Below are 46,324 nucleotides of genomic sequence, written 5' to 3' on the forward strand. Positions count from 1 at the left end.
TTTCATAGATCTGACCTTGTAAACCCCAACTGTATGATTCTGCTTCGGGATAATTGAGTCTTCGAGCATCAGCGATCGCATTTTCCGTAAGAGCCGTAATTTCTGACCAAGAGGGCATATTAGGGGATAAATTACCTTGTTGTGCTGCTTGTTGGCGCAATTTCAGCAAATTATCCGCAAAACCAATTTTTAAATCTACGCGATCTCGACTGAGAGCCAATGGGGGAAAGTGTTGTTTAATCGTGTTGATGAGATTGATTCGGTGAATAGTCGATTGCGTTTTTAGCAAAAGATTTAATTGCGCCAAATTAGTTTGTAGAAATAAGTCTGTATCGGAACAATCGACAATTGATTCACAAAGCTCAATTCCTCTTTGATAATGTTCTGAAGCAATTTTATAGTAAGATTCGTCCTCGTTATCTCCATAAGCTACTAAAGAATTACCTAAAGCCAGTAAAGTTTTAACCTCTTCTCTACCCAATGAAAGCTTAGATGCGATCGCTAAACTAGCTTCTAATACAGAGCGGGATTTTTCCAGATCTCCTCTGAGACGCAAAATATCACCGTAACCCCGCAATTCGACAATTTTTAAGGGAGAATCTGGCTGATTTTCTAAAGCTTCACTAACCTCGGCAAAAGTATTAATGGCTCGTTGATATAAGCCGAGAGTTTTTAATCCCCTGGCTTGATTGAGTTGTGTCCGAATTACACCCCAATCGTCTCCTGCTCTTTGATAAGCGGAAATAGCTAAATCCCAACTGGCGATCGCTATTTCGGAATTTCCTAAAGCTAGTTCAATAATTCCTTGATTGTTTAATACTTGAGCCAAAGTGCGATCGATATCAAGATTTTGGCTTTGGGATTCTAATAATTCGCGAGTTTGTTTAATCTCTGTTTGTGCTACTTCTCTGTATCCTAATTTATAGTTAATTAAAGCAAGATTACTCCTAACTCTCGCTTGAGCGAGAATATCTTGACGATGTTGATAAATACTTAAAGCCTGTTGCCAAAAATGACGCGCCTTCTCATAGTCAGCTAGCTGATAGGCTTGTTTTCCTTGAGCTTCTAAAGCATTAGTTTCTAAATCGCGGTCGCCTGCAAAATCATGTTTTATAAGGTTACTAGCAACTGCTCGATTCAGAGTTAGATTAACTTCTAAAATACTCAAGCTAATACCTAATAAAATACACAAAAAAAAGCATATTGTTTTTTTAAAGAACTTAAAATTAACCATTAATAATAATTTTTTATAACAAATTGATTTTTAACTTCTGCCGATCGCTCCTTAAAATCAACTAAAGCTTTTCTACTTATTAAGCAATAACTTATCAACCTCCGCCACTGGTAGAGGTTTAGCAAACAAATAACCTTGACCGTATTCACAACCTAATTTTTTTAAAGCCATTTTCTCTGTATCTGTTTCAATTCCTTCTGCTACCACATCCATTTCTAACTTATGAGCTAGTAAAATAATAGTACTAACAATTTCAAAATTCTTCTGACTTTGGTTCATATTGCTAACAAAAGAACGATCCACCTTTAAAGTATCCATCGGAAAACGATGTAAATAGCTAAAAGAAGAAAAACCAGTGCCAAAATCATCGATACTAAGTTTAATACCCAAAGCTTTTAAATTGTCTAGCATGGCAATTGCTTGGTGAATATTTTCCATAACCATACTTTCTGTAATTTCTAACTTCAAAGAACTACTATCTAAACCAGTAGTCTGCAAAATATTTTGCACAGTATCTACTAAATTAGGTTGCACAAATTGCCGACCAGATAAATTAACGCTAATAAATAAAGAAGATGCTTCAGTAAACTGTTGCTGCCATTGATACATCTGATGACAAGCCTCTTTCAGTACCCATTCCCCTAAAGGAATAATTGCGCCAATTTCTTCGGCAATTGGAATAAATGCGTCTGGATAGACAAAACCTCTTTGGGGAGAATGCCAACGAATTAAAGACTCAAAACCCGAAATTCTTCCCGTAGTTAAATTAAAAATAGGTTGATAGTATAATTCAAATTCTTGTTGCTTAATCGCTTCATATAAATCCGCTTCTAATTGCAAACGTTTTAAAGCTTCTGCTCGCATTTTGTGGGCAAAAACTTGATGGCTTATTTTCCCTGATGCTTTTGCTTGATACATAGCAGTCAGCGCAGAGCGAAAAATATCTTCGGGATCGAAGTCAGTTGCCAAACTATGAAAAGCAATTCCAGTAGTTACGGTAGTCGAAGTTTGAGAACCCTGCAAATCAAAAGGTAAATTTAATTCGGTTTGCAGTTGATGAAAACTTTTTAAGGCGATCGCTCGATCAGTAATCACTTTAGCGATCGCAAATTCATCTCCCCCCACTCTGGCAAAAATTACTTTTTCTGCTAAATTCTTTCTTAATCGACAAGCTGTGGTAATTAAAAGCCAATCTCCTGCTTGATAGCCCAAAGCATCGTTGATCATCTTAAAGCGATCGAGATCGATACAGATCACCATCATCGATCTTGATTGTTGAGGATAATAATACTGCTGTTTTAATTCTCGCAGCTGTCTCATAAATAAGGTGCGATTGGGTAAGCCTGTTAAAGAGTCATAAAAATAGGCATTAAGTATACGCTGACATAAGAGACTAGCAACCGTTAACCCCAGGCTTAAAGCCGTAGGAATCAAAGGAATCCATCCCCCCACTAAAAAAGCTAGCCAGCACACCCCCCACAGAACGATAATTGCGAAGATACCCACCACAGCAATTTCTAGCGGATTTTCCCGACGAATTGCGATCGCCATTACGGCTAAAGACCAGATCCCAATCCAGAGAAATTCTATACCTTCAGAGAAAAACCAAAATTGACTAGACTCTCCTAACGCCAGAGAAATGATTTGACTGACCATCTGAGCATGAACCACCGCCCCTGACATATCTGTGGTTTCCCCTCCATAGGGAGTGAAAAATAAATCATTAATACTAGAAGCAGTGGTGCCAATAATAATGACTTTATCTTTAATCAAACTAGGGTCAATTTTCCCAGCTAAAACTTCTGTCAGACTTACTTTAGGTGTAATATTCGGCGAGCGGTAATTAATTAAAATTTGCCACCCCAAAGCTTCAGAAGGCTGCATACGATAACCCCCTGAATCAGCCCGTAACCGCTTTAAACGAACATCACCAAGCTTTAAAAACTCATCATTGACACTTAACTCATAATCACCAGCAAACCTGGGGTTATTTCTCAAATAAGCCAAGCTCAAGCGTAAAGCCAAAGAAGATAGCTCTTTGTCTCCTAGGCGAGCATACATTAAGTTACGCCGTAATCTACTATCGCGATCCAAAACAAGATCGTTAAAGCCAATTTGTTCTAAGGGTACTTCTGGGGGAGCAGCGATTTTATTGGTACCATTTCCTAAATACTCAATACTCACTACGTTATCCTTTTGTAACTCTTGTCTGAGAAAAGACGTGCCAGGAGGAGAAGCAATATCTCGATAGATATCTAGTCCAATTACTGTCGGTTGATGCTGTTGTAGTTTACTTAATAACAGTGCCAGAGTTTCATCCGATAAAGGCCATCGATTTTGATTTTTGATATCGGTATCAGTAATTTCTACTAACAGTAATCTCCGATCTGGACAAGCCTGATTGCTTAAACGGACTAGACGATCGTAAGTAAATAACTCTAAATCTTGTAATCCTCCTCCTTGCTTAATTGCCAGAACTATCAAGGTCATGATTATAGTGATAATTAGACCATGAAAATTGTGAGTTCTCTTAGTATTATGCCGATCGTGTAAATCGTGATAATACTGAAGAGTTACGAGATGAAATTTAGAAATTAACTTAAATATCACAATTAGTAACAAAAATAAATTAAAGTTTGAAGAGTATTTTACAACAGCAAATAATAAGCAGTTTTGCGTATCAAGAATGAGTAGTTTTACGGATGCTTTAAAAAAGGATTTATCGGTTAAAATACTGAGTGCAAATTCTAAATATCTAAGTATCTCTGTCACATTTTAACCGTAATTTTCCCAACTTGAAGAAAAAAATGCTTATGATTGATTAAAATAGAAAATAGGTAATGTATAATTTCCTCAATAACTTTTAATTTTTATGATAAATGTTAACTAAAATTCGCCGAACAAAAACGTTGCTCAGAATTTTTTTAATAGCGATCGCTATTAAAGGAGTGGTGGGAATTCCTATTCCCAGTAATGCTCAAGAAACCAATCAAAAAAGCGATCGAGAAACTTCGGGAAGTACTAACGATGGTTTACCTTCTCATCGTCGAGATGGGGGAACTCGTGGTAACAGTTGTGTCGCCAGTAGCCAAGAATTTATGGCTTTAGTACCAGATACCGCAGTTAATCACACTGCATCTTTAAATCCCAAACTGTATTTTCATGTTCCGAAAACCGAAGACTCTCAAACTATTGAATTTGTCTTAAGAGATCGCAGCGATCGATTGGTTTATGAAACCATCATCGAAACCAAAGGCGAGTCGGGAATTATGAGTGTTGAGATTCCCCTTGCTATTAATAATCAAGCCAAATCTTTAGAATCTAGTGCCGATTATCGTTGGTATTTATCCCATATTTGTAACCCAGAAAAACGCTCTCAAGATCTAGTTTTAGAAGGATGGATTAAACATCAAGAATTATCAAAAATTACCCAAGAGAAATTAGCAACTTTGACTCCAGCAGAACAAGCTCAATTTTATCAACAAAAAGGTCTTTGGTATGATGCTTTAGCGATCGCTGCTACAGAAGCACAAGCCAAGCCAGAAAATTTATCAGAAACACAATGGTCAGAACTTCTATCTACCATCGGTTTAGGAAAGTTTGCCAATCAACCTTTAGTAGACTAATTTAGCAGTACAGAAATTACCGAGTCACAATTGTTGAGAGATAAGAAAGCTTGATGTAATAGCAATTCTCGCGCACTGGCTAGATAGATAGCACATTATTTTTTCTTAAGAAAAAACACTAAAATTCTGGTTTATACTGAATCGGCTGAGGGGGTGACATTACGACTCCTAGTTTCCAACCTTTGTCTCTTGTTAATGCGTGAGAAACGGTATAATTAACCACTGTAGAGAAGCCATATATCGCGTCTCTACCCACCAACAAATAACAAAATTTACTGTTTCCGCAAAGAAAGCAAAAAGAACTTAGGTAGAGCTAACATTCTTCGCCATCGGTAAGGCTCTTGATAAAGGCGATAAGACCATTCTAGGTTATTATTTCTCAACCAAGAAGGAGCGCGGTTTTTTTCTCCCGACCAAATATCAAAGCTACCACCAACACCAATCCAAATAGAGCTAGGACAGAGGTAGCGATATTTTTGGATCCAAATTTCCTGTCGAGGTACTCCTAAACCCACAAAAATAATCTGAGGTTGCTCTTGTTGTAAGTTTTCGCGCCACTGCTGTTGTTCTTCTTCAGAGAGATAGCCATGCTGTGTTGAGATCCGTAAATTGGGGAATTTTTCGCGCCACAATGAAGCGGATCCCTCACTAACCCCAGGACTACCACCAAAAAAACATACAGAGTGAATTTCTGGGGCATTTCCCACACGATACAGTAAAGACTCTGCCAACTCAATACCAGGACATCTGCGATGCTTAATACCCCGCATCCGCATATAAATGATGACACCCGCACCATCAGGAATTACCAAATCTGCCTCTTGGATTATTTGAGCTAGAGTAGCGTCTGTTTGAGTTAAAATAGCCATCTCTGCGTTGAGAGTTACTACATGAGTTCCTTGTTTTGTAGTTAATCTCTGATACAGCCAGCCAACGTAATCATCTAATAAATGAACTGGTAGATTTAAAACAGAAAAAATTTGAGAATTAGCAAATATACTATTTGGCTTGGACATTTATCATTTATCATTTATCATTGATTGGTCAACTTGCCAGAGACCTCTTGGGCAGAAATAAGGATCGCAATACTAGCAAATATTAAAACATTTTCACTCCCTCTTTGGGCACGCTTCTCTTGCACCACTACCCTCTATTAGCTCGACTATTGCGATCGTAAGTTAACTGCTGTTCCTATGGCAGTAATCAAGAGTAAAACGCCTTTTTCATCTACATTAATCGTACCAGTATCAATTTCAATCCCCACGATGGCATCTGCTCCTAGCTTACTAGCTCGTTTTTCTAGCTCAACTATTGCGTCTAGCTGTCCCTTTTCAAAGACTCGTTCATAGCTTCCAGTACGTCCACCAATTGCATCTCTAATACCTGCAAAAAAATCTCTCAAGACATTAGTCCCATAAACTACTTCTGCGGTAACAATCCCCAAATAGTTTTGTATTTCGTAACCTTGAATGGTATCCGTTGTTGTTGTCAACATGAGTATACTAATTAAGTTATCTTACGTAAAAAACACTAACATAATTAGACATGATTAAAACCCTCAGAAAATAACCGCCAAAAATCGTTGAAGCTTTTATTTTTTGTAGCACCTAGTTGTATGTAAGACTTTCTTGGAGGCTATCTCAGATTGGTTTGATTATTATTTCTCAACAAGTCTATTTTTCTATTTGAATCATTGTAATCTTGTATGAACTATTCTTTGTTAAGTAGGTTTCGAGGAGCGTGGTTAGGTAGTTTAATCGGACAGCAACTAGCAAATCACAATCGACTAATTACCATTAGGGAACAAAAAACTTCTATTTCCGAGCTGGCAAAACCAAAATCTTTTTGGCGATCTCGGCAGAGCCGAGGCGCTGCGCGATCGACTCCAGAAATCTTATCTGCATTGCAAGAACAATTCAATGTGCTAGAAACTTTGAGGTGGGAATCGATCGATTCTGTTTCTGGGCAAGAGTATTATCTTCTAGCTATTTTTCCAGTAATTATGTACTATCATGATGATTGGTGCAGTTTATCAAGTTTTATCAATCAAAACAGATACAGTTTGCAACAATCTCAAAAAGAGATTGATAATATCTTAGTATGGTGTTACACAGTTAGATTGGCACTACGAGGGGAGCTAGTCTGTTGTGGTTTAACTGAGCGTGTGGTGGTGGGGATAGGACTAAAACAAACAGCCTCGATTCAGTGGCTTAAAGAAGTGGAAATGTCTTGTCTAAATGGTTTGAATTCAATTCAGTTAGCTAAAAAATTATCTGCAATGGAGAATGGAGATTTAGCTTTATCTTTGTTTTGTGTTCTCCAGAATCCTGAAGATTTTTTCTTAACGATTCAGCAAGCACTATTTTGGGAAAAGCAAACAACTATGATTACAGCTTTGAGTGGTGTTTTAAGTGGAGCGTACAATGGTTTGACTGGAATTCCTGTTAACTGGCGCAATTTATCTCAGAATCAAGATTTTTATCAACAAATCACTACTAAAACCGAGAATATGATCGCTGAGTGGTTGGGGATTGAACTTACTGTAAACAGGGGAACTTTATCTTCGGTGATTACTTCTCCTAGAGTTCTACAGCCTCGCTCTAATTTAAAAATTATTTCTCAACAAGAGTATTGATTGGCTTCAAGTGAATTTACAATGAAGCAAAAAACGCAATTTTTGGGAAGTTTTAGGGAATAGTTAGGGGAGAAAAGCTGTGATTGAACTATTCCATTGGACTAAAATCAATTTTCACTTATGATGAAAAGCTGGCATTTATTAAATCAACAAATTGAGATCTGGCGACAGAAGTATAAACGCCAGTATAATCTGCTGAAAATTGGGGAAAAGCAGCCAAAACGCTTTCATAGATTGTGGCAACAGAAATCTCCCAAAAACTATAAGCGTCCTCGAAAAATCAAGCTTTTTGACTCGGTTGTCATGTTATTTTTGGCAATTGTTCTCCTGACTGGGGTAGTAGGTTATCGTTTTTATAATCAGCCTCAGCTAACCGTAGGAAAAATCTCTCCGATAACCATCAAAGCTCCCAAAAGCGATCGCTTTGAAGACATTAGAACTACGATCGCCAAACGAAAAGAAGTACAAACGGGGATTGTTCCCATACTCAAACAAAATGAAGAGACTACTGCGGAAATTAATTTAAAACTGTCTCAGTATTTGACGCAAATTGATAAATTAAGAGCTTTAATGGAGCCATTTCCTTTTGCCGATACTCAACTTTTGTCTCTAGGGACTCAACAGTATTTACGTTCTTGTTCTCAAGAAGGGCTAGATTTGATTTTAGAGCCTCCAATAACTATTGATGATAGTTCGGATTCTCCAGCTTTAAAGAAATATCCTAATTTTAATCTGAAAACGCAAAAAGCGATCGCTGAATGGGACGCTTATCGTCAGCAAACTACGGATGAAGATTTTCAGACATTTCTTGCCGAACTTGAAATCGCTCGTTATCGCTACAGTCAAGGACAAAAACGATTAAAACAAAAACCGATTGGCAATTTTAACCAAGAAGAAATTACCACTCTTTTAAGTTTAAGCGATCGCCTGTGGACAGTGACCAAAAACACCTTAATCTCTGCTAGTGAAAGGATACTCACCCAGGGGATTGCGCCAGGAATGCCGACAGAGCTTTTAGAAAAAGCAGTTAATCTGCAATTAGGAGAGGAGTTGCCTATTTCTGTGTCGCAATGGGGGAATAATTTACTTTTAAGTGTATTAAGCCCCAATCTTCAAGAAGATCGACAGGCTACTTTAAACATTGCCGAAAAAGCAGCCCAAGCGATCGAGCCGATTACGGTAAGTATTGAAAAAGGTGCAATTATTGTTGAAGAAGGGGAAATCATTTCTCAAGCTGATTTTGTGCTGCTAGATGGTTTTGGTTTGAGTCGTCGTGGGATTAATTGGGTGGGCTTACAAGCATCCGTCGTTATTGTGACCTTAGCGATCGCAATTTTCGTACTGTGTCAAAGACAAGCCTACGTGACGTTGCGCCATCGAGATTACTTGTTATTGTGTCTGTTAACCCTTAGTGCGCCTCTTTTAAACATTTTTCAGGTTTCTTACCCTAATTTGCCCGCTCTTGGCTTGCTAGTGAGCAGTTTCTACACTCCTCCATTGGCGGTTTGTCATCTGAGTTTGGTTACGGGTTTAATCTTTTTTAGTAATCCTGCTATTAGTTGGATCTATCTGCTGGCGGGAAGTGCAGGGGGTTTATTGGCGGCAGCGATCGCTGGAAGGTTGCGCTCCAGGGAAGCTATTTCCAAGCTAGGAGTAATAGTTGGTCTAACTCAGGGGGGAATTTACTTTATTGCCAAACTGATTGTGAGTTCCAGTGCCATTACTATTTGGTCAGCAGTGTTACCAGATGCGATTATTTATGGTTTATGGGGTGTGGCTTGGTCAATTGTCGCTCTTGGAATATCACCTTATTTAGAAAGGTTGTTTGATTTGATTACGCCAATTCGTTTGGCAGAACTATCTAACCCCAATTTACCGCTACTAAAAAGGTTAGCCACAGAAGCCCCAGGAACTTTTCAGCATACAATGTTTGTAGCTTCTTTAGCCGAAGCTGCTGCACGCGCTCTTAAGTGTAATGTAGAGTTAGTCAGAGCAGGTACTTTGTATCATGATATCGGGAAAATGCACGATCCTTTAGGATTTATTGAAAATCAGATGGGAAATCCCAATAAACACGATGCCATAGACGATCCTTGGATCAGTGCCGAAATTATTAAAAAGCACGTCAGTGAAGGGTTGGTGATAGCCAAAAAATATGGTTTACCCAAAGCCATTCGCGATTTTATTCCCGAACATCAAGGTACTTTGTTGATCGCCTATTTTTATCACCAAGCTCAAGAAAAAAGTCAAAATAACCGTAATTTAGCAGTTTTAGAAGCTGATTTTCGCTACGTAGGGCCAACTCCCCAGTCAAAAGAAGCGGGTATTATGATGTTAGCAGATGGTTGTGAAGCAGCCATGCGATCGCTAAAAGATGCCACTCCCGAACAAGCTTTAGCTACAGTGAAAAAGATTTTTAAGGCTCGTTGGAAAGATCGACAATTGGTAGATAGTGGTTTGCGATATGAAGAGTTGCCAATTATTGCAGAAGTTTTTATCAGCGTTTGGCAACAGTTTAATCATAAGCGGATTGCCTATCCTAAAGATAGTAAATAATAATTCAGTCAGGAGACAGAGATCGCTATATTGATAAGTAACCGACAACGAATAAAGACTTTTTCTGATTCCTTGAATATCTGTGAAACAAAAACAAGACAACCACTTTAATCGCGCTCGTGCTAGTTTACAGCAAGCAATTTCTTGGTATGGTAACTTTCGCCGTCATGGGCAATATCCCCCCGATGAAACTCTACAAACAACAGTGCGGGATGATTTAAAATCCCTGAAAAATGCTTTAGATAAATTAGATTGCAAAGTATTACGCATCTCGACTTTTGGTTTGGTTAGTTGTGGAAAGTCTTCCGTAATTAATGCTTTAGTAGGACAAGAGGTGTTTAAAACTGGAGCTTTAAATGGGGTAACACAATTTCCGCAGTCGATATCTTGGCAACCTGAAAGTGAAGAAATAGAAGTCGAATTAATTGATACCCCTGGTATTGATGAAATGGGAGGAGAAGCGAGGGCAAATATGGCGCGAGAAATCGCCCAAAAATCGGATTTAATTTTATTTGTTTTAGCAGGAGATATTACCCGCACCGAGTATTTAGTCTTGTCTCAACTCAGACAAAGCCAGAAACCAATAGTAATCGTCTTTAATAAAATCGATCTCTATCCCGATAAAGATCGTCAAAGCATTTATAATCAGTTGCAATTAGTCAATTCAGCAGGTATTGGAGACAGGTTAGAGCAGTTTATCTCTCAAGATGAAATTGTTATGGTATCAGCTAAACCCCAACCAATCCAAGTGCGTCAAGAAACTTCAGAAGGCATAATTTCCCATACTTGGGAAACTGCACCGCCTCAGATTACAGAATTAGAAGAAACCATCTTACGTATTATCTCACGAGAAGGGCGATCGCTATTGGCTTTAAATGCGTTGGTACAAGCTAGGAATGCCGAAACCAATATTGCGCGTAAAACTATTGCCATCAGAGGAAAATCGGCTCAAGACATTATTTGGCAATATGCTAAGTATAAAACTCTAGCAGTGGCAGCTAATCCTGTTCCTTTACTGGATGTTGCAGGGGGATTTCTCTTCGATTTGGGGTTAATTCGTGCTTTGGCTAAATTATATGGTTTACCAATTACTGGTTATGAAGCAGGGGAGCTTTGGCGCAAAATTCTGGCTAGCTCTGGCGGTTTATTATTAGGAGAAATTAGTAGTAATTTGGTTTTGGGTGTGGGTAAAGGGGGTGCTGCAATGATGGCAGCTTTTAATAGCCCAGGAGCTTTTATAACCTATACTGGAACTGCGGGAGTTCAAGGTGCGATCGCGGGTTATGGGGCTTATGTAGTGGGTAAAGTAACTCAGGTTTACTTAGAGCAGGGTTGCACTTGGGGCGATTTAGGTGCTTCTACTGTAATTGCTGAAATATTATCACAGGTAGAGCCAAATACAATTATTTATCGTCTCAAACAAGAATTGTGGTGATAGTTAATAGCTAATAGTATATTCGTGAAAAATTAACTATACTATAATTTAATAGCGATCGCTAAGTGTTCGACTAATTGATGATCTAAGAGCTTTTCAGGTTTGGCTGTGGAGTTGGCTAAGCTGTAGATACGATTGCCATTGGTGTAGATAATAGAACCATCAGTAGCTACATCATAGTATAAAACTCCGTCAGCAAGTGCTTTTTCTGTGCCATCGGCTGTTCTACAGATTAATTGCCAAGAATTGGGGACTAAAGCGGGAACATCTCCTTCTTTAAGGTTTTTATTTTTAGGTAGCTTTTGAAGATCGATTAAATCACCCCAAACTTGCATTTTTTGTTCTTCTGAAGGTTGAGCTTCACCCACTTTCATGAGGGGTTTACCAGTAAAAGTTACAGCAAAGAAATTGAGTATTTGATATACCGTATTGGCTAAACGCAGAGGAAGCAATAGGATGTCTTTGATAACACTCCAGAAACTTGTTTGTTGACGCTGATTACTGTAGGGACGACGGATATAATAAAGTGCGCCATCAGCCGTCATTTGGGGTTCGAGAAAATCATAATTTTCATCTTCGGCTAAACAACTGATATCACCAGCATCAAAATCTAATTTTTCAATCCGAAAAGGACTTCTATTGATAGCAAATCCTTGAGGGTTACGTGCAATACCCGCAGATTGATAGACTAAAGCTTTATTTATTCCAGGTAGCCAATAGGGTGCGAGATCGATAGAGTCTCCTTCGGTAATATCATTTGGTCTAGCACCATCAATAGGCATAATAGCAATGTTGGCAGTACCGTCTTTTTGTTGTGTGGTACAAGCAATTAATTCTTCTCGTTCGTGAACATGGAGATGTTGAATTAAAAACTCAGAGCCATGATATAGGCGTTTTTCTTTAATGCGATCTTTGTCTAGGGTAAAAAGTCCTCCGACATCTCCGACATTTAGTGAGTAGTAAATTTTTCCTCGATCGTCACAACAGACACTAGAGAGCTTAACTGGCGTAGGGGTATTGGCTTGTTCTTCCATTTGCTTCAGCATTTGGGGAGGAACGCGATTCGCCATCGTACTCTGGTTGCGAAAGATATTCCGTCGTTGAATTTGTAGCATTCTTGCTTGGGTAGCTTCCCCAAATTCACTACCGATAATGCGATATGGCGCACCAGCAAGCTTTAAGTGGAGTTTATCCCCTGCGATATAAAGAAAGTCAATATCCATTTATTAATTTAAAAGCAACTATTCATTGTCTAGAGTTTCCGAAATAGTCTTGAGCAAAATCAGTAATCGGACTTAATTATTGGTTATTGGGGTGTTCAGAATGGTTTGTGTTACAAGCCATAGAGCAAAATAATTAAAGCAGGAGTAATCACCGCCAGTAAAATACTTAGAGGTGTTCCCAAGCGAACAAAATCAACAAACTTATAACCTCCTGGTCCGTATATCATGGTGTTGGTTTGATAACCGATAGGAGTCATAAAGCTATTAGAAGCTGCAAAAGTAATAGCAAACATTACAGATATGGGATTAATTCCCAAAGAGGTTGCTACCTTAACACTTAAAGGAATCATCAGTAATACCGCAGCATTATTGGATAAAATGGCAGTCAACAAAGAGGTAATGATGTAAAAGAACATCAAAATCCAGTAACCAGATAAGTGATTTCCTACTGCGAGTAAGGGTTTTGCTAACAATTCTGTCGCGCCAGAGTTATCCATTGCGGTACTCAGGGGGATTAAACCAGCTAAGAGAAAAATAACGTCCCAACGTACTGCACCATAAATTTCCCCTGGTTTGAGACAACCCGTCAATACCATTAAGATAACTCCAGCTAAAGCACTCACCATAATAGGAATTAAATTGAAAGCAGAAACAGCAACTACTCCCAGACAGATACCCACAGCAACTTTGGCTTTATCAATTCGTAAGTTGTCGACATCTCGCTGTTCTAAAACTAATAATTCTCGCGAATTTTGTAAACCACGAAAACTTTGTTTGGGACCTTGAACTAACAGTAAGTCACCGAAACGTAGGGGTACTTTTCCCAGTCTTTCTCTAATTAATTCTTGTCCTCGGCGAATTGCAAGAACTGTACCATTGTATCTTTGTCGGAAACGTAAATCTTTGAGAGTAGAGCCAATTAAACGAGAGTTAGAAAGTATTAGTATCTCGCCAATTTTTTCTTCTCCTGTGTTTAATTCTTCTTGTAAAGATTCCTGATTAAATTTGACATCTGGTAAAATTTCGATCGCTCTTTCATCTTTGATTTGTAATAATACTTCTCGACTACCTCTAACAATTAAAATATCTCCTCGATCGATTGTTTTATCACCAATAGGTTGAGGAAAGTGAGTTCCATCATGAATTAATTCTAAAACGTCAATATCAAATTGACGCTGGACACCGCTTTCATTGAGAGTTCTACCTACCAAGCTAGAATTGGTTGCGACGACAACCTCTGTTACATAATCATCTAATTCATAACTTTGACCAATCTTACCATTACGAGGTTTTTTTCTACTAGGTAGAATTCGTGGAGTAAAAAAAGCTAAATAAGCTAACCCTACAATAAAAACAATTGTGCCTAAAGCTGTGAACTGAAATACTTTAAATTCACCATAGCCTAATTGTGCCGATAATCCACTGGCTAAAATATTAGTAGATGTTCCAATTAAAGTTAGCGTCCCCCCTAAAATAGAAGCAAAAGATAAAGGCATCAAGAGCTTGGAAACAGAAATCCCTAACTTGCGACACCAGTCTTCAATAATAGGAATAAAAATGGCGACTACTGCGGTGTTATTAATAAAAGCACTAACAGGGCCAACAATGATACCCATTACTAATATTTGTTGCACAATGCTTTTACCACCCTTGGTAATCAGTAAATCTCTCACTACTTGAATTGCACCAGTACGAGTTACTCCCGCACTCAGGATAAACATGGCCATTACTGTAATAGTGGCTGTGTTACCAAAACCCGCAATTCCTTGCTCTGGAGTTACTAATCCTAGTAACATTAACACGATCGCCACAACTAAAGCGGTAAAATCTACAGGTAGCCATTCAAAAACGAAAGCAATTAAGGCAAGACTTAAAACACTAAGGGTAAGAACAATCGCCATGAACGTAGGTTAAATTTTAAGATCAAGATATTGTTAATAAGGTTGAAAATCCTCAAAGAATATAACCCATACAAACAAAAGATTAGATAAAAATGCGTAACTATTACAAGTATTATGTAAAATCAACTACAGTTTTATTCTAATCTAAATTATTTATGTTTCGATTATCCCAAAGATTATCAAGTAAACAATAAAGATTTAGCAAAGTTTTACTATTTAGTAAGAATATTACACTAAGTATCTATGAAGTTGCGATCGCATATTAATGATTAAAGACCAATTATTGATTATTAGCTAGCTGGATGATTTACAATTTAGTGACAATTCACTAAATTGTTGCCAACAAAGATACAAAGCGCGAGGTACATGAAAACAGCCTTTCCATTTACCTCCTTTGAGATTCAAAAGTACTTCTCCACGACGATTAAGATAGCCAAATATTTCACCATGTTGAGTGTCTACAAAGTGATTCCAAGTATACTCGTGTACCCTTTGATACCATTGCCAACATTCCTCTTTTTGAGTTAGTAAATAACCCATCGATAAGGCTACTAAAGTTTCTAAATGTACCCACCATAATTTTTGATTCCATTCTAATTGTTGGGTTGGATAACCTTTAGCATCTAAGAAATAATAGATTCCGCCGTACTGTTCATCCCAACCAAAATTAAGAATACTTAAAACTACTTCTACTGCTCGCTCTATTAATACTCGATCTCCCCGACGACGAGCAATATCCATCACAAACCACATTGCTTCTATACCATGACCAGGATTAATTAATCTACCATCAAAACAGTCGATATGTGAGCCATTCAAAGTAACATTTTCATAGAGTAAGCCTTGCTCTGGGTCTAAAAAATCTGTCATAATTTCTCGAACAGTACGATCTAGGATGTTCTGTAAGCGATCTCGCAGAGATCCGCTTCGCGGGACGCTTTTTAGTAGCCAATCCATTTCTAAAGATAAGTTAGCCAAAATCATCGGTACAGCTAAAGTTTTCATCACTCTCGTCCCAGGATAAACTTTACTATATTTTCCCTTGGGATTATCTTGACGACGTAGTACATTATTGTAAGCTTGTAAGGCTATTTCTTGAGCTTGGGAATCACCAGATGCTTTAGCATATTGACTAAATGCCATTGCTGCAAAACAATCAGAAAAAATATTGTAAGGCTGTATTAATGGCTCTCCTTTTCTGTTTAAAGCAAAATACCAATTTCCTTCTTCATCTCTGCCATGTTTGGCTAAAAAGTCCGCTCCATTTTTGGCAATTTCTAACCATTCTTCTTTTGATTCAAGTTGATTATAAAACCAAGAAAAAGTCCATAGCTGTCGATTTTGTAACCAAATAAATTTATCGGTATCATATACTTTTCCTTCGCGATCCAAACAAGTAAAATAGCCCCCTTGTTCCCAGTCAAGAGAATATCTTTCCCAAAAGGGAATTACATTATCGAGTAAAGTAGTTTGATAAACTTCTGCTAATTCAATAAATTTTTGCCTCATACATACCTCATTCAACTTCCATAGAGCTTAGAGTTTATAGTATTTGCCAATAATTTTACCCTTTGGATTAATTACAGATGCTGATTATAAGTCTAGTGTGTTTTTAGTTCTGTTTGCTGTGGGAATACCCATACATCCTCTCATTATTTCTTTTAGATTCCTGTAACTCAAAGTTAACCGCACCAAACTTGAGTAATTTTCTTCTTGCTATCATATTCATAATTTTGTGGACATTTTGTGGACAAATGAATTCTCAGAAATAATTGATTATTAAATTCAACATAGAAATCAATTGAGAAGCAGACGGGAATATTCCCCTAACTGAGAAACTGATCTTAAATTAAGCAATCATCGGGAAGAACCAGAGAAGGAATCGTGAAAAAATGGATAATAAGTAGTTTATTAGTACTGTAAAAACTCGATCGGGTTTTCTTGTTATCATTACTCCTAGTTTTTCTGTACTTAGAAGTTCTCTTTTATACTTTCCATACATCCTCTGATTGTTTTTCGGAAATTTCAGCTTTTTTTACCGTATTTCAACAAGGATGAAGCTAATGACTACTATGCAAATCGACAACGAAACTACTTACTTAGGTCGGTTAAATGAAGCGATCGCAGCGAGCCAAAATTTACTGACCAATTTTGCATTTAAAGATGGAGTTTTAGCAGATTTTAGTAATGCATTTGGTTCGAGATTTGATCGCCGAGCAACTTTAGCTTTAGTTAATCAATGGCAAAATGGCGAATTTGATATATTACCCGACTATGTTTCAATTTTTGTAAACGCTCCCTGTCCCCAGGTTCAATTACCAGGCGTAATCGACATACCCAAGCTGCATATAAACTTGATAGACGCTGAGCAACCCAGAGCAAAGACATCTGGGGCTGGGGTGGTACGAACTTGGTTTTTTTAAATGATTGCAATTGCATTTTTACAGAAATCAGGTGTTGGTAATTTGAACGCAGAAGGGAATGCTTCCCCTCAACCCAACCATTGCCCTCGAAATTAATTTCAATCGTACAAAGCTGCGAATAAATCCACTATTTTGCCTGGGTCGGCTTCATCAATTCTAATTGAGCCATAAAAAAGTATGGAATAATCTTTTAGTATGACAGTTAACTGGTTGTCCATGCTCCAAGACGAAACTCCTAGATTTTTCTTTCCAAAGCTTCTGCTCATCACGCCTTGTAAAATGATTAACTAATCTACAAGAATAGGATTGAGTATTAGGTGGCTTAAGCCTTCTGCTATGTCATGCTTGAAAGTTCTCTGACAGTCTAGTTTATTAGCAAGAAAATCACAAAAAATTAGCTAAGCTAGAAAATTGCTATAGTATCTTAACTAATTACCGATCAATGGTTAAATAATAAATAAATGATAAATATTAAACCTTTTGGCTCTTGGAAATCTCCGATTACAACAGAAACTATTATTGCCAAAACTGTTGGCTTAGGAGGAGTTAATTCGTTAGCAAAAGATATTTATTGGCTAGAAAGTAGACCACAAGAAAAAGGGAGAAACGTCTTAGTAAAACAAGCTGCTGACGGTACAGTAGCAGATATTACACCCCAACCTTTTAACGTGAGAACTAGAGTTCACGAATATGGCGGAGGAGCATATCTGATTACAGAACAAGCAATTTATTTTAGTAATTATAGTGATGGTAGAGTTTACCAACAAATAGGTCGAGAAACCCCTCAAGCTCTTACCGCCGAATCAAAAAAACGCTATACAGACTTTGTTGTAGATAGCCCAAGAAATCGTTTAATTTGTGTTTGCGAAGATCATGAAGTTGCTGATAGTGAACCTAATAATAGTATAATAGCGATCGCATTAGAGACAGGAGAAATTACCCCTCTGGTTACAGGAAGTGATTTTTATACCTCCCCGAGAATTAGTCCTGATGGCACACAGTTAGCTTATATCAGTTGGAATCATCCCTCTATGCCTTGGGATAGCAGTTATTTATACTTGAACGATATTCAATCAGATGGCTCTATTGACCGAGTAGAATTAGTTGCAGGTGACACTCAAGAATCGATTTGCGAACCTAAATGGAGTCCTGACGGATTATTATACTTTAATAGCGATCGTAATGACTGGTGGAATATTTATCGGCGTAACAGCGATGGCACAATAGAATGTCTTCATGAGATGGCTGCGGAATTCACTTATCCTCATTGGGTATTTGGGTTATCTACCTATAGCTTTATCTCTGCCGAGTTAATTGTTTGCGCTTATTCTCAAGATGGTAGTTGGCATTTAGGTAGCATCAACACCAAAACCAAACAGTTTCAAGCTATTGATACTCCCTACACTAATATCTCTTCTGTGCAAGCTAGTGTTGACGGTGACGCATTATTCATTGCAGGAAGTCCCAATCAACCCACTGCGGTAACTAAATTTAATTTAGAAACCCAACAAGCAACTACTATTAAACGATCGGGAGAATTAAACATCGATCCTGGTTATCTCTCCATACCCCAAGCAATCTCTTTTCCCACAGATGATAATTTAATCGCTCACGCTTGGTATTATCCCCCTCAAAACAAAGACTACACTGCACCATCAGGAGAATTACCCCCTGTATTTGTTAAAAGTCACGGAGGTCCTACTGCTGCTGCTGCGGTTAATCTCAATTTACGGATTCAATATTGGACAAGCAGAGGTTTTGCTTATTTGGATGTCAATTATGGCGGTAGCATCGGTTATGGTCGTCAATACCGCGAAAGACTCAAAGATAATTGGGGTATTGTTGATGTTCGAGATTGTATTAATGCGGTTCAATACTTGGTTGAAAAACAATTAGCCGATGGAGAAAGATTAGTTATTTCCGGTGGTAGTGCAGGAGGTTATACTACCTTAGCTGCTCTCACTTTCTACGATACCTTTAAAGCTGGTGCTAGTTACTACGGAGTTAGCGATCTCGAAATTTTAGCCAAAGATACCCATAAGTTTGAAGCTCGTTATTTAGATGGTTTAGTGGGAGCTTATCCTGAAGCAAAAGCTACCTATCAAGAGCGATCGCCATTGTATCATATAGATCGCTTATCCTGTCCGATTATTTTTTTCCAAGGTCTAGAAGACAAAGTAGTACCTCCCAACCAAGCAGAAATGATGGTAGAAGCTTTAAAACAAAAAGGTTTACCTGTAGAATATGTCACCTTTCCCAATGAAGGTCATGGTTTTCGTCAAGCAGCTAATATTAAAACTGCAATTGAAAGTGAATTTGCTTTCTATTCCCGTGTGTTTGACTTTGAAACGGCAGATTAATTGACGACAAAAAGAACTAGAAAACCGAAAATTAACTTTTTTCGCTATTGCTTGCGTTGATTTTGGCAATAATCTAAATCAGAAATTGCCTGGGGATAATAGTTTTCGAGCCATTGATCGAATACTTGTTCAGCAGCGTGTTCATGAAGAAAAGTATTGATTGTATTGCGCCATTGAGAATCTCCTTGAGGCAAAATTAGCCCGTAATAGTCACAAGTCAAAGGTTGTTCGGGAATAGCTTGATAGTTTTCTCTGCCTAAACCCTGACGATCTATCTCTCCTGTCAGTAAAACGCGATCGCTGACAAAGGCATCTAGATAGCCATCTCGAACGGCTTGTATGGCTTTACTTCTCCCATCTGCGCTTTCAAATGATACGATCTCTGCATTGGGATAGTTCTGCTGTAAAAACTGTTTGGTAGTAGTTGCTTCAAGAACACCTAGTCTAGTTCCCTCAAGTTGACTATCGAGATCGAGGTTAATCGCGTTATCTTGGTTAACTAAAAAACGAGTTCCACTACTAAAAAAAGGATCGGAGAAAACCACCTCTTCTCGATCGCTAACTATGGAATTGGGGCCACATTCGAGATGCACTGTCTCTTTTTCTACCAACTCAAATCTATTCAACACAGAAGAAGGTATTTTAACTACTTTTATGGGTGTAGATGTATTCAATTCTTGGGTTAAGCGATCGCCAAAAGCAACAGCTAAATCGGCACAAAAACCAGTCAAGTCGCTATGATCGGTATAGCCAAAAGGTGCAGCATCAGTTCTCATGGCAACTTTAAGTGTACCCGTTTGTTTGATTTCTGCCAGAATATCGCGATTTTGTTCGGATGCAACAGCTACTATAGGTTCGGGAATGGGAGATGTCGGGGGAGTATCACCATAGGCTAATTCTAATTGCTCTGGGGTTAGGGATTGAATTAGATGTAGTGGTAATTCTGGGTTACTGATGTTTTCCGCATAAGCAGCAGTTAAATAGGATTGATATTCAGAGCTATCTTTTATGTGAGCTTCAAAAAAGGCTAAAGTTAAGGCTTTTAAATAATCTCTACCCAAATCGGGACGAAAACCTTTTAAAAAGTCATTAATTCCCGCAATATTTTCCTCATTAATAGTAGAGAAATGACTGCCATTAACCATTGTCGCCAGATATTTATCAGGAGTAGTTAACCATAAAAAAGGATGCGCCTGTTCTGGGATAAACGGAGCAACAAAATCCATCGTTCCCCCGACAATCAATGTCGGAATATTGATTTGCTGCATACTTTCAATTCCCAATACCGAGCTAGTAACAGGATTGAGGGCAACTACGGCTTTAATCCGATCGTCTTGAAGATCGTATTCTCCAGGGGGTAAATTATTAGCGCGACATTGCAAGAATAAAGAGACATTAAGAGTAAAAAGATCGCTATCGCAAACATCTTTAACCCTAGCTAAATTAACAGGCGCACCAGAAGTAATCAGGGCGGTAGTTCCTCCAAAAGAATGACCTAAGACTCCAATCTGCGACCAGTTTATTAGTTTTTGATAGTCTGGATGCTGTTCTAATCGATCTAGAAGATGAGTAATATCTCGTGGACGACTATAGAATTCAAAGGGACTGACATCTACGTTTACTTCCCCTCGTAAAAAGGCTTCTTGATAATTACTACTACTGCCAGCGTGTTCGGGTATAGCAACTATATAACCATGAGAAGCTAAATGTTCGGCTAAATAGGCAAAATCAGAACGTTGTGAACCTAAACCATGAGCAATGATAGCTAAAGGCGCAGACGATGTTAAACCTTTTGGCGCATAAATATCTACATTTAAATCGTAAGCACCTGCAAAACCAACAGCAGTTTGACGCAGATCGTCAATGGGAAAAGTAAGGGTTTCCTGGCTGACTTGATACTGTCCTGGCTGACGTAAATCGGGCAAATTAGCAAAATCAGGTCTTGTTTGCGAGTTTATTTCTTGTTGAGCTTGCTCGGCGATCGCTTTTATACTAGTATCTTTATACCGAAAAAAGCTTTCTGCTTCTTTGACAATAGCAAAAATCAAATCGGTGTTTAACTGCATTTCATCTGTGGGAAAGTGACGCAGAAAATTGATCGCTGTTAAGCCTTCTGGTTCACCTGCTGCCAGGATCAAAGCAGCGCGAATAGCATAAAGACCATTTCTTTGGGGATGAGTATAAATTATGTTGCCTAACCGCCTGAGAAAGTCCTCCCCCATTGGCATATTAGTTAAGCGATAAACGGTTATTGGCTCAACAGCAAAACTGGTTTGTAAGATTTGGCGTAATTGCTGGAGGGTTTTCTTGTCCAGAAAGTTGGCATAATAAGCAAATTCTGAGGTTATTTCGCCTTTTTTGGCAAAAATTTCCATATCTTCTACTGACAAAGAAAATTCTCCTAGAAAAGATAAGGAAAAAGTAATTTTCTCTGCTGCTGTAACTGGTAGTGGTTTAAAGGTAGCTACTATTCCGCAGCTAGTAAAAGCGATGCCTAGGGATAGCTTCGCAATGTCTAAAATTAGTTTTGATACTCTCATTTTTGGTGTTTTATAAAGCATTACTATAACTAATTGCTGGAATTTTTAGGCGTAAAATCTCGTTCTGGAATAGTAGTTACGGGGCTTGTACGCCCCTCACCAAGTCAATGAATTCAGAATATTCAGAATGAAGCAGCTCATATTTTTGATATAATTTCCGATACTCTTGAGCTAAGGTTAAAAAATCTTCGTAGTGACTAATTGCTAATTGGTGAGAATCTTTGGGGTTTTCTTGGAGATAGAGTTTGAGTTTGGTGACTTCAAATTGCGATTCGAGGGTTAAGGGATCTATGTTCATGGTTTAAACAGTGCAATGTACTTGTATTTGAAAAAAATTCAAAATTTAGACCTTAAAAGTAAGAGAGTATTGATTTAAAATACTTTCTGTTTAACGGAGTTATTGACTAACTTGCCATCTTCCATATGAACAATGCGATCGGCAATATCTAAGATACGATCGTCATGAGTAACTAATAAGATTGTGCTGCCTTGTTCTTTGGCTAGCCTTTGCATTATGTTTACAACATCTCGCCCTGATTTACTGTCTAATGCTGCTGTGGGTTCATCTGCCAAAACGATCGCAGGATGTGCTACTAAAGCACGGGCGATCGCAATTCTCTGTTTTTGCCCTCCAGAAAGGCTATCAGGATAATAATCAACGCGATCTGCCAAACCAACTTCTTCTAAAATAGCGATCGCACGATCCCGCATTTCTCTTTGAGAGTACTTACCATGTACTTCTAAACCCATCTGCACATTTTGGCTAGCAGTTAAACTATGGTGTAAATTGTGTGCCTGAAAGATATAGCCGTTGTTACGTCTAGCTTGTACCAACTTTGCCGAACTCGCTCCGCAAAGTTCCTTTCCCAGTATTTTGCAACTTCCTGATTGTGGCGATCGCAATCCACTAACTAGAGTCAACAAAGTAGTTTTACCAGAACCAGAAGGACCTGTCATCAAGACAATTTCCCCGCGATTTATTTCTAAATTAATGTCAAATAGAACCTGTTTGCGGAGTTCTCCTTGACCAAAAGAATGATCCAGGTTGTGAATATCAATTACTGGGGTTATATTTTGATTATTTTCCATTTTAACTAAGATTCCTCAATAAATTTTGAGTAACGGTGACTTGAGTAAGATAAGTATTTGTAGGGAATAAGTCATACAAAGTTATTACCAGGTTTTATGTGTCTTACGAGGCGTACAAGCCCCTCCCCTTTTTGAATTTCATCTCCTTCTTTAACCAGCAACTCATCAATATGATTAAATTTGCTGTTATTTAGCTGTTTAAACTAAACCGATTAGTTTAGTTACTATTATAATAAAACTAAACCGATTAGTTTAGCAACTTGAGATTGTCGGAAAATAATTAAGAGAAAAGCGATCGCAATTGCTCTTAAAATAATCTCAATAATTATTCTCTGCTTAATTGTTCTTAAGTTAAATCTATAAAAATTTAATTTCTGGATAAGCCAGTATGGCTTGATCTTCAGTCATTATTATTAATTCATGTTGTAAAGCTTGAGAAATTATGAGGCGATCAAACGGATCGCGATGCAGTAGAGGAAGAGTAATTAGTTGAGTAATAGTATTTTCTTCAATAATTAATGTTTTAATTAAGTGTTTTCTTCTTTCCAGTGGTAAATAATTTTCTGGAGAACTAGGAAAATTTAGCTTACCTATTTGATATTTGATTACACATTCCCAAATAGAAACAACGCTTAAGAATATTTCATTATCGAGATTGTGAATGTCTTGACGAAATTTATCCGATAATCGTTTACTGTCATCAATAAGCCAGAGAAAAATATGGGTATCTAAAAGTATTCTCATTTAGGTTCAAATAAATCTAAAATTTCATCTGGTAAAGGATCGTTAAAATTATCAGGAACAATAAATTCGCCTTTAGCAAGACCAATAGGGCGTTGTTTATTTTGTTGTCGATAAGATTCAACTATTCTGTCAATATCTTTGTTAGTTATAGAAATTTCATTCGGTCTTAACTGTTTACTATGTAAATTAGTTTGTTTGAGTTCTATATTTCTGTGATTACTTTGAAGAATAAGACGATTATTTTCAAGTTCATTTTTAATTTTTCTTGCAGTAGGTATTAATGATGTTAGCCAAAGAAATAAAAATAACATCAATCCAAAATATATTATTAACATGAAAAGAGCAATTCGAGCGCGAATAGACATTGTTGCATATACGAAAGCAAACAATAGTAAAGAAAGAACTGTAAAAACAGAAATAGATGCCAATATCCAAATTAATTGCAAGAATATTTCAGTTTTATTGGGTTTTCTTATTTCTAATTCACCATTTATATTGATTTTTAAAAATGTAAAAGCTCTTTTAAAATCAGAATATCTAAGTCTACCTTCTGCAAGATTGTAGTAGTGTATAATTTTTTTTTGCCAGTATATATTTGCTTCGATTCCAGTTACTTTTTTATAAGCTATTAAATCAATCTTGTCTCGTAAAGTTATTTTTGCTTTTTCCGAAATGTTTTCGTCAGCAAGTAATTCTCTTAATCTTGATAGCTCACGTTTATTGAATCTTTCTACAAAGTCATAGATAACATTAGCTCGAAACAAGGCATAAATAGAAAGAGCAGATAATAAAAACAAAAAAATTGTTTCTGGAGTGGCATTTTCTGGTATTGAGTTAACAACAAGGTCTAAAAGTTTCTCCATTGCATTTTTGTTTTATACAGTTAGATTGAGTAAATTGCAGCAACTAATAAGGCACGATCGCACCTTGCCAAATGAATAATAGCTAGCAAAAATCACGACCAACATAAATGATATTTTTACATAATGCTTATCAAGAAAAAAACACTAATTTATTTAACGATCAAGAGAAATATGGGTATTTAACTCTTGATAAGTCTGCTTTTCTTTCTTTAATTCTTGTCCTTTTCCTGACTTTTTCTTATCGCGACGCTTGATAATCAAATAAATAGCAGGAACGAAATACAATGCCAGTAAAGTAGAACCACTAATGCCACCAGCGATCGCAATTGCTAAAGGCAGCCAGAAAGGATCGCCACTTATTAATAAGGGAACAAATCCCGCTATGGTAGTAATAGTAGTAGTCATAACGTGACGAGTAGCTTTAACTACCACATCTTCTACGGCTCTGCGATCGCCTTCTCTGGCTTGCAGATCCTCATTTAGTGCCGAGAGTACAATTATCGTATTATTAATGGCAATACCCACTAAACCCATTGTGCCGACAATTGCCATAAAGCCCAAAGGTGAACCAGACACCTTTAGAGAAAATAGTGCCATACCAATACAACCAACTGCCACTACTGCCACAATACCAGTCTGACGGAAAGAACCAAGGCATAGTACTAAAGCGGTCATCATAACTACAAGTAATAAAGGTACATAAAGTGCCAAGTTGCCTGTGGCTGTACTACTTTCTTCTTGTTCTCCACCAAACTCATAACGATAGCCTGGGGGTAATTGAAAGTTACTTGCTTCTAACTTTTCTTGGAATTTAGCTAATACAACGGAAGGTAATACTCCTGCGGTTATATATCCCTGTACTGTATTAACTCGCTGTTCGTTGCGACGGGCTATATTTGCTAATTCTGGTATAAGATTAAACTCTCCCAATGCTGATGTAGAACGAAAATCGCCATTTTCACCGCCATTGGAGCTTAAATTTAAAGAGGCAATCTGACTTAAATCCGCACGTTTAGTATTACTTACTCTAACTCTTACTGGTAGGTTTTCTGTACCCTCAAGGATTGAACCACCAATTGCACCTTCTAAATAAGCTTCTAACTGTTGAGCGATCGCAGTATTAGTTAAACCAGCTTGTCTTGCTTGTTCTTCATCTACAGCCAGTCCTAATTTGGGAAGAGCTTCGGTTAAATCGTCTCTAACGTGAACCACATCGGGTACGCTAGCTAAAATAGCTCTGACTGACATACCCAAGCGTCTTAATTCATTGATATCTGCACCATAAATCCGCATTTCTATAGGAGCATCGAAAGGAGGACCTTGCTCCAGTTGTCTAACTAAAATTCGAGCAGAGGGCAATAGCTCGTCTAGTTCAGCTTGTAACTCTTGTACTGTAGCTTCTATTTCTCGATCGCTATTTAACTGCACCATTGCCTGAGCATAATGAGACTGATTTTCTCTGTTTCCTGTAAAGTTGTAGTAGAATTTTGGCGCACTCTCTCCGAGAAACCAATGAACTTCTTTGACATTGGCATGATTTAGGATCATATTACGGGCTTCGAGCATTTGGGCTTGAGTTTGAGCGATGGCGGTTTGGGGTGCAAACTCAACTTCAATTTGAAATTGATCGCGAGCTACTGAAGGAAAAAATTGACTGTCTAAAGTTGTTGCACCAATAAAGCCGATTAGAGGAAGGCAAAAAGTTAAGGCGATCGCCAATAATGGCTTAGATGCGGTAACTCTGAGAGATTTACGATAGGGACGGGCTAGTTTGGGGGAAGTAAAACCTTGATTCCACCAAGCTCCAGGTTTGAGTAAGAAGCTTTGAATCTTTGACAAAATTCCCTTTGGTGAAGTCTGTTGATGTTCAAATTGTTCGGCTTTTTCACGAGTGTCAGCTAACATCCGCGCTGCTAAAGAAGCGATTACGGTTAAGGAAAGTGCTAAAGAAGAAATTAACGACATAATGACACTCAAAGCGATCGAGCCGACAAATTCACCAGCAGCACCTGGAAGTAAAACAATAGGCAGAAAAGTCAGAATAGTGGTTAAAGTAGAAGCAAACAGAGGCACTTTTAAATAGTTAACAGTTTTAACTACAGCTTCAAGAGGTTTTTCTCCCGCTTCCATTTCCCTCTGAATCTCATCGACAACTACAATTGCATTGTCAATCAGTAACCCCAGTGCAATAATTAACCCCGTCACGGACATCTGATGTACTGCAACTCCCAAGACACTCATCCAGCCAAAAACCATAAAGGTACTTAGAGGTAGAGCGATACCAACTACCAAAGCTGAACGCCAACCCATAGAAACCAAACTGACAACCACCACCAGCAGCGCACCAATCACTAGATTTGAAAGCAAAGAGCCGATGCGAACTTCTACATATTCACTTTGATCGAAGATGAGGTCTAAACTAACTCCTTGGGGTAAACTACTTTCAAACCAAGCTAATTCTTCTTTGACCTCTTTAGCCCATTGGTCAATTCTCAATCCCGATTTCATCAATACCCCTACCACCACAGCAGGTTTACCACTAACTAAGGCTAAATCTGTCGGGGGCTGCTGAATGCCACGATTGACTTGAGCAATATCACTCAAACGGGTAAACTGTCCTGCATTAGTTTGAATCGGTATTTGCCTAATTTGTTCTAAAGTTTCTAATTCGCTATCTACTTCAATCGCTAGGTTATTGCGATCGCTGCGTAATTGACCAGCCGTTACCTTGGCATCACTTAGATTAACCTGTTCGGCTAATTCTTGTGGTGAAAGTCCCACTGCTACTAAATCGGGAGCATTAATTTCTACCGTAATTTCTTCATTAGGATCGCCAAAGATTTCCACTTCTTCTGTTCCTTCAACACCACGCATGGCTACTTCTAACTCTTCTGCGTAGCGTCGTAAAACAGCATAGTTAGGTTTACTTGGTTGATTCCAAGTCAAGGAAGCGATCGCTGTATAAGCTTTAACTTTGGCTTCATCTAATTCGGGAACTCCCGCACCAGGGGGAAATGAAGCAGAAGCATCATCCATCTCGTCTCGTACTTTAGACCAAATAGGTTGAGCATTTTTTACTGAATCTAGTAACTCGACAGTTACGGTAGAAAATCCCACCCGTGAATCAGATTCTAAAGTATCAATTTCTTCAATCTCAGCGATTTCTGCTTCTAAAACTTCCGTAACCAGTGCTTCAACTCGCTCTGCACTAGCACCAGGGAAAGCTGTTTTAACTACAGCAATCCGCGAAACTAATTCAGGATCTTCTTGTCGAGGTAAAGATTCATAAGACGAGATTCCCCAAGCAATTATCAGGATAAATGTCAGGATTAATAAACGTATGTTGCGATAAAACGGCTTAACCATGATGTTTTAAAGGGATGAAGGATAAAGTTACTTATTACTTATTACTTATTACTCATTACTTCCAAGGGCTTTACTTGCTGTCCTGGTACGAGGCGATGTGTACCGTTGGCGACAATTTTATCCCCTGGCTGTAAAGTTCCTCTGACTAAAACGCGATCGCCTTGTTGATGGATGATTTCTACTGAATGTTGTTTGACTTGATAATTCTCTGTGTCTTCTGATTCGGATAAGACATAGCAAGTCCAGAGTCCTCTAATTCCTTGGTTTAAAGCATCTGTGGGTAGCCAATAGCCTTCTGTATTGATCTCTTCGGTTAGTTCTAGCCTCACTGTTTGACCAGGATTTATTTGAGGAATTGCCGAACGATCTAAGTTAAAAACTACTACCTGGGTTCTGGTATTGGCATTTACTTCAGGTAAGATAGATGCCACTGTAGCCTTGTATGTCTGTGAACCAAGTTTTAGGGTTTGAGTACTACCTATTTCTAGTTCATTTATTACTTGATTGGGCATTCCTACCCGCGCTTCAGGGGCAGCATTTTCTATCAAACGAATCACTGATTGACCTGCATTCGCCACCGTTCCTTCATCTAGTTCTCGCGTCGCTACGATGCCATCAAAGGGTGCTTTGAGAGTACTTTTATCAATGGTGACATCTAGATCGGCAATACTGGCTTCTAGCTGCTGTACTGTTGCTTGTTGTGCTGCTACCTGTTCCCACCGTGTACCGTTTTCTAGTTCCGCCAGGTTGCTTTTAGCCTGATTTAATCTTGCCTGTAATGCGCCCTCGCCAAAGGAAAATTCGTCTAGTTCTTCTTTTGAGATTGCTCCTTGCTCATATAGAAACTCTCTTCTTTGTCGCTGTTGTTCTTGCAGTTTAAGCTGCTGTTCTAGATCTCTGACTCCTGCGATCGCTGCATCGATATCCTCTTGACGCGCACCTCTTTGTAATTCTGCTAACTGAGCTTGGGCGCGGGCTTTTTCGGCTATAAGTTGTTGACGTTGGGTTTCTAGGTTGCGAATATCTAATTTTGCTAATGGTTGTCCTGCGGTGACGCGATCGCCTTCTTCAACCAAAACCTGCTCTATTTCCCCACTGCGAGAAAAGCCTAAATTGCTAGTTCTTAAAGCAGCAATTTCCCCTGTATAGATGCGTGATACCTGATAAGAATCAACTGGTTCAACGGCGATCGTGTCCACGGGTAAGATTCTAGCTGTGGTTTCGGCGGTAGGACTATTTGAAGATGAGGTTAATATCGGGCGAGCAAATAGTAATACTAGTCCTGCTCCACCAATTCCTACAAGCAGATAAAAGTATTTACCAAGTTTCTTACGGGGACGTTCTGAAAATTCTGAGGAAGCTTTGTGATTAGAATTTTGATGGGGTATCTGGCTGGTACTCATAATATTTAGAGAAAAAATTAAATCAAACGAACGTTTCACAAGTATCAATATAAATCAGATTTTAAATTTAGTTCTATCTATAGATAGCCTATTTGTATGGTAATTTTGATAATTTTAGAGTACCAAAACTACTTTTGAGCTTTATTACTTGCTGTAAGTAAAACAAACGTTTGAAAAGTTGTCAAGTCTCTTTTGAACATTTATTGCTCACTTAGCCCCTATAAATATTACATCTCAGAGACATATACATTTTTTGAAATTTCATCTATTATCATAAGTATAGTTCTTACGTTCGTTTGAATGTATCAAATTATATTTATTTTATGACATCGACCATTTCCACTGACACAAAAGAACAGATTTTAAATGTTGCTGAAAAGCTATTTGCTGAAAATGGTTTTGCAGGTACGTCATTAAGAAGCGTAATTCGTGAAGCCGATGTAAACTTATCTGCGGTGCATTATCATTTTGGTTCAAAGGAAGAACTATTTCGTGCAGTTGTAGTGCGAACTGCTCAACCAATAGTCAAGGAAACATTAAAAAGACTGGCACAGTGCCAAGCAAAGTATGAGAATCCTAGTGTTGAAGCTATACTAGAAGCATTTTTGACCCCTCCTCTACAAATAATCCTTAGTAGTGGCGATCGCAGTATTAATTGCGCTAGATTTATGGGACGCTCCCGTACAGAACCCGATTCAATTCGAGGAATTGCCGAGCAAGAGTTTCAAGACATTCAAGAAGCCTATTTAGATGCACTAGGACGTTCTTTACCCGATCTATCCCGTACAGAACTTACTTGGAAACTAGATTTAGTAATTGCTGTCTTATTACGTGTGTTGACTGAAGCCAGAAAACCAGACGCATTGATTCAAGATAATTCTCCAGAAGGCATTCAAAATACGGTATCAAAATTAATTGATTTCCTAGCCCCAGGAATGCGATCTTAATCAACTTCCTATCATAAAAAATTTGGCAATAGTTCTAATGTGGGTTTCAACTTCAAGGACTATTTTTGGGAAATTTTTCTTCAAACTGTTGCATTTCTCTAATCATTTCTTTACTATTTCGGAGATAAGTAACAAATAATAGGATAGAAAAAGCCATAACTATTAAGCCAATAGCATTATTAGAAAATGTATTATATACCCCATGTAAAACTGCTGAGATAGCTACTCCAATAAAGATAATAGGCTTTTTTCTAGAAGGATTAATAGCTGCTAATCCTATAAAATAACCGACAATTCCTGCCCAGATAGCATGAATTAATGGTAAGGAAATAAAACGAATTGTAGTCAGTAATATATGATCCGTAATACCAAGATTTCCTACAGAAACATTTTTAGCATAAATCAGAGAGTAATGAACTCCTTCTGCGATCGCAAATCCTAGCCCTGACATTGCACCATAAAAGGCTGAAGTTAATGGCTCTTTCAACTTACCTGGATTGAGTAAAAATAAGTAAATTGGGAAACCTTTACATAGCTCTTCTAAGACACCAACTCCTAATACATAACCAATAAGTTTAGATATTACATTAGATGAATTAATCGCAGCATAAAGAAAGCTGAAAGGGGGTATTTGTTGAACAAAAATTAATAAAGGAATTCCAACAAATGCCGTAAAGAATACACATTGTAAGGTTAGTTTCCGAGAAAACTGAGTTGGTTTGATTAATTTATATAAAACAATCCCCCAGACAAATGCATAATAGATGCCTAGTATCCAAGCTATATCTTTTAGACTAGAAGTATTAGAATAAAAAGAACTAATAGCCAGGGGAAATAAGCCCAAAAACAACAGGAGTCTAACTATATTACTACGATATAAATCAGGATTTAAAACTTGTTGATAGGGAACGACTGAAGTAAATTCAAATGTTTGCAAAGCTTCTATAAATTCGTTTTTATTGATTTCTGGTGTAGAAGTACCTCGATTAAAATTACTTAGTTTTTCTTGTGGTTGTCTTGTCTTTATTTCTAACTCTTGATTCCATTCAGGAAAACTTTCTCCTGTTTTTTGTCCATAAAGCATTATTTTTGTAATTAAATCAGTTTCTAAGCTAGTTACAGTTTTCTGAATTAAAGGGACTAACTTTTGCTGATTTGGTACTTGTTCGGCTTCTAAAATTAGTTTTAAGTAACTATCTTTAAGCTCAGATTTAGCTATCTTTTCTTGCTCTAAATTATCTTGGATGAGGACAGATATCGCATTTAGATCGCCCTGTTTTGCGAGTTTAACTATATTGTTATCTATCATAAATAATTGAATAAATGTAATTATAAAAAAAAATTATATCAAAAAAATGGCGTTACTGAATATATTGTTGAAGTAATAAAAAATTTGTTTTAATAAAAAGGTAGATTATTTTTATAATATAGTATGGAATGCCCCCATTGTCACGACGAGCGCGTTCCCTTGCACCCAATGCGACGGGTATAAACGCCTTTCGTCGGCGCGGGGTCGCTCGTCATTCAGACAAAACCCTCTATTCAGCAACACCGAAGTGGCAGACAAGAAAGGCGAACACTAAAAGACTTGGATGAAACAAAGAATTAATGATTTTGAGACTATTAGAGAATGCGTCGATATTGCTTTCAAACAATGTCCTAACGTCTTTGCGTAATGCTATATCAGATGAGCCGAAATTGAAGCAAAAATTGTAGAGTTTTGCGTTAAATAAATATTAGATAGTTATTTGAGATAAGCGATCTCACCAAGATAAACGAACCAAGAGAGGACAAAGGAAAAAATTCTTTCCCCTCAATCCTCTTTCCTTAAATGACTTAATATCCGAATACGATGTTCACACATTGCTGATTTAAGCAGTTTGTTCTTCAATCTCTAAATCAAACAACATTTGTAAAGATTGTAAACAACGACGACGAGCCTCAATATCTTGTTGCGCTTTAAGCTGTACCATCGGTTCATGAAGAATTTTATTAACAATTCCTCTAGTAAGAGCTTCAATAACTTCTTGGTGTTTTTCGGCGAATTCTGAACCGAGACGAGATAAGGCTTTTTCTAATTCTTGAGCGCGGATATCTTCTACTTTGCTGCGTAAACAACTAATAGTAGGCACAGTTTCTAGAGATCGCAGCCATAAAATATAGTTAGCTACTTCTTCTTCGATGATACCTTCTGCTTCTTGCGCTATTTTACGACGGGTTTCTTGGTTAGCAGCAACTACTGCTTTGAGATCGTCTACATTGTAAGATTGGATTTGCTCGATGTTGCTCACATCTGCTGCTACATTGCGGGGTACAGAGATATCAATTAACATTAAAGATCGATCCACAGGTAAATTCGCCTCTAGTTTTGCCTGAGTTAAAATTGGCTCTGTTGCGCCAGTGCTAGTAAACACTATATCAGATTCAGCGATCGCGTTCATCATTTCGGATAAAGGATAAAGCTGCAAATCTGCTTGAGAAAACTTATTAGCTAGCTCTTGGGATCTGCGATGAGAACGATTCACCACTGCAATTTGAGTTGCACCTTTAGATAGCAGGTGCTTCACTAGCAGACAAGCCATCTTACCCGCACCAACAATCACAACGCGGGAAGCAGCTAGATTTTCGGCTTTGATTTGCGCCAATTCTACCGCAGCAGAACTTATGGAAACTGCTCCTGTACCGATGCTAGTTTCGCTACGAACTCGCTTTCCTGTAGAAATTGCTTGCTTAAATAAGCGATCTAATAATCTGCCTAAACCTTTGTATTTTTGCCCTTGTTTGTGAGTGGTTTTTACCTGAGCTAAAATTTGTCCTTCACCCAGAACCAGGCTTTCTAATCCTGAAGCTACTCGCATTAAATGGCGTAAAGCATCTTGATGCAATAGGGTAAATAAGTTTTTACGCAATTCATAGATAGAAAGACGAGCTTTTTCAGCTAAAAACTGCATAATCTCCACAACGCCTTGTTCTGTCTGTTTGACAACGCTGTAGATTTCTAAACGATTACAAGTACTGATAATAGCGACTTCTTCTATGTGAGGATAACCCTTTAAGTGGGCTACTGCTTCTTCGATTTGCGCTTCTGGAATACTCAGTTTCTCACGAACGTCTACCGAAGCTGTTTTATGACTTAGACCGACAACGACAATATTCATCTGTTCTTCTCAAGGTTTTTGTGTAAACCGAATATCAAAACGGCAGTGGAATAGCGCACCGCCTGCGCTGAGGAAACCTCAGCGTAAAGACGGAGCAAGGCTGCTTCTTGACCAGAAGCATTTCCTCCCGTCAAAAAAATTTTTAGAATTTATAATTCATATTTTGTAAATTTTACGGGTTGTCTCGCCACAACCTACTAATAAATATCGATCTATTAATAAAAGTATAAATTATGACGAGGCAACTAACCTGTGGTTTTAGCCAATAGCTACTACTTTAGTTGGATACTCTTAGGATTTTCTAACATATGCACAGTATCTACAAAGCGAGCAGTCATCGATTGAGAGGAAATAACCAAACTTTGGGTTCTCGCACCACCTTTAAAGAAACGAACACCTTCCATCAAAGTACCAGGAGTAATACCACAAGCAGCAAACAAAACAGTTTCACCACTAGCTAGTTCTTCTGCGTTATATACTCTGTCGGGGTCTGTGATGCCCATTTCTGTGAGACGAGCCAAGTTTCCTTCTTTACTTTCTCCGATTAAACCAGTTTTGACTACTGCGGGGTCATAAATTAGCTGTCCTTGGAAGTGACCACCCAAACAACGCATTGCTGCTGCGGAGATTACTCCTTCAGGTGCTGCACCAATTCCCATCAGAGCATGAATGTTTGACCCTGAGAAAGCACAAGATAAAGCTGCTGAGACATCACCATCGCTGATTAATCTAACTCTGGCACCTGCGCCACGAATTTCTTTGATCAAGTCCTCATGACGAGAACGATCCATAACTACTACGACCAATTCTTCAATAGAACGACTCATGCAGTCAGAAAGAATCTTTAAGTTTTCGGTAGCAGATTTATTAATATCTACATGACCCTTTGCTGCTGGGGGTGCAGCCAGTTTTTTCATGTAGAAATCTGGTGCAGCAAACAAACCACCTTTTTCAGAGATTGCCAGTACTGCCATCGAACCATTTTGACCGTAAGCAACTAAGTTAGTTCCCTCACAAGGATCGACTGCAATATCAATTTGAACTAATTCCTCCGGATTACAGTAATCTGCTGCATCCTCGCGAGTACAAATACCTACTTCTTCACCGATGTAAAGCATAGGAGCATCATCCCTTTCCCCTTCACCGATGACAATGCGACCTCGCATATGAATTTTGTTCATCCGCTCGCGCATAGCTTCTACTGCCACTTCATCAGCAATATCTTTTTCGCCTTTACCCATCCATTTGGAGGATGCAATGGCAGCTTGTTCTACTACCTCAATAATTTCTAATCCGAGGGTGTTTTCCACGAAGATTTTCCTCCCTAGTGCATATTTTTCCCTAGTATGGCGAAGCCCACTCAAGTCAAAAGTCTATCAGAGAGCGGTATCCTCTTAGATATTTATTAAGATTTAATAATAAATATTAGTTTTTTTGTATTACATTAAAAGAGAATCGGGAATGAGCAGCAAAGATTTTATCTAGTTCGACGATAAAAGGGTTTTTTGACTACTTTTGCAGGATAGGTTTTACCTCGGATAGCAATTTCTAATTCTTGTCCTACCTTAGATAAGGATTTTGGCACATAACCAAGAGCGATCGCTTTTCCCAATGTAGGGGCTAATGTTCCGCTAGTGACAATTCCTACTTGTTCTCCTGCTACCATGATTGGATAATCATGACGGGCAATATGTTTTCCTTGCATTTCTAAACCCACTAGCCGTCGCGATAATCCTTCGGATTTTTGTTTTTCTAAGACCTCTTTGCCAATAAAGTCTTCTTTGTCCTGAAGATGAACTAACCAGCCTAAACCAGCCTCTAAAGGGCTAGTAGTATCATCAATATCTTGTCCATAAAGACACATTGCAGCTTCTAAACGTAAAGTATCCCGCGCACCCAAACCACAAGGAGTTACCCCTGCTGCTAAAAGGGATTGCCACAACTCTTGACCGACTGATGGCTCAACCATAATTTCTAAGCCATCTTCCCCTGTATAGCCCGTACGAGCAATAAAAGCAGCTTTACCATCAATAGTTGTTTTGGTATGACCAAAAGCTGGTAAATCGCTAATATTATCTGCCACCAGAGGTTGTAATATTTCCACTGCTTTACTACCCTGTACTGCCATTAAAACGCGATCGCCAGATAAGTCTTGAAACTGGATTTCACTATCTGTTAAATGGTTTAAAATCCATGCTTTGTCTTTATCTTTGGTCGCAGCATTAACAATCAGAAAACCTTCGATCTCTCCTGTGGCAGTTTCTCCTTGGTGGTAAAAAATAATATCATCAATAATTCCCCCTTGGGGATTGAGTAACACTGTATACTGCGCCTGACCCTTGTTTAAACGGGCTAAATCAGAGGGAACTAATTTTTGTAACTGGGTAATCAAATCTTTTCCTTGCAACGCAAACTTACCCATGTGAGAAATATCAAACATTCCTACATTAGAGCGCACTGCTTGATGCTCTTGTTTTAATCCTGCAAATTGTACTGGCATTGACCATCCAGAAAAAGGGACAAAACGGGCTTTTTGTGCCAAAGCTAGGTCATAAAGAGGAGTTTTGAGTAAAGGAGTCTTTGCTGATTCAGCCATAGGAGTTAATTGTTACTTTTCATTGATTTTATCTTTGTCAAAGTATCAAGGATGAACGATTTTTCTACTTCATTCCTCAATAATTGATTTTTGGTTAAATTAAGGTTTCTTTAAGATATGCTTTAAAGAAGGTTAAGTTAAATAAAGTTTTATTTGTACAGAATATCTTGAGCATTTTTTTGTTGACTCTAGGAAGCTTTATCAGTTGGTTGATTAGTACGGTGGCTGGGGGTGGTACTCCTTTTATTATGATTCCTCTAATTGGCTTTTTTTTAGGTTCTGTGGCTATTCCTCCCGTGCTGACCACAGTAATGCTTTGTGGTCATCCTCAAAGACTGTGGCTTTATTGGAAATATATAGATTGGCGAATTATGGGGTGGTATCTTCCTGGTGCTGTTGTGGGGGCTGTTTTAGGGGCGATCGCCTATACTAGAATACGGTTAGAATGGTTGCCAATTTTATTAGCAGTATTTTTAATTATTTCTACATTTAGCTATAGTCCCAATAATCAATCTTTAAAACCAGCTTTTAAAGTCTACCCTTGGTATTTTTTGCCTTCAGGATTTGTCTTTGCTTTTCTCTCTGGTACAATCGGTAGTGCTGGCCCTTTACTCAACCCTTTGTATATCAATTATGGGTTACTAAAAGAAGATTTAATTGGCACAAAATCAGCCCATTTATTAGTAGTTCATATTGTGAAAATCATTACCTACGCTATCTATGGCGCACTCAATCCCATCTATCTTGGTTATGGTTTACTGATGGGATTAGCAGCTTTTCCTGGTAATTGGTTGGGTCAAAAAATGTTGATGAGAATGAGCGAACAAAATTTTCAAAAATTGTTAGTCAGTTTTGTTTTTTTAACTAGCTTGTTAATTTTTTGGGAGCAAAGAGAACTACTTGTATCTTGGCATTGAAATTTTTTGTCTAAATTCGATGAATTATGTAGCCACAGAAAATGCCGATGCGGGTATTGTTTATCTGACTAATAGTGTTAAAATAAATGCGATCGCTATACTTCAAAAAAGTCAATTAGCTGTAAGCCATAAGCCATAAGCGCGATTGCTATAAGCAGGGCTATTTCAACTGAAGCTCAAACTCCTTTAGGTACGCTTGCTCCCATAATTTGGTCGGGGCATTAACCCAAGCTCAAAAAAGAGTATGAATGGTTGAAGTTAACTTATTCTCAGTGCTTACAGCAGGTTTGTTTGAATCTTGGAACAGCATTCAATAATTTCTTTGAACGTAGGGCTAAATACCCTTGTTTTAAGTCGAAGCATGGCAAGCAGTCAATTCATTATCCTCAAAATGTTAAGAGAATAGATGATTGCTTAAGGTTGCCAATGATAGGCGACATTAAAGCAGTTTTTCATCGCTCGATAGAAGGCAAGATTAAGACTGTAACTGTATCTAAAAATAAATCAAATCAATACTACGCTGCTATTCTTTTTGACAATGGAATAGATAAACCGCAGGTTAATACTGAAGGAAAAGCGATAGGAATCGATCTTGGCTTGTCTCATTTTGTTATTACTAGCGATGGAAGTAAATTCGATAATCCGAGATGGATTAAAAAGCATGAGCGCAATCTAAAGATTAAGCAGCAGCAATTATCAAGGAAACAAAAAGGAAGTAATAACAAAAATAAATCAAGATTAAAAGTAGCAAGAATACACAATAAAATAGCTAATTGTCGCTCAGATTTCCAACACAAGCTATCTCGCAGGATAGTAAACGAAAACCAAGTGATTGTTGTTGAAAATCTAGCAGTAGCAAATATGGTTAAAAACCATAAGTTGTCCAAAGCAATATCACAAGTAGGCTGGGGACAATTTTGCACAATGTTAAAGTATAAAGCAGAACAAGAAGGAAAGGTTTATCAAGAAGTAGATAGATTTTTCCCAAGCTCCAAAACTTGCAATGTTTGTCTTAATCAAGTGGGCAGCTTGCCACTAGAAGTAAGATTTTGGAATTGCGCTAACTGTGGAGCTAAAAATATAGATCGCGATCTTAATGCAGCCAAAAATATACGCGATGAAGGACTGCGAATTTTGACGAGCGAACTTGGCGAGGTTTCCTCGCCTAAAGCACGCGCGAGTTTGACCTCTGGAACAGGGGATCAAGCCTGTCGTCAAACTGTAAGACGTAGCAATAGAGGACGAAAGAAATCTACTACTACGCTGGTTTCTGGGTAGGAAGCCTACATCTGTATGCGTCAGCATCAGTGTAGGTAGTTCACGTAATATTCTCTAAATTCAATCCTGCTTTGATAGAAATATCACTACTATCATCTAAATCGAGGAACAAAGAAGTTTCATCTGTAACTTTAAACGATAGACCATCTGTCCATTTATCCCAAACATTAAGGTCAAACTCTAGAATTTGATTAGAATTATCCGCAAACTCTACGAGATCGTTACCTTCAACTTGATATGGGCTGAGGTCTTCAAGAGAATTATCTGCTATGATTCGTCCTGTAAAACGAGAGCCATCTAGATCGCCCGTAGCTTCTATATGCCAAGTATCATCAGTATTCCAAATAATCAGACCGTAATGTTCAGCAGGATTATAGTCAGGTTGACCAGAGAATGAGGAATTTTGTGTTAATTCTATTTGACTGTTATTAGTCAAATTATTATTGCCAACATAGTCAACATAATTGGCATTCAAACTAAAGTCACTTGGGGAAATATCCTCAATTAAAGCCACCATTCCATCATCATAAAAAATACCCGTACCAGATATTTCTTGATTGCTAAACGATCTTGTTGTGTAGTCAGAGGCTTGTCCTTTCAGTTGAATAATGTCTTGTTCGGGCTGAAAATCAGTGATAATCGCATTATCGAACCAACGATAGTTGTTGTAAAAGATACTGTTTTCGTCTCCAATAATAAATCTATCTCGACCGCCTCCACCTTGTATTACGTCTCGACCATTACCACCAAGAAAAATATCATTGCCATCCCCACCAACAAGACTGTTAGTACCATTTCCTCCAATTAGAGTATCGTTGCCATCCCCACCAAACAGAGTATCGTCATTATTACCACCATCAAGATAGTCATTACCTCCTCTACCTTCTATGGTGTCGTTGCTATTAAAGCCGACTAAATAGCTGTTTTGATCTCTTCCAACGATAGTATCACTGGAGTTAGTACCGTAAACAATATCTGGAATGCTGCTATCAAAACTGACATCGTTGATGTTGTCTGGAGTATTATTGGCAAACTGGGAATCTTGAAATGTCACAGATATTTTATTCTTGTTGAAAAATACACCTGCTTCATTGGTTGCGGAATTAGAATCAAAACTGGTGTTATTAATCTCAATTTTAGAACCCCACAAACCGTTATAAATAGCCCCACCATCAACCGCTTGATTGTTAGCAAAAGTACTGTTAGAAATCTCGGCAGGAACTTCTCCCAGAATATATAATCCACCGCCAAGGTTAGCAGATTTATTATTGGCGATTGTGGTGTTATCTATTTCCACAAAACCTGATGCTCGAATAGCACCACCTTGAGCAATGCCCCTTACATTCTCAATTACTTCGTTATTAATGATTTCACTGTCTTTTATGATGACTTGGTCTTGGTTATAGCCATAAGCTAAAATCGCCCCTCCTTCTCCCGCAGCACGATTATTTTCAAAGCGACTATTGCGAACGCTAAAAACTCCACCTTCAGTTTCTCTTTCAAGTTCTCCTTCGTAAAATCTTGGATCGTTGGGAACGCTAGCACCATCTAGATAAATTGCACCACCGCCACCAGGAACCTCTAAGAAGTTCTGATCTGCCCCTAAAGTAGAATCATTATCCATAAAAAGAGAATCTTCAACAATTAGGTCGCTCGCAGTAACCCTCAAGGCTGCACCACTATAGCCTTTATTATTAGTAAAAATACTATTTTTGACTGTCAGACTTCCATAGGCAAATAGACTGATTGCTCCTGCGGAAAATGGTCTATCACTAAAAAGAGTGCCGTCATTGTTATCAAAAGTACTATTAGAGACTGTAATGACCGTACCTTCTAGACCGTGTAAAGCTGCTCCTTTGGAGACATGATTGAGAAAGTTAGTATTTTCAATATTAATAGTGCTGTTTTCTGTAGCCCAAATTGCTCCTCCAACATCTGTTTCATGATAGCTGTCAGCCAAGGTTAAGTTTCGTACTGTCAAGCTTTTGTTTTCTTCAGGCAGCCGAAAAATATTAGTTTTTTCGCCACCGCTAATAGTCAAACCTGGAGCGTCAGAACCATCGATAGTTAAACTTTTTGGGATGCGAATAAAGTTGTCCAGGGTGATGGTTTGATTGGCCAAACTGGAACTAAATTTAATTGTGTCGCCCGATTGTGCTGTTGCAATAGCACTCCTCAGAGAACCATTACCTTCGTTATCATTATTCGTAACTGTGATGATTGCCATAATTGGTTAAATATTTCTTTTTTGTAAAGTTTTCAACCAGTATAGTAAAGATATTGTAAAGTGGCAGTGATAGAAATCACTGGTAATTGAATTAAATTTATAAAATGATTGCAGACTAAAAAAACTTCAGTGTTTTTGACTACTTTAAATAATTGGATTGACTGGCAAAAGCACAGTTTTTGTAGGTAATCAGGAGACTGAAGAGCCAAACTTTCTGGCTTTTTTTGACCAAGAATTGAATTAAAGTATTGAATTTTATTGAATATTTTCACTTATTGCTGTTTAGTACCATTTAATCCAGTATCGATACTTTGTGCTCTAAAGAACTAACTTCTTGTCGCGCCGACGTAGAGAGTCGCCACAGCTAAAATAAACTACAAGCGAACGGACATCTCAAGCACCTGGGATTTCCCTAGATGTCTTGTCCTCGACAAAGCACAAATATCATGGAGCATCGAGCGTTGAATATTCTATCCTCCAGACTGCTTGTCAAAAAAGTTTTCTTTTATTGCTCAGTTGGTTTTTCTAACTTCAGAAGACAATATCAAAATATTTATTTTCGGTATTTAAAATAACAATGGTTCGGACAATTTTCAATCTGGAGCTTGAAAGCCCTAACCTTACCACATAGACAGAGCTAATAGAGGTAGCTTAAACTTTTATGTTGCCTTATCAGCAAACAATTGTCCAGAGTATTGAAACATAAAAACGTTATTAAAAAAGGAACTCTCTAAATGGCTGATAATATTTCTTTTGAAGAGGTTACAAGTATATCGGGTATTGATTACAGAGGTGAAAGCTACGGTGGTTCTTGGGGTGATTTTAATGGTGACAATTACCCCGATCTGTATGTAAATAATCATGCAGAGCCTGAAGTTCTTTATCTCAATCAAGGTGACGGAACTTTTGCTGATATATCTTCTCAGGTATTTTCAGAAGAACTCAGGGAACTTAGAAGAGATGCTCATGGAGTAGCCTGGGCTGATTTTGACAACGATGGCGACCAAGATTTAATCCAGCTAGTAGGAGGCGGTAGTGGTGTCGGGACTGGTCCTAATCAAATGTATGTTAATGAGGGAGGAAAACTAGAAGACAGAGCAAGTGAACTGGGAATTGATTATCCTCTGTCGCGAGGAAGAACCCCTCTTTGGCTCGACTTTGACAAAGATGGTTGGCTCGATCTTTTTCAGGGGAATATCTCACGACCTGACGGTCAGGCTCCCCCAACAATTTTTCGCCAGACTAATAATGGATTTGAAGATGTTCGAGAGACTACGGAATTCGATATATCCAGTAGTGCTTTTGGAATTTTATCCGATCTTTCTGGGGATGGAAACCTAGATTTATTTTTAAGAGGTGATAGTCCGCGAACTATTTACGATATGACCTCTATACCCTTTGAAGATATAACTGCTAGTCTTACATCTAGTGGTGGTATTGCCTGGTCTCCAGATATAGTGAGTGGAGACTTCAATGGAGACCTAAGATCGGATTTATATTTAACCCGAAACAAGCTACAAAATCCATCAGATTTAGTACAAGATGACTCTGATACTGTTAAAGCAAAAATTGTCTCTCAAGGAGACCAAAAGGGTGTTCAATTTGATAGCCTTGGAAACCTGACATTTGAAATCGATGATAATGTCTCTGTCAATAACATTTATGTTGGAGCAAGTGGTTTTAACCCAAATGACTTAAACTTTACCTTGTCATCTGACAATCCTGATGTAGAAGGTATTTTACCCCATACACCTGGAGTAGATCGAGGAATTTATATTGGTTATGATTCTAATCAACAGCAATGGCAAGTATTGGTATCGAGTCCAGACCAAGAAAACTTCGATCTAAGTGCTCTGATTAATAGTAGCGAAGCGATCTCTGATTTAACAGCTATCGGCTTCAACCCCGATACTCGACCTCCTGAAGACCAACTGTTGCTCAATACAGATGAAGGACTTGTCGATCAAAGCCAAGAATCAGGAATTAATAGCATTCCAACTATAGGAAATAGTGTTGTTAGCGGAGACTTAGACAACGATATGGATCTCGATCTTTATATTGTTGCTACTGGTAATGCTGGAAACCGACCGAATATTCTTTATGAAAATCAGGGTGATGGAACTTTTATTGCCGTTCCCGATGCTGGAGGTGCTGAAGGCACTAACTTGGGAGTCGGCGATTCAGTTGTGACTGCTGACTACGATCTCGATGGTTTTCTCGATCTGTTTGTGACCAATGGTAACGAACCTCCAACTTTTACCCAAAATGCTCCTTACCAACTTTTTCGCAATCAAGGTAACAGCAATAATTGGCTGGAAATCGACCTAGAAGGTGTTGTCTCAAATCGAGATGGAATTGGCGCACAAGTTTTTGTCACAGCAGGAGGTGTTACTCAACTACGCGAACAATCTGGGGGGATACATAAAACAGCACAAAATCATCAGCGTCTACATTTTGGACTCGCAGACAATACCCAAGTAGATGAGATACTAATCAAGTGGACAAATGGTCAAGAACAGAGAATCAATGATGTTTCTGCTAATCAGTTGCTCCACATCATAGAACCTTCTGACTCATTTGCACCAGGAAAGTCTGCTCGTCAAGATGATTCCGAATCAGGAGTATTTTTGTGGAAAGATACTTTTGATGGTCCTTATAAACTTCGCACCGTCGGCTCTGAAGAATTAAGTGAGTTCTCAGTGAATCTGATTGCAACTGATGGGGTACAAGATGTAACCCCATTTTCTCTTGAAGCAGGTGATGAGTTAAAAGAAACCGAATTTGGTTTCTCTTTAAATTCTCAAATATCTAGTGAACAAGATGGTGTGGAATTTGACCTCGCACCAGGATCGCAAGCTCTTATTTCTATCACTCAAGATGGGGTTGCCAATCCTCGTCAACTGCACGTGGGGAGCGAAGGAAATCCTCTTTCTCCTGATGGCTGGATTTTAGATTCAGAAGATTTTCCTCTTCGACCCAATTTTACCCCAGGGGAAGACTTAGGACTATTTGTGGGTCAAGGAAGTAGCTCAGAAAACTTAGAATTTCGCTGGAATGGTGATGGCAATTTTCCTCAAACTAATTTATCTGTACTCTCATCTGAAGAAGCTGATTTTTCTCCAGTTGGTCTTGAATCAAGCGAGCAACTTACTAACTTCAGCAACAAGATAGCAATTGAAGGAGGAGTCAGCACTGGAGTGGAAGGTGTTGATGTTACGACGGGGGAGTCAGCTAAGATTGGTTTTGCATATGAGCAGGATAGTCTTGTCCAACCACATCGAGTTAATCCTAATCTTCAAGATGAAATGCTACAATCTCCAAATGCCTATTGGCTTCCTTTAGCTACTCCTTATGGTCAACCAGAATACGATCCCTCGGAAGATTCAGGAGTCTTTTTGTGGAAAAGCGATCGAGATTTATGGCGTTTACGGGTAGTAGCAGGAACAGAATCAAACCGCCGTTATGTTGGTTCTATTATCTCCGATACTCCTGCTACATTTGCCGAAGGTATAAAAACTGAATCTAACGATCTAGTTAATACAAACGATCCATTAAAGATTGATTTTGATCTCAAAGTATCACAAGGTTTTCAGGACGGCATAGACTTCAGTTTTTCAGAAGGAGCTAGCTTGACCTTGAATCTAGAAAGTCCTGGGGAGGAAACTGCTGCTTTATTGCAAGTAGGTGCAGAACGATGGTCTGTTAGCGAACTTCCTCTCGATCTTAGTAACTGGTAAATTAGTTAGGGAAAAAAAAGAAGAAAAAACAAATGTATACATTTGTTTTTTCTTCGATTTCGATAACGCCATAATCAAAATCCTCACATTATTTTCACTGGTAATGCCACCAAGCTCTTAAAGTAGGCGTGATTAACTGTAATAGTTGTTGATGTAATAAAGTTTCCCAGCCAGATTTGGCTTTGAATTTAGCTACTACTGTTAGTTGACTCATCTCAATTATCCTTTTGATTAAATAGTTACAAACGATTAGTTTAGAGGTATTCCACTGTAAAACTACAGAGTTTCCCTTGTCAAAACGACTTTACCTACTGCTGTTCCCGATTCAGCATGAGCATGAGCAGCAGCAACCTCAGCAAAAGTAAATGATTGAGAATCTATTAGTGGACGCACCTGTCCTTTATCAACTAAATCAGCTAATTTAGTCAGAATCTTGCCGTGATAAGAGCGATCGATATTAAATAACATGGGAATCAGCATAAAAACTAAATGCAGAGTTAGTCCTTTGGCGTGGAGTAAAGTTAAGTCCTGTTTGGATAAGGAAACAGTAGAGACAACTGTGCCGTTTAGCTTTGCTGCTTTAAAAGCATTTTGCAGATTATCATTGCCTACCGTGTCAAAAACTACATCAAAACCATTGCCATCTGTATGTTCTGCTACAAACTCTTCAATAGGAGTCTGGCGATAATTAATAGTGACATCTGCTCCTAAAGATAGAGCGATCGCTTTTTTCTCGTCAGTTGATACTGTAGCATATACTTTGGCTCCTGCCCACTTTGCTAACTGTACGCCAATATGACCCACACCTCCCGTACTACCATAAATTAAAACCTTTTGATCTGACTGAACTTTGGCTCTGTCAATAAGTCCTTCCCAAGCAGTAATAGAGACTAAAGGTAATGCGGATGCTTCTGCCATTGTTAGCGATTTAGGTTTATGTGCTACTAACTCAGCATCAGCCAACATATATTCAGCCAAAGCTCCACCCATTCCTTTGACACCACCTGCACAACCATACACTTCATCACCAACCTGAAAATTAGTAACTCGATCTCCCACAGCTTCAATAACTCCCGCCACATCTCCGTGTAAGATGGCAGGAAAATCGGGAGCAATATCGGCTACCGCACCCTGTCGTATTTTAGTATCGACTGGATTAACACTGGTTGCTGCAACTCGAATTAAGACTTGATTAGGAGCAACGGGCAGTATCGTTAAATCTGTTTCTTTAAAGGCATCTGGTGTGCCAAAATGTTCAATGACAATTGCTTTCATAGTAGATATTTTTTCTAAAACGCTACATTTCTTATCTACCATTAACCAACAAGCACAAAGAAGGATTTACGTTAAAGTGTGTGAGTTACCTTTTGGTAAGTCAAGATGAATTCTAATCTCAATACCGACGAATTTAAAATTAGCTATCCGCCTCAACCTGCTCTAGATCGTATTGCCAATATGGGTATTTTTGATACTCAGTGTGCAGGTCATCAGATACTAGAAAAAATTGCTAATAAATGGACAATTTTGATTATCTATGCCCTAACCCAAGGAAAAAAAAGATATAGCGATCTTAAGCAGCAAATTGTTGGTATATCTTCTAAAATGCTAATTCAAAATCTTCGTAATTTAGAGCGTACGGGACTGGTTCAACGTTACGTATACCCGACAGTTCCACCAAGAGTCGATTATTCTCTGACTCCTCTTGGTGAATCATTAGCCGAACCTTTAGCTGTTCTGGGAGAATGGGCATATCAACATATCTCAGATGTTAATGCCTCAATTGAGCAGTACGATCATAGTTCCCAGTCTGGGGATTTTTGGCAGCCTAAATAATACAACCTTACTTAAAAAGATTAGGAGATGGTCGATCTGAAATAGTGAGTAGCAAGTTTTGGTTAAATAAATTACATATATGAATTACGTACAGCTGTAATATATTACGGTTTTGTTGTTAATCACAATCGCGATCTCAGCGAAGCTGAGGTGCTGTGCGATCGTACTCGAAATACTTAAGAGCAGATGCAAAAACAGTTAACTAGGGTTTGCTGAAAAAGTAAGCGAAAAAA

31 protein-coding genes and 1 pseudogene are annotated in these 46,324 nt (G+C 38.3%); 11 read left to right on the forward strand and 21 right to left on the reverse strand.

Going from position 1 to position 46,324, the window contains the following annotated elements:
• Positions 1-1,168: tetratricopeptide repeat protein (locus H1P_RS05825; protein WP_484133486.1), on the reverse strand; the 1,168-nt coding region annotated here is incomplete at its 3' end.
• A 138-nt stretch (positions 1,169-1,306) separates the two neighbouring features.
• The gene (locus tag H1P_RS05830; RefSeq protein WP_144865050.1) at positions 1,307-3,724 is read right to left on the reverse strand and encodes an EAL domain-containing protein; all 2,418 of its coding nucleotides are present in this window, start codon (positions 3,722-3,724) and stop codon (positions 1,307-1,309) included.
• Between the two features lie 389 nt (positions 3,725-4,113).
• Between H1P_RS05830 and H1P_RS05835 the strand changes: the two genes are divergently transcribed.
• Positions 4,114-4,860, forward strand: coding sequence for a DUF928 domain-containing protein (locus H1P_RS05835; RefSeq protein ID WP_144865052.1), 747 nt, complete (start codon positions 4,114-4,116; stop codon positions 4,858-4,860).
• A gap of 272 nt (positions 4,861-5,132) precedes the next feature.
• On the opposite strand, the gene H1P_RS05840 is transcribed toward H1P_RS05835, so the two are convergent.
• Positions 5,133-5,876 (reverse strand): WecB/TagA/CpsF family glycosyltransferase, encoded by a 744-nt coding sequence (locus H1P_RS05840; protein WP_144865054.1) that lies wholly within the window; start codon positions 5,874-5,876, stop codon positions 5,133-5,135.
• 146 nt (positions 5,877-6,022) lie between these two features.
• The gene (locus H1P_RS05845; protein ID WP_144865056.1) at positions 6,023-6,355 is read right to left on the reverse strand and encodes a YbjQ family protein; all 333 of its coding nucleotides are present in this window, start codon (positions 6,353-6,355) and stop codon (positions 6,023-6,025) included.
• Positions 6,356-6,565: 210 nt separating this feature from the next.
• Between H1P_RS05845 and H1P_RS05850 the strand changes: the two genes are divergently transcribed.
• From H1P_RS05850 to H1P_RS05860, 3 genes are all read left to right on the forward strand, one after another.
• Positions 6,566-7,495, forward strand: coding sequence for a hypothetical protein (locus tag H1P_RS05850; protein ID WP_144865058.1), 930 nt, complete (start codon positions 6,566-6,568; stop codon positions 7,493-7,495).
• Positions 7,496-7,615: 120 nt separating this feature from the next.
• Complete coding sequence (locus H1P_RS05855; RefSeq protein ID WP_246141483.1) at positions 7,616-10,051, forward strand: HD family phosphohydrolase; 2,436 nt, start codon at positions 7,616-7,618, stop codon at positions 10,049-10,051.
• 82 nt (positions 10,052-10,133) lie between these two features.
• On the forward strand, positions 10,134-11,486 hold the full coding sequence (locus tag H1P_RS05860; RefSeq protein WP_246141484.1) for a GTP-binding protein: 1,353 nt from the start codon (positions 10,134-10,136) through the stop codon (positions 11,484-11,486).
• Positions 11,487-11,527: 41 nt separating this feature from the next.
• Here H1P_RS05860 and H1P_RS05865 read toward each other — a convergent pair whose 3' ends face one another.
• The 3 genes from H1P_RS05865 to H1P_RS05875 form a co-directional block, all read right to left on the reverse strand.
• Complete coding sequence (locus H1P_RS05865; RefSeq protein ID WP_144865062.1) at positions 11,528-12,709, reverse strand: TolB-like translocation protein; 1,182 nt, start codon at positions 12,707-12,709, stop codon at positions 11,528-11,530.
• 110 nt (positions 12,710-12,819) lie between these two features.
• On the reverse strand, positions 12,820-14,610 hold the full coding sequence (locus H1P_RS05870; RefSeq protein ID WP_144865064.1) for an SLC13 family permease: 1,791 nt from the start codon (positions 14,608-14,610) through the stop codon (positions 12,820-12,822).
• A 294-nt stretch (positions 14,611-14,904) separates the two neighbouring features.
• Positions 14,905-16,119 carry a n-acyl-d-glucosamine 2-epimerase gene (locus H1P_RS05875; RefSeq protein ID WP_144865066.1) on the reverse strand — a complete coding sequence of 405 codons (1,215 nt, stop codon included), beginning with the start codon at positions 16,117-16,119 and terminating at the stop codon, positions 14,905-14,907.
• Positions 16,120-16,673: 554 nt separating this feature from the next.
• Between H1P_RS05875 and H1P_RS05880 the strand changes: the two genes are divergently transcribed.
• Positions 16,674-17,033 (forward strand): hypothetical protein, encoded by a 360-nt coding sequence (locus tag H1P_RS05880; RefSeq protein WP_144865068.1) that lies wholly within the window; start codon positions 16,674-16,676, stop codon positions 17,031-17,033.
• A gap of 98 nt (positions 17,034-17,131) precedes the next feature.
• Here the strand turns inward: H1P_RS05880 and H1P_RS35805 are convergent, their stop codons facing one another.
• A complete protein-coding gene (locus H1P_RS35805; RefSeq protein WP_186375855.1) occupies positions 17,132-17,299 on the reverse strand; it encodes a hypothetical protein in 168 nt (55 codons plus the stop codon).
• A 195-nt stretch (positions 17,300-17,494) separates the two neighbouring features.
• On the opposite strand from H1P_RS35805, the gene H1P_RS05885 reads away from it, so the two are divergent.
• A complete protein-coding gene (locus H1P_RS05885; RefSeq protein ID WP_144865069.1) occupies positions 17,495-19,393 on the forward strand; it encodes a S9 family peptidase in 1,899 nt (632 codons plus the stop codon).
• 44 nt (positions 19,394-19,437) lie between these two features.
• Here the strand turns inward: H1P_RS05885 and H1P_RS05890 are convergent, their stop codons facing one another.
• The 7 genes from H1P_RS05890 to H1P_RS05920 form a co-directional block, all read right to left on the reverse strand.
• Positions 19,438-21,933, reverse strand: a complete 2,496-nt coding sequence (locus H1P_RS05890) for an alpha/beta hydrolase (protein ID WP_186375856.1) — start codon at positions 21,931-21,933, stop codon at positions 19,438-19,440.
• Between the two features lie 76 nt (positions 21,934-22,009).
• Entirely contained in the window at positions 22,010-22,231 is a 222-nt protein-coding gene (locus H1P_RS05895; protein ID WP_144865073.1) for a hypothetical protein, read from the reverse strand.
• A gap of 74 nt (positions 22,232-22,305) precedes the next feature.
• Positions 22,306-23,022 carry a DevA family ABC transporter ATP-binding protein gene (locus H1P_RS05900; RefSeq protein WP_144865075.1) on the reverse strand — a complete coding sequence of 239 codons (717 nt, stop codon included), beginning with the start codon at positions 23,020-23,022 and terminating at the stop codon, positions 22,306-22,308.
• A 357-nt stretch (positions 23,023-23,379) separates the two neighbouring features.
• On the reverse strand, positions 23,380-23,766 hold the full coding sequence (locus H1P_RS05905; protein ID WP_144865077.1) for a type II toxin-antitoxin system VapC family toxin: 387 nt from the start codon (positions 23,764-23,766) through the stop codon (positions 23,380-23,382).
• Positions 23,763-24,629 (reverse strand): hypothetical protein, encoded by an 867-nt coding sequence (locus H1P_RS38105; protein ID WP_246141485.1) that lies wholly within the window; start codon positions 24,627-24,629, stop codon positions 23,763-23,765. Before H1P_RS38105 ends, H1P_RS05905 begins: the two co-directional genes overlap by 4 nt.
• Before the next feature lie 153 nt (positions 24,630-24,782).
• On the reverse strand, positions 24,783-27,995 hold the full coding sequence (locus tag H1P_RS05915) for an efflux RND transporter permease subunit (protein WP_144865079.1): 3,213 nt from the start codon (positions 27,993-27,995) through the stop codon (positions 24,783-24,785).
• A 41-nt stretch (positions 27,996-28,036) separates the two neighbouring features.
• The gene (locus H1P_RS05920; RefSeq protein WP_144865081.1) at positions 28,037-29,398 is read right to left on the reverse strand and encodes an efflux RND transporter periplasmic adaptor subunit; all 1,362 of its coding nucleotides are present in this window, start codon (positions 29,396-29,398) and stop codon (positions 28,037-28,039) included.
• A gap of 323 nt (positions 29,399-29,721) precedes the next feature.
• Here H1P_RS05920 and H1P_RS05925 point away from each other — a divergent pair, with 323 nt between their 5' ends.
• On the forward strand, positions 29,722-30,345 hold the full coding sequence (locus H1P_RS05925; RefSeq protein WP_144865083.1) for a TetR/AcrR family transcriptional regulator: 624 nt from the start codon (positions 29,722-29,724) through the stop codon (positions 30,343-30,345).
• A gap of 52 nt (positions 30,346-30,397) precedes the next feature.
• On the opposite strand, the gene H1P_RS05930 is transcribed toward H1P_RS05925, so the two are convergent.
• The 4 genes from H1P_RS05930 to gcvT all read right to left on the reverse strand — a co-directional run bounded on the left by H1P_RS05930 (position 30,398) and on the right by gcvT (position 36,099).
• Positions 30,398-31,654, reverse strand: a complete 1,257-nt coding sequence (locus tag H1P_RS05930) for a PrsW family intramembrane metalloprotease (RefSeq protein ID WP_144865085.1) — start codon at positions 31,652-31,654, stop codon at positions 30,398-30,400.
• A 562-nt stretch (positions 31,655-32,216) separates the two neighbouring features.
• The gene (locus H1P_RS05940) at positions 32,217-33,503 is read right to left on the reverse strand and encodes a glutamyl-tRNA reductase (RefSeq protein WP_144865087.1); all 1,287 of its coding nucleotides are present in this window, start codon (positions 33,501-33,503) and stop codon (positions 32,217-32,219) included.
• Between the two features lie 272 nt (positions 33,504-33,775).
• Positions 33,776-34,813: a class II fructose-bisphosphatase gene (gene glpX / locus H1P_RS05945; protein WP_144865090.1), complete on the reverse strand. Its 1,038-nt coding sequence runs from the start codon at positions 34,811-34,813 to the stop codon at positions 33,776-33,778.
• Positions 34,814-34,980: 167 nt separating this feature from the next.
• A complete protein-coding gene (gcvT, locus tag H1P_RS05950; protein ID WP_144865092.1) occupies positions 34,981-36,099 on the reverse strand; it encodes a glycine cleavage system aminomethyltransferase GcvT in 1,119 nt (372 codons plus the stop codon).
• A gap of 167 nt (positions 36,100-36,266) precedes the next feature.
• Between gcvT and H1P_RS05955 the strand changes: the two genes are divergently transcribed.
• Both H1P_RS05955 and H1P_RS05960 read left to right on the forward strand, forming a co-directional pair.
• Positions 36,267-37,016, forward strand: a complete 750-nt coding sequence (locus tag H1P_RS05955; protein ID WP_144865094.1) for a sulfite exporter TauE/SafE family protein — start codon at positions 36,267-36,269, stop codon at positions 37,014-37,016.
• 225 nt (positions 37,017-37,241) lie between these two features.
• A pseudogene (locus H1P_RS05960) lies at positions 37,242-38,294 on the forward strand (RNA-guided endonuclease InsQ/TnpB family protein); the annotation flags it as partial.
• A 40-nt stretch (positions 38,295-38,334) separates the two neighbouring features.
• Here the strand turns inward: H1P_RS05960 and H1P_RS38800 are convergent.
• Complete coding sequence (locus tag H1P_RS38800; RefSeq protein WP_144865096.1) at positions 38,335-40,521, reverse strand: right-handed parallel beta-helix repeat-containing protein; 2,187 nt, start codon at positions 40,519-40,521, stop codon at positions 38,335-38,337.
• Positions 40,522-41,255: 734 nt separating this feature from the next.
• Here H1P_RS38800 and H1P_RS05970 point away from each other — a divergent pair.
• Positions 41,256-44,258 carry a CRTAC1 family protein gene (locus H1P_RS05970; protein WP_144865097.1) on the forward strand — a complete coding sequence of 1,001 codons (3,003 nt, stop codon included), beginning with the start codon at positions 41,256-41,258 and terminating at the stop codon, positions 44,256-44,258.
• Positions 44,259-44,534: 276 nt separating this feature from the next.
• On the opposite strand, the gene H1P_RS05975 is transcribed toward H1P_RS05970, so the two are convergent.
• Positions 44,535-45,533: a zinc-dependent alcohol dehydrogenase family protein gene (locus tag H1P_RS05975; RefSeq protein WP_144865099.1), complete on the reverse strand. Its 999-nt coding sequence runs from the start codon at positions 45,531-45,533 to the stop codon at positions 44,535-44,537.
• 105 nt (positions 45,534-45,638) lie between these two features.
• On the opposite strand from H1P_RS05975, the gene H1P_RS05980 reads away from it, so the two are divergent.
• Entirely contained in the window at positions 45,639-46,091 is a 453-nt protein-coding gene (locus H1P_RS05980; protein ID WP_144865101.1) for a winged helix-turn-helix transcriptional regulator, read from the forward strand.
• Positions 46,092-46,324 lie beyond the last annotated feature (233 nt).

Source organism: Hyella patelloides LEGE 07179 (genome assembly GCF_900659865.1).
GTDB lineage: Bacteria > Cyanobacteriota > Cyanobacteriia > Cyanobacteriales > Xenococcaceae > Hyella > Hyella patelloides.

Excerpts from the sequence above, each read along its gene's own strand:
- H1P_RS05830 (WP_144865050.1), bottom strand. The coding sequence starts at position 3,724 with ATGACCTTGATAGTTCTGGCAATTAAGCAAGGAGGAGGATTACAAGAT.
- H1P_RS05835 (WP_144865052.1), top strand. The coding sequence starts at position 4,114 with ATGTTAACTAAAATTCGCCGAACAAAAACGTTGCTCAGAATTTTTTTA.
- H1P_RS05840 (WP_144865054.1), bottom strand. The coding sequence starts at position 5,876 with ATGTCCAAGCCAAATAGTATATTTGCTAATTCTCAAATTTTTTCTGTT.
- H1P_RS05845 (WP_144865056.1), bottom strand. The coding sequence starts at position 6,355 with ATGTTGACAACAACAACGGATACCATTCAAGGTTACGAAATACAAAAC.
- H1P_RS05850 (WP_144865058.1), top strand. The coding sequence starts at position 6,566 with ATGAACTATTCTTTGTTAAGTAGGTTTCGAGGAGCGTGGTTAGGTAGT.
- H1P_RS05855 (WP_246141483.1), top strand. The coding sequence starts at position 7,616 with ATGATGAAAAGCTGGCATTTATTAAATCAACAAATTGAGATCTGGCGA.
- H1P_RS05865 (WP_144865062.1), bottom strand. The coding sequence starts at position 12,709 with ATGGATATTGACTTTCTTTATATCGCAGGGGATAAACTCCACTTAAAG.
- H1P_RS05870 (WP_144865064.1), bottom strand. The coding sequence starts at position 14,610 with ATGGCGATTGTTCTTACCCTTAGTGTTTTAAGTCTTGCCTTAATTGCT.
- H1P_RS05875 (WP_144865066.1), bottom strand. The coding sequence starts at position 16,119 with ATGAGGCAAAAATTTATTGAATTAGCAGAAGTTTATCAAACTACTTTA.
- H1P_RS05880 (WP_144865068.1), top strand. The coding sequence starts at position 16,674 with ATGACTACTATGCAAATCGACAACGAAACTACTTACTTAGGTCGGTTA.
- H1P_RS35805 (WP_186375855.1), bottom strand. The coding sequence starts at position 17,299 with ATGAGCAGAAGCTTTGGAAAGAAAAATCTAGGAGTTTCGTCTTGGAGC.
- H1P_RS05885 (WP_144865069.1), top strand. The coding sequence starts at position 17,495 with ATGATAAATATTAAACCTTTTGGCTCTTGGAAATCTCCGATTACAACA.
- H1P_RS05890 (WP_186375856.1), bottom strand. The coding sequence starts at position 21,933 with ATGAGAGTATCAAAACTAATTTTAGACATTGCGAAGCTATCCCTAGGC.
- H1P_RS05895 (WP_144865073.1), bottom strand. The coding sequence starts at position 22,231 with ATGAACATAGATCCCTTAACCCTCGAATCGCAATTTGAAGTCACCAAA.
- H1P_RS05900 (WP_144865075.1), bottom strand. The coding sequence starts at position 23,022 with ATGGAAAATAATCAAAATATAACCCCAGTAATTGATATTCACAACCTG.
- H1P_RS05905 (WP_144865077.1), bottom strand. The coding sequence starts at position 23,766 with ATGAGAATACTTTTAGATACCCATATTTTTCTCTGGCTTATTGATGAC.
- H1P_RS38105 (WP_246141485.1), bottom strand. The coding sequence starts at position 24,629 with ATGGAGAAACTTTTAGACCTTGTTGTTAACTCAATACCAGAAAATGCC.
- H1P_RS05915 (WP_144865079.1), bottom strand. The coding sequence starts at position 27,995 with ATGGTTAAGCCGTTTTATCGCAACATACGTTTATTAATCCTGACATTT.
- H1P_RS05920 (WP_144865081.1), bottom strand. The coding sequence starts at position 29,398 with ATGAGTACCAGCCAGATACCCCATCAAAATTCTAATCACAAAGCTTCC.
- H1P_RS05925 (WP_144865083.1), top strand. The coding sequence starts at position 29,722 with ATGACATCGACCATTTCCACTGACACAAAAGAACAGATTTTAAATGTT.
- H1P_RS05930 (WP_144865085.1), bottom strand. The coding sequence starts at position 31,654 with ATGATAGATAACAATATAGTTAAACTCGCAAAACAGGGCGATCTAAAT.
- H1P_RS05940 (WP_144865087.1), bottom strand. The coding sequence starts at position 33,503 with ATGAATATTGTCGTTGTCGGTCTAAGTCATAAAACAGCTTCGGTAGAC.
- gcvT (WP_144865092.1), bottom strand. The coding sequence starts at position 36,099 with ATGGCTGAATCAGCAAAGACTCCTTTACTCAAAACTCCTCTTTATGAC.
- H1P_RS38800 (WP_144865096.1), bottom strand. The coding sequence starts at position 40,521 with ATGGCAATCATCACAGTTACGAATAATGATAACGAAGGTAATGGTTCT.
- H1P_RS05970 (WP_144865097.1), top strand. The coding sequence starts at position 41,256 with ATGGCTGATAATATTTCTTTTGAAGAGGTTACAAGTATATCGGGTATT.
- H1P_RS05975 (WP_144865099.1), bottom strand. The coding sequence starts at position 45,533 with ATGAAAGCAATTGTCATTGAACATTTTGGCACACCAGATGCCTTTAAA.
- H1P_RS05980 (WP_144865101.1), top strand. The coding sequence starts at position 45,639 with ATGAATTCTAATCTCAATACCGACGAATTTAAAATTAGCTATCCGCCT.